46 protein-coding genes and 2 pseudogenes are annotated in these 51,705 nt (G+C 45.0%); 36 read left to right on the top strand and 12 right to left on the bottom strand.

Annotated elements, in window-relative coordinates; all coding sequences use genetic code 11:
* From tuf to R8O10_RS20490, 4 genes and pseudogenes are all read left to right on the top strand, one after another.
* A pseudogene (tuf, locus tag R8O10_RS20505) lies at positions 1–132 on the top strand (elongation factor Tu); the annotation flags it as partial.
* A 331-nt stretch (positions 133–463) separates the two neighbouring features.
* Positions 464–652, top strand: a complete 189-nt coding sequence (locus tag R8O10_RS20500) for a (2Fe-2S)-binding protein (RefSeq protein WP_005381360.1) — start codon at positions 464–466, stop codon at positions 650–652.
* A 93-nt stretch (positions 653–745) separates the two neighbouring features.
* Entirely contained in the window at positions 746–1,222 is a 477-nt protein-coding gene (bfr, locus tag R8O10_RS20495; protein ID WP_005381359.1) for a bacterioferritin, read from the top strand.
* 206 nt (positions 1,223–1,428) lie between these two features.
* Positions 1,429–2,706: a malic enzyme-like NAD(P)-binding protein gene (locus R8O10_RS20490; RefSeq protein WP_005381358.1), complete on the top strand. Its 1,278-nt coding sequence runs from the start codon at positions 1,429–1,431 to the stop codon at positions 2,704–2,706.
* A gap of 112 nt (positions 2,707–2,818) precedes the next feature.
* On the opposite strand, the gene metJ is transcribed toward R8O10_RS20490, so the two are convergent.
* Complete coding sequence (gene metJ / locus R8O10_RS20485; protein ID WP_005381353.1) at positions 2,819–3,139, bottom strand: met regulon transcriptional regulator MetJ; 321 nt, start codon at positions 3,137–3,139, stop codon at positions 2,819–2,821.
* 225 nt (positions 3,140–3,364) lie between these two features.
* On the opposite strand from metJ, the gene R8O10_RS20480 reads away from it, so the two are divergent.
* The 3 genes from R8O10_RS20480 to metF all read left to right on the top strand — a co-directional run bounded on the left by R8O10_RS20480 (position 3,365) and on the right by metF (position 8,114).
* On the top strand, positions 3,365–4,525 hold the full coding sequence (locus R8O10_RS20480) for an O-succinylhomoserine (thiol)-lyase (protein ID WP_318191691.1): 1,161 nt from the start codon (positions 3,365–3,367) through the stop codon (positions 4,523–4,525).
* Between the two features lie 15 nt (positions 4,526–4,540).
* Complete coding sequence (locus R8O10_RS20475) at positions 4,541–6,949, top strand: bifunctional aspartate kinase/homoserine dehydrogenase II (protein WP_318191690.1); 2,409 nt, start codon at positions 4,541–4,543, stop codon at positions 6,947–6,949.
* A 262-nt stretch (positions 6,950–7,211) separates the two neighbouring features.
* Positions 7,212–8,114 carry a methylenetetrahydrofolate reductase gene (gene metF, locus R8O10_RS20470; protein WP_005381345.1) on the top strand — a complete coding sequence of 301 codons (903 nt, stop codon included), beginning with the start codon at positions 7,212–7,214 and terminating at the stop codon, positions 8,112–8,114.
* Positions 8,115–8,184: 70 nt separating this feature from the next.
* Here the strand turns inward: metF and R8O10_RS20465 are convergent, their stop codons facing one another.
* From R8O10_RS20465 to argE, 3 genes are all read right to left on the bottom strand, one after another.
* The gene (locus R8O10_RS20465) at positions 8,185–8,724 is read right to left on the bottom strand and encodes a PadR family transcriptional regulator (RefSeq protein WP_005382791.1); all 540 of its coding nucleotides are present in this window, start codon (positions 8,722–8,724) and stop codon (positions 8,185–8,187) included.
* Between the two features lie 425 nt (positions 8,725–9,149).
* Entirely contained in the window at positions 9,150–11,783 is a 2,634-nt protein-coding gene (gene ppc / locus R8O10_RS20460; RefSeq protein ID WP_005381336.1) for a phosphoenolpyruvate carboxylase, read from the bottom strand.
* A 272-nt stretch (positions 11,784–12,055) separates the two neighbouring features.
* Positions 12,056–13,192, bottom strand: coding sequence for an acetylornithine deacetylase (argE, locus tag R8O10_RS20455; RefSeq protein WP_213900083.1), 1,137 nt, complete (start codon positions 13,190–13,192; stop codon positions 12,056–12,058).
* Between the two features lie 144 nt (positions 13,193–13,336).
* On the opposite strand from argE, the gene argC reads away from it, so the two are divergent.
* The 4 genes from argC (at position 13,337) to argH (ending at position 18,570) form a co-directional block, all read left to right on the top strand.
* Positions 13,337–14,341 (top strand): N-acetyl-gamma-glutamyl-phosphate reductase, encoded by a 1,005-nt coding sequence (argC, locus tag R8O10_RS20450; RefSeq protein WP_017633525.1) that lies wholly within the window; start codon positions 13,337–13,339, stop codon positions 14,339–14,341.
* A 21-nt stretch (positions 14,342–14,362) separates the two neighbouring features.
* Complete coding sequence (gene argB, locus R8O10_RS20445) at positions 14,363–15,154, top strand: acetylglutamate kinase (RefSeq protein ID WP_137282407.1); 792 nt, start codon at positions 14,363–14,365, stop codon at positions 15,152–15,154.
* 84 nt (positions 15,155–15,238) lie between these two features.
* Positions 15,239–16,453 carry an argininosuccinate synthase gene (locus R8O10_RS20440; protein WP_017821738.1) on the top strand — a complete coding sequence of 405 codons (1,215 nt, stop codon included), beginning with the start codon at positions 15,239–15,241 and terminating at the stop codon, positions 16,451–16,453.
* A 242-nt stretch (positions 16,454–16,695) separates the two neighbouring features.
* The gene (gene argH / locus R8O10_RS20435; protein WP_318191689.1) at positions 16,696–18,570 is read left to right on the top strand and encodes an argininosuccinate lyase; all 1,875 of its coding nucleotides are present in this window, start codon (positions 16,696–16,698) and stop codon (positions 18,568–18,570) included.
* A 194-nt stretch (positions 18,571–18,764) separates the two neighbouring features.
* On the opposite strand, the gene R8O10_RS20430 is transcribed toward argH, so the two are convergent.
* The 3 genes from R8O10_RS20430 to R8O10_RS20420 all read right to left on the bottom strand — a co-directional run bounded on the left by R8O10_RS20430 (position 18,765) and on the right by R8O10_RS20420 (position 21,811).
* Entirely contained in the window at positions 18,765–19,046 is a 282-nt protein-coding gene (locus R8O10_RS20430; RefSeq protein ID WP_025768083.1) for a DUF3624 domain-containing protein, read from the bottom strand.
* Between the two features lie 372 nt (positions 19,047–19,418).
* Positions 19,419–20,891 carry a dihydrolipoyl dehydrogenase gene (locus tag R8O10_RS20425; RefSeq protein WP_213971116.1) on the bottom strand — a complete coding sequence of 491 codons (1,473 nt, stop codon included), beginning with the start codon at positions 20,889–20,891 and terminating at the stop codon, positions 19,419–19,421.
* A gap of 191 nt (positions 20,892–21,082) precedes the next feature.
* Positions 21,083–21,811, bottom strand: coding sequence for a redoxin family protein (locus R8O10_RS20420; RefSeq protein WP_005382781.1), 729 nt, complete (start codon positions 21,809–21,811; stop codon positions 21,083–21,085).
* Positions 21,812–21,980: 169 nt separating this feature from the next.
* Between R8O10_RS20420 and oxyR the strand changes: the two genes are divergently transcribed.
* The gene (oxyR, locus tag R8O10_RS20415) at positions 21,981–22,892 is read left to right on the top strand and encodes a DNA-binding transcriptional regulator OxyR (RefSeq protein WP_005381326.1); all 912 of its coding nucleotides are present in this window, start codon (positions 21,981–21,983) and stop codon (positions 22,890–22,892) included.
* Positions 22,893–22,944: 52 nt separating this feature from the next.
* Here oxyR and R8O10_RS20410 read toward each other — a convergent pair whose 3' ends face one another.
* A complete protein-coding gene (locus R8O10_RS20410) occupies positions 22,945–25,506 on the bottom strand; it encodes a penicillin-binding protein 1A (RefSeq protein ID WP_206958471.1) in 2,562 nt (853 codons plus the stop codon).
* 144 nt (positions 25,507–25,650) lie between these two features.
* Here R8O10_RS20410 and pilM point away from each other — a divergent pair, with 144 nt between their 5' ends.
* The 14 genes from pilM to rplI all read left to right on the top strand — a co-directional run bounded on the left by pilM (position 25,651) and on the right by rplI (position 36,839).
* A complete protein-coding gene (gene pilM, locus R8O10_RS20405) occupies positions 25,651–26,667 on the top strand; it encodes a type IV pilus biogenesis protein PilM (protein WP_005381324.1) in 1,017 nt (338 codons plus the stop codon).
* Positions 26,651–27,226 carry a PilN domain-containing protein gene (locus R8O10_RS20400; RefSeq protein ID WP_005381323.1) on the top strand — a complete coding sequence of 192 codons (576 nt, stop codon included), beginning with the start codon at positions 26,651–26,653 and terminating at the stop codon, positions 27,224–27,226. Before pilM ends, R8O10_RS20400 begins: the two co-directional genes overlap by 17 nt.
* Complete coding sequence (locus tag R8O10_RS20395) at positions 27,219–27,812, top strand: type 4a pilus biogenesis protein PilO (protein ID WP_053350733.1); 594 nt, start codon at positions 27,219–27,221, stop codon at positions 27,810–27,812. The genes R8O10_RS20400 and R8O10_RS20395 overlap by 8 nt, the downstream gene beginning before the upstream one ends.
* Positions 27,802–28,317, top strand: coding sequence for a pilus assembly protein PilP (locus R8O10_RS20390; protein ID WP_005382766.1), 516 nt, complete (start codon positions 27,802–27,804; stop codon positions 28,315–28,317). Before R8O10_RS20395 ends, R8O10_RS20390 begins: the two co-directional genes overlap by 11 nt.
* Positions 28,318–28,342: 25 nt before the next feature.
* A complete protein-coding gene (locus R8O10_RS20385; protein ID WP_206958469.1) occupies positions 28,343–30,088 on the top strand; it encodes a type IV pilus secretin PilQ in 1,746 nt (581 codons plus the stop codon).
* 187 nt (positions 30,089–30,275) lie between these two features.
* The gene (aroK, locus tag R8O10_RS20380) at positions 30,276–30,794 is read left to right on the top strand and encodes a shikimate kinase AroK (RefSeq protein WP_005381319.1); all 519 of its coding nucleotides are present in this window, start codon (positions 30,276–30,278) and stop codon (positions 30,792–30,794) included.
* 32 nt (positions 30,795–30,826) lie between these two features.
* A complete protein-coding gene (aroB, locus tag R8O10_RS20375; RefSeq protein WP_005381318.1) occupies positions 30,827–31,927 on the top strand; it encodes a 3-dehydroquinate synthase in 1,101 nt (366 codons plus the stop codon).
* Positions 31,928–31,979: 52 nt separating this feature from the next.
* Positions 31,980–33,491, top strand: coding sequence for an SPOR domain-containing protein (locus R8O10_RS20370; RefSeq protein ID WP_206958467.1), 1,512 nt, complete (start codon positions 31,980–31,982; stop codon positions 33,489–33,491).
* Positions 33,492–33,560: 69 nt separating this feature from the next.
* Entirely contained in the window at positions 33,561–34,400 is an 840-nt protein-coding gene (locus R8O10_RS20365; protein ID WP_005382762.1) for a Dam family site-specific DNA-(adenine-N6)-methyltransferase, read from the top strand.
* A gap of 92 nt (positions 34,401–34,492) precedes the next feature.
* On the top strand, positions 34,493–35,164 hold the full coding sequence (gene rpe / locus R8O10_RS20360; RefSeq protein WP_005381300.1) for a ribulose-phosphate 3-epimerase: 672 nt from the start codon (positions 34,493–34,495) through the stop codon (positions 35,162–35,164).
* A 244-nt stretch (positions 35,165–35,408) separates the two neighbouring features.
* Positions 35,409–35,798 (top strand): 30S ribosomal protein S6, encoded by a 390-nt coding sequence (gene rpsF / locus R8O10_RS20355; RefSeq protein WP_005381299.1) that lies wholly within the window; start codon positions 35,409–35,411, stop codon positions 35,796–35,798.
* 8 nt (positions 35,799–35,806) lie between these two features.
* Positions 35,807–36,109 (top strand): primosomal replication protein N, encoded by a 303-nt coding sequence (gene priB, locus R8O10_RS20350; protein WP_005381298.1) that lies wholly within the window; start codon positions 35,807–35,809, stop codon positions 36,107–36,109.
* Positions 36,110–36,125: 16 nt separating this feature from the next.
* Entirely contained in the window at positions 36,126–36,353 is a 228-nt protein-coding gene (rpsR, locus tag R8O10_RS20345) for a 30S ribosomal protein S18 (protein WP_000090472.1), read from the top strand.
* A 33-nt stretch (positions 36,354–36,386) separates the two neighbouring features.
* Positions 36,387–36,839, top strand: a complete 453-nt coding sequence (gene rplI / locus R8O10_RS20340) for a 50S ribosomal protein L9 (protein ID WP_005382760.1) — start codon at positions 36,387–36,389, stop codon at positions 36,837–36,839.
* A 77-nt stretch (positions 36,840–36,916) separates the two neighbouring features.
* Here the strand turns inward: rplI and R8O10_RS20335 are convergent, their stop codons facing one another.
* A complete protein-coding gene (locus tag R8O10_RS20335; RefSeq protein WP_005381276.1) occupies positions 36,917–37,681 on the bottom strand; it encodes a DUF481 domain-containing protein in 765 nt (254 codons plus the stop codon).
* A gap of 221 nt (positions 37,682–37,902) precedes the next feature.
* On the opposite strand from R8O10_RS20335, the gene R8O10_RS20330 reads away from it, so the two are divergent.
* Positions 37,903–39,303 carry a replicative DNA helicase gene (locus R8O10_RS20330; protein WP_005382759.1) on the top strand — a complete coding sequence of 467 codons (1,401 nt, stop codon included), beginning with the start codon at positions 37,903–37,905 and terminating at the stop codon, positions 39,301–39,303.
* Between the two features lie 13 nt (positions 39,304–39,316).
* Positions 39,317–40,393 (top strand): alanine racemase, encoded by a 1,077-nt coding sequence (gene alr, locus R8O10_RS20325; RefSeq protein WP_031777284.1) that lies wholly within the window; start codon positions 39,317–39,319, stop codon positions 40,391–40,393.
* Between the two features lie 38 nt (positions 40,394–40,431).
* Here alr and R8O10_RS20320 read toward each other — a convergent pair.
* Positions 40,432–40,847, bottom strand: a pseudogene (locus R8O10_RS20320) (secondary thiamine-phosphate synthase enzyme YjbQ).
* A gap of 306 nt (positions 40,848–41,153) precedes the next feature.
* Between R8O10_RS20320 and pgi the strand changes: the two are divergent.
* Complete coding sequence (gene pgi / locus R8O10_RS20315; protein ID WP_005381270.1) at positions 41,154–42,806, top strand: glucose-6-phosphate isomerase; 1,653 nt, start codon at positions 41,154–41,156, stop codon at positions 42,804–42,806.
* Positions 42,807–42,905: 99 nt separating this feature from the next.
* On the opposite strand, the gene R8O10_RS20310 is transcribed toward pgi, so the two are convergent.
* The gene (locus R8O10_RS20310; RefSeq protein ID WP_005381269.1) at positions 42,906–43,367 is read right to left on the bottom strand and encodes a chemotaxis protein CheX; all 462 of its coding nucleotides are present in this window, start codon (positions 43,365–43,367) and stop codon (positions 42,906–42,908) included.
* A 9-nt stretch (positions 43,368–43,376) separates the two neighbouring features.
* The gene (gene zur, locus R8O10_RS20305; RefSeq protein ID WP_005381268.1) at positions 43,377–43,841 is read right to left on the bottom strand and encodes a zinc uptake transcriptional repressor Zur; all 465 of its coding nucleotides are present in this window, start codon (positions 43,839–43,841) and stop codon (positions 43,377–43,379) included.
* Between the two features lie 321 nt (positions 43,842–44,162).
* Here zur and dusA point away from each other — a divergent pair, with 321 nt between their 5' ends.
* The 7 genes from dusA to R8O10_RS20270 all read left to right on the top strand — a co-directional run bounded on the left by dusA (position 44,163) and on the right by R8O10_RS20270 (position 51,163).
* Complete coding sequence (gene dusA / locus R8O10_RS20300; protein ID WP_017821727.1) at positions 44,163–45,143, top strand: tRNA dihydrouridine(20/20a) synthase DusA; 981 nt, start codon at positions 44,163–44,165, stop codon at positions 45,141–45,143.
* Between the two features lie 161 nt (positions 45,144–45,304).
* Positions 45,305–45,520, top strand: coding sequence for an envelope stress response protein PspG (gene pspG, locus R8O10_RS20295; RefSeq protein ID WP_005381266.1), 216 nt, complete (start codon positions 45,305–45,307; stop codon positions 45,518–45,520).
* Between the two features lie 98 nt (positions 45,521–45,618).
* On the top strand, positions 45,619–46,278 hold the full coding sequence (locus R8O10_RS20290) for a TIGR04219 family outer membrane beta-barrel protein (protein ID WP_130545458.1): 660 nt from the start codon (positions 45,619–45,621) through the stop codon (positions 46,276–46,278).
* 157 nt (positions 46,279–46,435) lie between these two features.
* Complete coding sequence (locus R8O10_RS20285) at positions 46,436–46,666, top strand: hypothetical protein (protein ID WP_005381264.1); 231 nt, start codon at positions 46,436–46,438, stop codon at positions 46,664–46,666.
* A gap of 117 nt (positions 46,667–46,783) precedes the next feature.
* Entirely contained in the window at positions 46,784–48,655 is a 1,872-nt protein-coding gene (locus R8O10_RS20280; protein ID WP_318191688.1) for an assimilatory sulfite reductase (NADPH) flavoprotein subunit, read from the top strand.
* Complete coding sequence (cysI, locus tag R8O10_RS20275) at positions 48,655–50,391, top strand: assimilatory sulfite reductase (NADPH) hemoprotein subunit (protein ID WP_318191687.1); 1,737 nt, start codon at positions 48,655–48,657, stop codon at positions 50,389–50,391. The genes R8O10_RS20280 and cysI overlap by 1 nt, the downstream gene beginning before the upstream one ends.
* A complete protein-coding gene (locus R8O10_RS20270) occupies positions 50,384–51,163 on the top strand; it encodes a phosphoadenylyl-sulfate reductase (RefSeq protein WP_005382748.1) in 780 nt (259 codons plus the stop codon). The genes cysI and R8O10_RS20270 overlap by 8 nt, the downstream gene beginning before the upstream one ends.
* Positions 51,164–51,705 lie beyond the last annotated feature (542 nt).

The raw sequence follows: 51,705 nt of genomic DNA, 5'->3' as shown, positions 1-51,705 counted from the left end.
ATGCCAGGCGACAACGTACAGATGACTGTAGAGCTAATCGCACCAATCGCAATGGACGAAGGTCTACGTTTCGCGATCCGTGAAGGTGGCCGTACAGTAGGTGCTGGTGTTGTTGCTAAGATCTTCGACTAATTCATAACGAATTAAACGAAATCTTGCACTGTTCTTCTTTTTGAAGAAAGCGCATCGAAAAGGGAAGCTTAGGCTTCCCTTTTTCATTTCTAGATTACATTTAGTTATAAGTGTTGAAATAAAAGACGTCACTTTTTCGATTTAAAAACAGAGTTTTACCGACTTTATTTCTTAACGCTTTTACTCACCCCTCTTAACCCTTTGATCTTTTCCTGCAGCGGTAAAATCGTTATAACCAAATATTCTGAGCGGACACCATAATGCGACTGGTAACAAGAACTATTCTTGTTTATATTGTTTGTCACAGATTAGTTTTATAGGTTTTTTGAGTATGTACGTTTGTCTTTGCCATGGTGTCTCCGACAAAAAAATCAGGAAGTTGGCGATAGATGAAGGCGTAACAGATATTAAAGGAATCAAAAAGTGCACGGCATTGGGCAGCCAATGTGGTAAGTGCATCAGACAGGCCAAGGAAATTTTAGCGGAAACTAGTTACACGGAATTTAAACAAGCCAGCTAATTGCTGTAAGTATGCAGTAATTATTTGCCTTACATTTTGACACCTTCTCATTTGCTTCTACATTTAAATGAAGCCAAAGAGGAGGGTTTTGTCATGAAAGGCGATCCAATCATCATTCAACATCTCAATAAAGTGCTCGGTAACGAGCTCGTCGCTATTAATCAGTATTTTCTTCATGCCCGAATGTATAAAGACTGGGGCTTAAAGCACCTAGCAGACAAGGAATATCACGAATCTATCGATGAGATGAAGCATGCCGATCATCTAATTGAGCGTATTTTGTTCCTTGAAGGCTTACCGAACCTACAAGATTTAGGTAAGTTGATGATTGGTGAAGATACCAAGGAAATGCTCGAGTGTGACTTAAAGCTTGAAATGGCGGCTATTCCAGATTTAAAAGATGCGATTGCCTACGCTGAAGACATTCGAGATTATGTGTCTCGAGATCTCTTCCAAGATATTCTTGAAGATGAAGAAGAACATGTTGATTGGCTAGAGACGCAACTTGGCTTGATTGAAATGTCTGGTATTGAGAATTATCTCCAAGCGCAATACGTGGACGAAGAGTAACGATACTTTCTGAGTTTGCATACTCCAATAATAGTAAGAAGAAAGAGCACCTGACTCGAAAATCGGGTGCTTAACCCCGTTATCTGGTCTAATCTCTTTTATTATCGGCTTTTTAAGGATATTGCTCGCAATCTTGCCTATGAAGTTTGATTTCTATCCGATAGAATTTATGCCCCCTTACCTAAAAATAAAAAAGAGAAACGTCCATGTCTGAAGACAACCACCAAGCAGCCACTCCAGAAGAAGAACATCGCCAAAAAGCATTGGATTACCATGCTTATCCAACTCCAGGAAAGATTGCTGTCGAACTGACAAAGCCTGCGGAAACGGCGGGTGATCTTGCCCTTGCATACAGCCCTGGTGTTGCAGAGCCAGTGCGTGAAATCGCACAAAACCCGGATAACGTGTACAAGTACACTGCAAAAGGGAACATGGTTGCTGTTATTTCTAACGGTACCGCTATTCTAGGTCTAGGTAACCTAGGTCCACTTGCATCTAAGCCTGTGATGGAAGGTAAAGCGTTACTGTTTAAGCGTTTTGCTGGTCTTGACTCTATTGATATTGAAGTTAAGCACCGCACGATCGATGAATTTGTGGATACTGTTGCGAGCATTGCAGACACTTTTGGCGGTATCAACCTTGAAGATATTAAAGCACCAGACTGTTTTGAGATTGAAAAACGTTTGATTGAGCGTTGTGATGTACCAGTATTCCACGATGATCAACATGGTACTGCTATTGTAACGGCAGCGGGTATGCTGAATGCAATCGAACTTCAAGGTAAGAAACTTGAAGATTCAACAATTGTTTGTCTTGGCGCTGGCGCTGCCGCTGTAGCGTGTATGGAGCTTCTGATCAAATGCGGTGCAATGCGCGAAAAAATCTACATGCTAGATCGCAAAGGTGTGATTCACACTCGTCGTGATGACCTTAATGAATATAAGCAGTTATTTGCGAACAATACAGATAAGCGCACACTAGAAGACGTAATTGAAGGTGCAGATCTGTTCCTAGGTGTATCTGGTCCAAACCTGTTGCCAGCGGAAGCGTTGAAGTTGATGGCTGATAAGCCAATCGTGTTCGCATGTTCTAACCCGGATCCTGAAATCAAGCCGGAACTTGCTCACGCAGTTCGTGATGACTTGATCATGGGTACTGGCCGTAGTGATTATCCTAACCAAGTTAACAACGTATTGTGTTTCCCATTCATTTTCCGTGGTGCTCTTGATGTGCGTGCAAGTGAAATCAATGATGAAATGAAACTTGCAGCCGTTGAGGCGATTCGCGAGCTAGCAAAAGAGCCTGTACCTGAAGCCGTATTGAAGGCTGCAGGTGTTGATAAGCTAGAGTTTGGTGCGGACTATATTATTCCAAAACCAATGGATTCACGTTTGCTACCGCGTGTTGCAAAAGCGGTTGCTCAGGCGGCGGTTAATTCAGGTGTAGCTCGTATCGAGATGCCTGAAAACTACATGGCAGAGTAATATATCTTTCAGGTGTGATACACAAAAATGGGACGCTATTGCGTCCCATTTTTTATGTCATTCATTTGGCTCGAGGCAAGAGTCATTACCTGAAACCTCTTATCAGGCTTTTTTATTCTTCGTCGAATGACTCAAATTCGATGCCCATTTCCGTCATCAGCGCTTTTACTTCTGTTGGAATATCATCAGGACGGTCTTTACGAAGGTCTTCATCTGTCGGAAGTGGCTGACCTGTGTACGCGTGCAAAAATGCCTCGCATAGCAATTCGCTATTGGTTGCATGGCGTAAGTTATTGATCTGACGGCGAGTACGCTCATCAGTTAGCACCTTTAAAACTTTTAGCGGGATAGAGACGGTAATTTTTTTTACTTGTTCGCTTTTTTTGCCGTGCTCTGCATATGGGCTAATGTATTCGCCATTCCAGTCAGCCATTGCACACCTTCATTTATGTAATCGGTTAAAAATAATTTAGGTGCTGATTTTAGCTGCATTTACCGCCATAAGCAAAGACATATAGACGTCTAGAAGTGTTGACGTCTCATTTTTTGACGAGTAAAGTGAACATAACAGCAAAGGAAGCGTGTTGATCACTTTATGTTACTCATTAGATATAGCGCATTCCTATTTAGAAGTCATTACCCGTGAAAGGATACACCCATGAGCACTCGCAAACCTGCGACCATTGCAGTACGCACTGGTATTGAATCAGACAGCCAATATCATGCTGTCGTTCCACCTATTTATCTTTCCACTAACTATGGTTTTCCTGCTTTTGGTGAAGTGCCCAAGTATGATTACACACGATCTGGTAATCCAAACCGCGGACTGTTGGAAAGTGCGCTATCTGAACTTGAGTCTGGAAAAGGAGCGGTTGTTACTAACTGCGGTACGTCGGCATTAAATTTATGGGTTTCCGCTTTTCTCGGCCCAGATGATCTCATTATTGCTCCTCACGATTGTTATGGTGGTACCTATCGTCTTTTTAATACCCGAGCTAACAAAGGCGATTTTAAGGTTCAGTTTGTCGATCAATCAGACGAACAGGCTTTAGATGCTGCATTGGCACAAAAACCAAAACTCATTTTGCTAGAAACTCCGTCAAACCCTCTGGTTCGCGTAGTGGATATTGCAGCTACTTGTGAAAAAGCGAAACAAATCGGCGCGTTAGTTGCGGTGGACAATACCTTTTTGACACCCGTGTACCAAAAACCTTTAGAGCTAGGTGCGGATTTTGTTATCCACTCCACAACAAAGTACATCAACGGTCATTCGGACGTAATTGGTGGAGTAATCATCACCAACACAGAGGCGCATGCAGAAGAGCTTGCATGGTGGGGCAATTGTATTGGTGCAACGGGCACACCTTTCGATAGTTACATGACACTGCGAGGTATTCGTACGCTTGCTGCTCGTATGAGAGTACATGAAGAGAGCTCACAGCAGGTACTGGCTTACCTACAGAAACAAGCGTCAGTTAAAACTATCTATCATCCAAGCCTGCCGGAACATCCAGGTCACGACATTGCTAAAAAGCAGCAAACGGGCTTTGGCTCTATGTTGAGTTTTGAGTTTGCTGGTTCGTTTGAGCAGTTAAAGGTGTTTGTGAAAGAGCTCCAACTGTTTTCATTAGCAGAGTCATTAGGTGGTGTAGAAAGTTTGATTTGCCACCCAGCATCCATGACGCACCGTGCAATGGGTGAGGAGGCGCTGGCGGAGGCTGGGGTCTCTCATCAACTATTGCGTTTGTCTGTCGGTTTGGAAGATGCACAAGACCTCATCACAGATTTAGAACAAGCGTTCGCTAAAGCTACCCAGTAATAGGAGACGATAACAATGACTGTACAACGTCAGCTGCATAAGTTTGGTGGCAGTAGCTTAGCAAACCCAGAATGCTACTTACGCGTTGTGGGTATTCTCAAGGAGTATTCGACAGAAAATGATCTGGTGGTCGTCTCTGCTGCAGGAAAAACCACTAACCGCTTGATTGAGTTTTTGGAAGGGTTAAATAAAGATGGCCGAATTGCGCATGAAGCGCTTCAAAGCTTAAGACAGTTTCAAACTGAGCTAATAGAAAGCTTGTTGGAGAGTGAAGCAAAAGAAGAGCTGTTAGCTTTATTACATGATGAGTTCAGTACTCTCTCGGAGCTGACTGCACCACTCACTAATGCGCAAAAAGCCGCGGTACTGGGGCACGGAGAAGTATGGTCTGCTCGCCTATTGGCCGCGTTATTATCTCAACGTTCTATCCCTGCGGTTGCACAAGATGCACGAGCGTTTTTACGTGCAGAAGCGGGAACTCAACCAGAGGTTGATCGCGCTCGTTCATACCCTTTAATTAAAGAGATCCTCGCGCAGCATAACCATAAACGTGTGGTAATTACTGGCTTTATGGCTCAGAACGAGGCAGGAGAAACCATTCTACTTGGTCGTAACGGCTCTGACTATTCTGCAACGGTCATAGGCGCGCTTGCTGAAGTCAGTACTGTCACTATTTGGAGTGATGTTGCTGGTGTCTATAGTGCCGATCCACGTTTGGTGTCTGACGCTTGTTTATTACCGTTACTTCGATTGGATGAAGCCAGTGAACTTGCTCGCTTAGCTGCCCCAGTGCTACACAGTCGTACGCTTCAGCCTGTGGCGCAAAGTACCATGGACCTTAATCTCAAGTGTAGCTATCTGCCAGAGTCGGGTTCTACTCGTATTGAGCGTGTATTGGCATCTGGTCGTGGCGCTAAAATTATTACTTCACTGGATGATGTTTTATTGGTGCAGTTGTCTTTCATGCATGGGCACGACTTCGAAAAAACACAGAGTGATGTATTACAAGCGTTGCAGCGCGCGCAATTAGAGCCACTGGCATTTGAAGCTCAATCCGATCAGCACACGCTACGCTTGGCTTACACCGCAGAAATCGTCGGTGGTGCATTGAAACACTTGCAAGAGCTTGCGGTAGAGGCAGAAATTAAGCTAAAAGAAGGTTACTCGCTCTTAGCTGCGGTAGGTGCAGGCGTTACGAAAAACGCCAATCATTGCTTTGGCTTTTATCAGAAGCTAAAGCACTCTCCGGTAGAATTTATCTCTGAAACAGACTCAGGACTGAGCCTAGTCGCTGTTTTGCGCCGTACTGATACCGAGGCGTTGGTTCAAACGATTCATAGCCAGTTGTTCCAAGCGCAAAAACGCGTGGCAGTGGCTTTATGTGGCAAGGGTAATATTGGTTCTAGTTGGTTAAATTTATTTGCGACGCAAAAAAGTGAGCTCGAAAAACGTCATGGTATGAGCTTTGATCTTGTCGCGGTTGTGGATAGCCAAACCTATTGGTTCGATGAGCAAGGTATTGAGGCGGCGAGTGTTGCTGAACGATTTGATGATGAAAGCATAGCAAACAATGGGGATTGGCTGGCACGTTTGGGAGCACTTAAAAGCTATGATGAAGCCGTCGTGCTTGATGTTACCGCGAGTAAAGAGTTAGCTCAGCGCTACGTAGAAATCGCACAGCAAGGCATTCATTTGATTTCCGCTAACAAAGTGGCCGGTTCCGCAGATAGTCAGTACTACCATCAGGTTCAAGATGCATTCGCTAAAATTGGTCGTCATTGGCTATACAACGCAACGGTTGGTGCTGGGTTACCGATAAACCATACCGTGCGAGATCTTCGTGAAAGTGGGGATGAAATCGTCGCTCTATCGGGGATTTTCTCGGGGACGTTATCATGGCTGTTCCAACAGTTTGATGGTTCTGTGCCATTTAATGATTTAGTCGATCTTGCTTGGCAGCAAGGGTTAACCGAACCTGACCCTCGTTCTGATTTAGATGGCTCCGATGTAATGCGTAAGTTAGTCATCTTGGCTCGAGAATCGGGCCTAGATATAGAACCAGACAGCGTTAAAGTTGAGTCTTTGGTGCCAGAAGAATTAAGAGAACTGAGCTTAGATGATTTCTTCGATAATGGAGCATTGTTGAGTGAAATACTTCAAGAGCGTCTGACAAAAGCACAGAGAAACGATCAAGTGCTTCGCTATGTGGCGCGTTTAGAAAAAAATGGTAAAGCAACGGTGGGAGTCGAAGCGTTATCTCGTGAGCACGCGCTCGCCAACTTATTGCCATGCGATAACATTTTTGCCATAGAGAGCAAGTGGTACAAAGATAACCCTCTGGTCATTCGAGGACCAGGCGCAGGCAGAGAAGTGACAGCCGGCGCTATTCAATCCGACCTCAACCGATTGGCTGGTTTATTTTAAAGTTGCGATTGACCTAAAAACCCTGGAATTAATCCAGGGTTTTTTATTCCCCTATCAGTGCCATACTGAAGTCATAACCCGTGCAAAATGGCGAGATGATGCTCAAGTAGAAACTTGAACTATCTTCATTATTAACTTGAGAAAAATTCATAATTACAAGGTTGACATTAAATCGTATTCAATACATTCTGTAGACATATAGACGTCTAAACGTCGATTTTAAGGATTTGTTTTCGTGGCGGAGTGCCGCAGGGAGAGTAAGATGGGATATACGCACGCAGGCCATATCGACGCCTTGAACCAGAATATTGCTGAGTTATCAGATAACATCAATGTATCGTTTGAGTTTTTTCCGCCAAGCAGCGCTAAGATGGAAGAAACACTTTGGAATTCAGTGCACCGTCTTAAAACGCTTCAACCTAAATTTGTTTCTGTGACTTACGGTGCGAACTCCGGCGAGCGTGACAGAACACACTCCATCATTAAAGAAATTAAAGCAACAACCGGATTGGTTGCCGCTCCCCATCTCACTTGTATTGATGCGACTCGTGAAGAGTTGATTAATATTGCCGATGATTATTGGAACAATGGTATTGAAAATATCGTCGCTCTGCGTGGTGATATTCCTCCAGGTGGCGGTGCGCCTGATATGTATGCCTCGGATTTGGTTGAGCTGCTGAAATCACGCCACGATTTCGATATCTCCGTTGCTGCATTCCCTGAGGTTCACCCTGAAGCTAAAAGCGCTCAGTCTGACTTATTGAACCTAAAACGTAAGGTAGATGCAGGTGCAAACCGTGCTATTACTCAGTTCTTTTTTGACGTTGAGTCTTACCTGCGATTCCGTGACCGTTGTGTCGCAGCAGGAATTGACGTAGAAATTGTGCCAGGAATTTTGCCTGTATCGAACTTTAAGCAAGCTTCTCGCTTTGCGGCACAGAACAACGTGAAAGTACCAGGATGGATGAGCAAACAATTCGATGGTTTGGATGATGATCCGGTGACTCGCCAGCTTGTAGGAGCTAGCCAAGCTATTGATATGGTGCGTGTACTGAGTCGTGAAGGGGTTAAGGACTTTCACTTCTACACACTAAACCGTGCAGAGATGACTTACGCGTTATGCCATACGTTGGGTGTTCGTCCTCGCGCAGTAGTCGGTGCGTAAATCTGGTTTCAAAAAGATAAAAGGCTTGCCAAGTGGCAAGCCTTTTTCGTTTTATCAAAGCAAAAGGAGTTTAACCAATCACTTCAAGTTCAGTTAGAACTTCTTCTGCCCAAGTGATCCAAGTTTCACGTAACAGTAGGTTACGGCGAAGCGTTAGACGTTCTAGGCGAGCTTGTTTATCTAAAGTTGACGGCGTTGCGTAGTAAGCCGCTTCAATTTCTTTGTAGTGAGAAACCAGTTTGCGAGACTCTTCAACTAGCTCGGCGAGTTGGTCACGGAATGGAGCCGCTGGTTGAACGGCACATGCCATCAATTTCGCTGAAAACTCATCACGAACTGTTGGGTGTGCAGTTGGTTGATCAAACCACTCTCCTAAAGCGCTGCGACCAGCGTCTGTAATGGAGTAAACCTTGCGGTCTGGTTTGCCTTCTTGGGGTTCTAATACGCAAGTAACCAGTTCTTTCTCAGCCATTTTGTTGAGTTCACGGTACACCTGTTGGTGGCTTGCTTTCCAGAAGTAACCGATGCTAGCAGAGAATTCTTTAGTGATATCGTAACCGGTTGCGTCGCGAGTGCTAAGAACAGTTAAGATTACGTGTGGTAATGACATGTCTTCAATCCAAATGGTCAATAAACTTGTAAACAAGCTACTTATACTTTCAGCTGCGCTCTTACTGGCACTTGAGTTTTTTAATGTATAAGTAGCACCAACAATGTTGGTCCTGTCACCTTAAAGCCGTTTATCACCTAGAGAGATGGGGAGTCCCATCAAGGCTGGAGCAGGTATGATTGGATTTATGAGCTCTCAGCAGGCAAGTAGTATATAAATAATAAGCATGAAGTGGAATAGTAGGACAAAATTACCCTAAAAAACTAACATAATAATCAATAGTGTTAACTTGTGGTTTTTTATTCTTTTATTTTGGTATTTTTTGGGTCTATAGTGGTATATTTAACTGTCTTTGTTTTGGTGCGATTATCCTGTGATAAAAAAAAGCTGAGCATTTGCCCAGCTTTTTATTAAAAATGAAACGATTAGCCTGTGTTGCGCATACCAGCAGCAATACCAGCAATCGTCACCATCAACGCTTCTTCCAAGTTTGCAGAAGCTTCTTCGGTTTGACGCGTGCGGTATAGTAGCTCTGCCTGTAGCATATTCAATGGCTCAACGTAGATATTGCGTAAGCGAATCGACTCGAGTCCCCAAGGGTCATGCTGCATCAAGTTTTCATTGTTCTCTACATTCAGTACCGCTTTGATGTCTTCTTGAAGCTGAGCACGAAGTTTTTCACCGAGTGGACGGAGCGACTCATCCACCAATCGCTCATCGTAGTAGCGAGAGATATCAATATTACACTTCGAGTACACCATCTCTAGCATGCCGAGACGAGTAGAGAAAAACGGCCATTCGCGGCACATCTCTTCGAGCAATGCTTGGTGGCCTTTATCGATCGAGTATTGAATCGCTTCACCTGCGCCTAGCCATGCAGGAAGTACCAAACGGTTTTGACTCCATGAGAAGATCCACGGGATTGCACGTAAGCTTTCTACTCCGCCCTTAGGGTTGCGTTTTGCAGGACGAGAACCAAGTGGCAACTTACCGAGTTCGAGTTCTGGTGTTGCTTGGCGGAAGTAAGGCACGAAATCTGGCTCGCCACGAACCACATTTCGGTAAGACTCACAGCTTACTTCTGATAGCACTTCCATCAAGTCGCGCCATTCTTGTTTTGGCTCCGGTGGCGGTAACAAGTTGGCTTCCAGAATCGCACTTGCGTATAGGTTAAAGCTGTTTACTGCGACATCTGGGAGTCCCAGTTTAAAGCGGATCATCTCGCCTTGCTCTGTTACACGTAAACCGCCTTTCAAGCTTTTTGGTGGTTGCGACAAAAGCGCAGCATGCGCAGGTGCGCCACCGCGACCGACTGTGCCCCCACGACCATGGAATAGAGTTAGCTCAACGCCTTCTTCTTCAGCCACTTTAACTAACGATTCCATCGCATGATACTGAGCCCAACCTGCAGACATAACACCTGCATCTTTCGCTGAGTCAGAGTAACCAATCATGACCATCTGGTGGTTTTGGATAAAACCACGGTAAAGGTCAATCCCCATAAGCTGCTTGATGACCGATTCCGCGTTGTTCAAATCGTCTAGCGTTTCGAACAGAGGACACACATCCATGCGGTAAGGGCAACCAGCTTCTTGTAGCAGTAGATGAACGGCTAGTACGTCAGAGGCGGTACGTGCCATTGAAATAACGTAAGCGCCAAACGCTTCACGCGGTTGTGCTGCAACAATCTTGCAGGTATCCAAAACCTCTTTGACGGGTTCAGACGGTTCCCAATCACGAGGGAGAAGCGGACGTTTAGATGCCAGCTCGTTAGTTAGAAAAGCAATCTTATCTTGCTCACTCCATTGTTCGTAATCACCAATACCTAAGTAGCGAGTTAGTTCAGACAAGACGTCTGAGTGACGCGTGCTCTCTTGGCGGATATCAAGACGTACAAGATGGATACCAAATGCTTTTACGCGGCGTAGTGTATCCAGTAGTGAGCCGTTGGCTATTACACCCATGCCACATTCGTTTAGTGACTGGTAGCAGGCATACAGCGGTTCCCAAAGTTGCTCGACTTTTTGCAGTGGTGCTTTAACGGCCAGTTTTTGACCGTGGATCTTAGCATCGAGAATATCTTTGGTTTCATTGAGCAGAGTGCGTAATTGCTTCAGGATCGCACGGTATGGTTCGTGCTGATCTTCGCCAGCAAGCTCACGGACTTGATCGTTTGAAACTGTCATAGACAGCTCGCTGATCAACTCGTTGATGTCATTGAGATAAAGATCGGCGGCTTTCCAACGAGACAAAAGTAAGACTTCACGCGTAACGTTGTGAGTAACAAACGGGTTACCGTCACGGTCACCGCCCATCCAAGAGGAGAAGTGCACTGGGCGAGCATCAATGGGTAAACCTTCTCCAAGGTAAGATTTTAGACGGTCATTCATCTCACGTAGGAAGTCCGGTACTGCTTCCCATAGAGAGTTTTCAACGACCGCAAAGCCCCACTTTGCTTCATCCAACGGAGTAGGGCGTTGTTGTCGAATCACGTCTGAATGCCAGCCTTGGGCAATCAGTTGCTCTAGGCGGCGTTCGGTTTTTCTGCGCTCTTTAGAAGAAAGATCGCTTAGCTCCAACTTTGATAAGCACTCGTTTATCTTGACCAGTTTGTTGATCATCGTGCGGCGCGTAATTTCTGTTGGGTGAGCCGTCAATACCAATTCAATATTCAGATCACGAACCGCTTGGGCAGTGTCCAGTTTGCTCACATCGTTTTGTACCAGTTTAGAAAACAGCGAGTTAATCGCGTCTGGTTCGCAAATGTGCTCTTCACAATGGCGTGAAATCGTGTGGTATTGCTCAGCGATATTGGTGAGGTTTAGAAATTGGTTAAACGCGCGAGTAACGGGCGTTAGCTGCTCATCAGGTAGATGTTTGATTTCTTCGATCAAGCTGTCCCTGTCTGCTTGATTCCCTGCTTGAGCTGATTTGGATAATTTACGAATGGTTTCCACTTTCTCGAAGATTTCTTCGCCATGGGCATCGCGAATGGTGTTACCCAATAAGTGGCCTAACATGCGCACATTACTTTTGAGTGCGGCGTATTTCTCGTTCATTGTCGTCCTGCCTCGTAAAAAAACTACATCCATTGTCCTTGTTAAGACTCCAATCTAGCGAAAAGCACCAGTTATAGTCAAATAAAGCAGACTAAGTTTGCAATTATTCCGCTGTCTCCTGATTTAGAGCAAATTTACGGCAGCCATAGAGTAAGAAGTGAAAATTAATTACAAAATAACAAGTTAAATAATTGTTAAGACTAGCGCTAAATTGTGAAGATAAAAAGATGCAGCTCAATCGAGCTGCACAGACTTTCGAGCTTAAACGCGTATTAACAGCAGTACTTGACCATCGCCTTTGAAAGCACATCAATTGTGGGGTCGATAAAGTCGAAGGATAGAAACTCATCCGGTTGATGGGCTTGGTCGATTGACCCAGGGCCGAGCACCAAGGTTGGACACAACTGCTGTAGAAATGGTGCTTCAGTACAGTAGTTCACGGTTTCTGAACTGGTTTGGCAGATCTCTTCAACACCACCAATAAATGGGTGGTCATGTTGGCATTCGTAACCCGGAATAGGCTCATGCAATGGAATAATCTCCAGTCTCCCAGGCCATTTCGCTTCGACTTCTTTTAATGCTCCGCGCAACATGTTCTCTAAACCATCAAGGCTAATGCCGGGAAGAGGACGCACGTCGTAATGCAGCTCACAGCAACCACAAATACGGTTAGCGCTGTCACCACCGTGAATGTGTCCAAGATTTAGGGTAGGGCTTGGAATGGCAAAACCCGGATGGTGATATTCTTTAATCAATTTGTCACGCAGTTGCATCATGGCGAACATGACTTCATGCATGATCTCAATAGCGTTAACGCCAAGCGCTGGGTCCGATGAGTGACCGGACTTGCCTGTTACGCGAATGGCATTTGCCACATGCCCTTTATGACCTCGAATTGGTACAAGGCTGGTGGGTTCACCAATGATGCAGTAATCCGGCTTAAATGGGGCGTTTGCTGTGAAATGTCGCGCGCCCAGCATGGTGGTCTCTTCGTCACAAGTGGCTAATACGTAAAGTGGTTTGCTCTGCTTGCTCCAATCGACTTTCTTCACTGCTTCATAAATAAAGGCGAAAAAGCCTTTCATGTCTGCTGTGCCTAAACCGTAGAAGCGGTTGTCTTTTTCCGTCAGTTTATGCGGTTCAAAATTCCATCGCCCTTGATCGAATGGCACGGTATCACTATGGCCAGCAAGTAAAAGGCCACCTTCTCCCTCTCCCATACGTGCGATCATATTGTGCTTGCCTGGCTCGACTTCGATCACTTCAACGCTAAAACCCAGATCTTTAAACCAAGATGCGAGTTTTTCGATGACTTTTGCATTGCCCTGATCCCAGCTCGGATCCGTGGAGCTGATAGAAGAGGTGCTGATGAGTCCTTCATAGACCTCTAGAAAAGTTGGTAATTGCATGGATTCTTCAAATCTCCTGTTGACAGACAGACCACAAAAATGTAAAACACATATTAAATCATATTTAATGAATAAAAAATCAAAATAAAGCAGAAATTAAATATGAATAGTCATTTGAGCCTTTAAGTATATGGATGTCACACAATGCTAAAAACCACGATTATTGGAGCCAGCGGTTACACCGGCGCAGAGTTAGCGTTAATGGTTAATAAACACCCACAACTCACGCTATCAGGTTTATACGTTTCCGCCAACAGTGTTGATGCGGGAAAGAGCATCGCGCAGCTGCACGGTAAGCTAGCGGGCATCATTGATATGCCAGTTTTACCACTAACGGATCCACTGCAAATCGCTCAAGAATCGGACGTGGTGTTTTTGGCAACGGCTCACGAAGTCAGCCATGATTTAGCCCCAACTTTCTTGGAGGCAGGCTGTCAGGTATTCGATTTATCGGGCGCATTCCGTGTGAAAAGTGAAGGCTTTTACGACACTTTTTATGGCTTCGCACATCAACATAACAACTGGCTAGATAAAGCAGCGTACGGCTTAGCAGAGTGGAACCAAGAATCAATAAAAACCACTCCTTTGATTGCAGTAGCAGGTTGCTACCCAACCGCTTCACAGCTTGCAATCAAACCTTTATTAGAACATGCGTTGCTCGATACCAACCAATGGCCAGTGATCAACGCAACCAGTGGTGTATCAGGTGCAGGGCGTAAAGCCTCCATGGTTAACAGCTTCTGTGAAGTGAGCTTGCAACCTTATGGTGTATTTAACCATCGTCACCAGCCAGAGATTGCTCAGCACTTGGGTTGCGATGTGATTTTTACTCCGCACCTCGGCAACTTTAAACGCGGCATTCTTGCCACTATCACCATGAAGCTTGCGCAAGGTGTGACAGAAGCACAAGTGGCACAGGCGTTTGAACAAGCTTATCAAGGCAAGCCTGCGGTGCGTCTTAAAGGCGACGGTATTCCACGTATTCAGGATGTCGAAAATACCCCTTTCTGCGATATCGGCTGGAAGGTACAAGGCGAACACATCATTGTGATTTCAGCTATCGACAACCTACTTAAAGGTGCATCGAGTCAAGCGATGCAATGTCTCAATATTCATTACGGTTACCCAGAACTGACAGCGTTGCTGTAGTCGTTGAAAGAGGGAAATGCGATGACGCAAACCAATCAAGCTCCTTTAGTCATTAAGCTAGGTGGTGCAGCTCTATCATGCACTCAAACCTTAAGCCAACTTTTTGGTGCCATTGCGGCTTACCAAAAATCGGCACAGCGACAAATCGCCATCGTTCATGGCGGTGGCTACCTAGTTGATGAGTTGATGGCAAAGCTTCAGCTTGAAACCGTAAAGAAAAACGGTTTACGCGTAACGCCATACGAGCAAATTCCTGTGATTGCAGGCGCGCTTGCGGGCACTGCGAATAAGTTACTTCAAGGTCAAGCGATTGCGGACGGTCTTAACGCTGTGGGCCTTAGCCTTGCGGATGGTGGTTTGTGTCTTGTTGAAGAACTTGACCCAGAACTCGGCGCGGTAGGCAAAGCATCACCGGGTGACTCAGCACTATTACAAGCGGTGCTAAACACAGGTGCACTGCCGATCATCAGTTCAATTGGTTTAACCAAAGATGGCCAGATGATGAATGTGAATGCTGATCAAGCAGCAGTCGCGGTTGCGGGCGCATTAGATGCGGAGTTAGTCCTGTTATCAGACGTGAGTGGTGTACTAGATGGAAAAGGCCATTTGATCAAAACCCTGTCAGAGCAGCAAGCTAACTCGTTGATCGATGGACATGTGATCACCGATGGCATGATCGTCAAAGTTAAAGCCGCTTTGGAGGCCGCCAATGATCTTGGCCGTCCAATTGAAGTCGCGACCTGGCGTTACCCAGAAAAATTAGCACAGTTATTCGCTGGTGAAAGTATTGGTACTCAATTCTTGCCTCAATAAGCATCAGCAAAAGAATTCAATATTAGGAAGTCGTAGTTGGCACTGACCGCCGAGCGCAGCGCCAGTTAAGTTTGGAGAAAAAACATGAGCAAAGTGAACGTAAATAAAGTGGTAGTCGCATACTCAGGCGGTCTAGATACTTCAGTAATCATCCCGTGGCTAAAAGAGAACTACGACTGTGAAGTAGTGGCTTTCGTTGCCGATGTTGGTCAAGGTGCCGAAGAGCTAGAAGGCATTGAAGCGAAAGCAAAAGCCTCTGGTGCTTCTGAGTGCTACATCGCTGACTTGAAAGAAGAAATGGTCGCAGACTACATTTACCCAACGCTAAAAACTGGCGCGTACTACGAAGGTAAGTACCTGCTAGGTACATCAATGGCGCGTCCAATCATTGCCAAAGCGCAGGTTGAAGTGGCACGTAAAGTGGGCGCGGACGCTCTGTGTCATGGCTGTACAGGTAAAGGTAACGACCAAGTACGTTTCGAAGGCGCATTCGCAGCACTAGCACCGGACTTACAAGTGATTGCACCTTGGCGTGAGTGGGACCTAGTGAGTCGTGAAGAGTGTTTGGATTACCTAGCTGAGCGTAATATTCCTTGCTCTGCGTCTCTTACTAAGATCTATTCACGTGATGCAAACGCATGGCACATTTCGACGGAAGGCGGCGTTTTAGAAGATACGTGGAACGCACCAAACGAAGACTGCTGGGTGTGGACTGTCGACCCAGAGCAAGCGCCAAATGAAGCGGAATACGTCACGCTGAAAGTAGAAAAAGGTGAAGTGGTCGAAGTTGATGGTGAAGCGATGACACCATACAACGCACTGGTTTACCTAAACGAGAAGGGCGCTAAGCACGGTGTTGGCCGTATCGATATCGTGGAAAACCGTCTTGTTGGAATGAAGTCTCGTGGTTGTTATGAAACACCGGGAGGCACCATCATGATGGAAGCGCTGCGTGCTGTAGAGCAGCTTGTGCTAGACAAATCATCATTCGAATTCCGTGAGGAGCTAGGTCTAAAAGCGTCTCACCTTGTATACGATGGCCGTTGGTTTACGCCACTATGTAAATCGATCCTTGCCGCTTCAGAAGAGCTAGCGCAAGACGTTAACGGTGAAGTGGTTGTTAAGCTCTACAAAGGTCAAGCGACAGTGACGCAAAAACGTTCTGACAACAGCTTGTATTCAGAAGAGTTCGCGACTTTTGGTGAAGATGAAGTTTACGACCAAAGCCATGCAGGTGGGTTTATCCGTCTTTACTCGCTATCAAGCCGTATTCGTGCATTGAACAGCCAGAAGAAATAATCCCTTAACATCCATCTTGGATTGAATAAAGACCCGCCATTTATAGGCGGGTCTTTTGGTTTCTAAAAGCGGGTACCTAAATTTGTCTTGAATATATATGTAAAAATATTGAATTTATACTTTATTTTTTATCGAAATTGCCGTAACGTTGACCCATAAGAAAAAGTGAGCAAATGACCATCAAATTGGTTACTACTCATTCGAGAACGTTAGAGTAAGCAATAGTCATCAGGAGAGACGCAATGGCATTATGGGGCGGAAGATTTACCCAAGCGGCAGACACCAGATTTAAAGAGTTCAATGATTCGTTGCGTTTTGACTACCGATTGGCTGAGCAAGACATCGTAGGTTCAATCGCATGGTCTAAAGCTCTGCTTTCTGTTGATGTGCTATCGGCAGAAGAACAGCAAAAACTGGAACTTGCTTTAAATGAGCTGAAGTTAGAAGTGATGGAAGACCCTCACCAAATTCTTCGCTCTGATGCAGAAGATATCCACTCTTGGGTTGAACAGCAGCTAATCAGTAAAGTGGGAGATTTAGGTAAAAAACTCCACACTGGGCGTTCTCGTAATGACCAAGTCGCCACAGACTTGAAACTTTGGTGTCGTCAGCAAGGTCAGCAATTGTTGATTGCTTTAGATCGCCTACAAGCACAAATGGTCCATGTTGCTAAACAGCACCAAGGCACCGTATTGCCAGGCTATACTCATCTTCAGCGTGCTCAACCTGTAACCTTTGCTCACTGGTGCTTGGCTTATGTTGAAATGTTCGAGCGTGACTACTCTCGTCTGAATGATGCCTTACAGCGTCTCGACACTTGTCCACTTGGCTCGGGTGCTTTAGCGGGAACGGCTTATCCGATTGATCGCGAACAATTAGCACATAATCTCGGTTTCCACCGTGCTACGCGTAATTCACTCGATTCGGTTTCAGATCGTGATCATGTGATGGAACTGATGTCGGTGGCGTCGATTTCTATGCTTCACCTTTCTCGTCTTGCAGAAGATATGATCTTCTACAATTCAGGCGAGTCAAACTTCATTGAGTTAGCGGATACGGTGACATCTGGTTCGTCATTAATGCCACAGAAGAAAAACCCAGATGCACTTGAGTTGATCCGTGGTAAGACAGGGCGTGTCTATGGCGCATTATCGAGCATGATGATGACAGTTAAAGCTTTGCCATTGGCGTACAACAAAGACATGCAGGAAGATAAAGAAGGGTTGTTTGACGCTTTAGATACATGGAACGACTGCATGGAAATGGCAGCTCTGTGTTTTGACGGTATTAAAGTGAATGGCGAGCGCACACTAGAAGCGGCGAAACAAGGTTACGCAAACTCGACGGAGTTAGCTGATTACCTAGTGGCGAAAGGCATCCCATTCCGTGAAGCTCACCACATCGTCGGTGTCGCGGTCGTTGGTGCTATTGCTAAAGGTTGTGCGCTAGAAGAGCTGTCTATCGAAGAGTTAAAAGCCTTCTCAGAAGTCATTGAAGCGGATGTGTATGACATTCTGACTATCGATTCGTGTTTGGAAAAGCGTTGTGCTTTGGGGGGTGTTTCGCCTCACCAGGTCGCTTACGCGGTAGAACAAGCGGATAAGCGCCTGAGCCAGCGTGACAGCTCGGCGGTGAAAGTGCGTCCTGCACGTTTGACGGACATTGAAACGTTGGAAGGTATGGTTGCTTACTGGGCGAACCTTGGTGAGAATCTTCCGCGCTCTCGTAATGAGCTCGTGAGAGATATTGGCTCTTTTGCGGTGGCTGAGCATCATGGTGAAGTGACGGGTTGCGCTTCTCTATATGTGTATGACTCAGGGTTGGCAGAAATACGCTCTCTTGGTATCGAAGCGGGCTGGCAAGGCCAAGGGCAGGGCAGTGCGATTGTGAACTATTTGGTTGAGAAAGCGCGCCAGATGGCGATCAAGAAAGTCTTTGTTCTAACGCGAACGCCTGAGTTCTTTATGAAGCAAAGCTTTTTACCTACATCGAAGTCATTACTGCCGGAGAAAGTTCTGAAAGATTGCGATCAGTGCCAACGTCAACATGCATGTGATGAGGTAGCGCTTGAGATCAATTTAATGGAGCAAGTGATCCAAAAAACGCATGTGGCATGAACTGAAGTTGTGGAGTGATTTTATTAGCATTCAATGACATAGTCATTTTCCTGTTTACTTACATCAGTATTCGCTAAAAAAATCGAAAAAATTTGGAACCTTTGAGAGGAAGCCCGGTCTATTAAAGTACCACTGCTTTTTCTTAGAAGAATCTAAGAGAGCCCCAGAACTGACATTGGTTTTGGGGCTTTTTTCTATCTGTCACTTTTCTCTTTTTTATTGGCCTTTTTTTGTCCCTTTCGACGTTGCCAAGGCAAGATGACAAAACGCATCCATAAGTGTAGAAACAACAAAACGTTGAAAGCGAAGCCGGCAAAGATCAAAGCGATCGACTCGATGCTTTGTGGATCATCTTTGAGCGTAAACCACCACACAATCCAACACAGTACAGAAAGTACCGTCAATTGATCCAAGCATCGTTGGCAACGTCCAAGTTTTTTCCAAAACCAATGTTCCTCGCAGCGGCGACAAGTCATAGTGTTTTCCAAACCATTAGTGTTGCTTCAGATTATATATCTAACTAAATGGTGGAAAGCGTTTCTTACACGGGCTTAGAGCGCCATGACACAACCAAAAATGGAAAGTTAGCTTTGTAAAAGCTTTGTGGCACGTAATTGATGTATGGTGTGCTGTCAGTCTTTAACAGGAAATATAATGATGTCGACAGAGTTGAAACTTGCGCTGAGTATCGCTGGTGGGTTCTTTATGATCGGTGTTGTCGCGATTTGTATGGTCAGTCGCTATGCAATGATGGCAGCGTAAGAGAGATTTCATTGCGCCAAAGTAGTAAAGCAAAGCCTCGTTGATGACGAGGCTTTGCTTTATATTTAGATAGAAGCCTGAAAGCGTTAGCAGCCTGGGCCGCAGTCAAGACAATGTTTCACCATTTCTGGCCCTAAGTGTAGTTTTGCATTCAAATCACGTAGAGCGGTGCGGACGCCTTCTTCAATCACTGGGTGATAGAAGGGCATATCTAACATCTCAGAAATCGTCATCCTATTTTGGTGCGCCCACGCTAAAAGGTGCGCAAGATGCTCTGCATTCGGGCCCATCATTTCTGCACCTAAAAAACGTCCAGTGCCTTGCTCTCCGTAGACATGCAGAATACCTTTATTACGAAGCATGACGCGCGAACGTCCTTGATTTTCAAACGAGACTTCACCGGTTGCGAAACATCCACATGTGCCTAGACGTGTTTCTAGTTGTTTATATGTTTCGCCAACCATAGCAATTTGAGGGTCGGAGAACACGGCTGAAATTGGTGAGCGACGCAGACCCGCACGAATATCTGGGAAACGGCCTGCGTTGTCTCCAGCAATACGGCCTTGGTCAGCGGCTTCGTGCAGCAGTGGAATCTGGTTACTTGCATCACCTGCGATGAAGATGCTCTCTACCGAAGTTTGCAATGTATAGTGATCCGCCGTTGGTACGCCACGTTCATCGAGAGCCACATTGGTGTTCTCGATCGTCAGCTTATCGACGTTTGGACGACGACCCGTTGCGGCCAATACGTAATCGACAACGAAAGTTTCTAATTCACCATCATGGTTGATGAATTGGATTTCGACCTTGTCTTCGCCGTCATTGTCTGACGATGCAATGCGTTTCATGCTTTCGACTTTTACATCTGCATCAAGGTAGAACTCTTCCTTAAAGGCTTTATCTGCATACGCCATCACCTCTGGGTCTGTCAGTGGGCCCACTTGTCCTCCAAGGCCAAAGAGCTTCACGTTCACTCCTAGGCGGTGTAAAGCCTGACCCAATTCAAGGCCGATGACTCCTGGGCCAAATACTGCCACGGACTCTGGTAAGTCATCCCAGTCAAATACATCATCGTTAATCACTAGGCGATCACCCAGTTCATTCCAAGCTGCCGGATATGTCGGACGAGATCCTGTCGCAATAACAATGCGCTGTGCGGTGACCTGAGTATGATCATCTATGATGAGAGTGTGGTCATCGGCAAACTTCGCGTAGCCCGATAGTTTGTCTTCAGCGGGAATATCATCGACACTTTCAAGCACAAAGCCAACAAAACGATCGCGTTCGCGCTTTATACGATCCATAACTTCTCGTCCGTTAATTCGTACTTCACCTTGCGGGTGTATCCCAAATCCAGGTGCTTTTTCGATTTGATGAACACTTTCTGCTGCCGCAATTAACAGCTTAGACGGCATGCATCCGACACGAGCACAGGTTGTTCCGTAGGGACCGCCCTCAATCATTACCACGCTGTTGGTATGAGCTTTTGCTGCTCGATAAGCACCAAGACCAGCCGTCCCGCCACCAATAATCGCTACGTCGACATTAACTTGTTTCATCGTGAACTCTCGCTTTTGTTTTAAGCCAAGCTAGCTACATTGAGCTTGGAGAGTGAATTGGATAGTTGAATCTGGATAAGTAGTCACCTTATTGGCTGATAACTACTTATCTAGACTAGTAGAAGAAGTGGTTTAGGGTTGGCCTCCGAGCCAAAAGGCACCGGAGACCGAGGGTGTAGGCTATGGACAGCTTAGCCTAGATACGCTTCTAGCTCTTCGCTACCGCCGATGTGCTTGCCACCGATAAAGACTTGTGGAACAGTCGTGCGACCAGATATAGCTCGTAGACTAACTGTTGTTGCGTCTTTACCCAGAATCACTTCTTCATATTGAAGACCGTGGTCAATCAGATTTTGTTTCGCTTTCATACAGAAAGGGCAGCCTGGTTTAGTGAACACCGTGATGGATTCTTGCGTTTTGTAGTCAGGCGCTATGTAGTTCAGCATCGTATCTGCATCTGACACCTTGAATGGGTCGCCTGGTTCGTTTGGCTCAATGAACATTTTTTCCACTACGCCATCTTTTACTAGCATGCTGTAACGCCATGAACGTTTGCCAAAGCCGATGTCGTTTTTATCCACTAACATACCCATGCCATCGGTGAATTCACCATTACCATCCGGGATGAAGGTAATGTTTTCTGCTTCTTGGTCTTGTTTCCATGCATTCATCACGAACGTATCATTGACCGAGACACAAATAATCTCATCCACTCCGTGCTCTTTAAATACAGGGAACAATTCGTTGTAACGAGGTAGATGGCTTGATGAACAGGTTGGAGTAAATGCACCCGGTAAGCTAAATACGATAACGGTCTTACCTTTAAATAGCTCATCGGTCGTTACATTCACCCAAGAGTCACCTTGACGAACTGGAAAAGTAACTTGAGGGACTTGTTGACCTTCTTTAGATACAAACATAATGATTTCCTTTAACTATTTTAAATTATGCGTATAGAGCTTAGCGTTTTTCGTCGCTCTGTTTCGTTTTGTTGAGCCCATTATTGTAAAAATTCTTTGATAGCTCTAATCGTTTGGTGTTATGGTTTTGATAGGTATTAGCTATTGTTAAAGAAGCGAAGCGTGAATTATGAATATTCGAGATTTTGAGTACTTAGTTGCACTTGCGGAACATAAGCACTTTCGCAAAGCGGCAGAGGCATGTTTTGTTAGCCAGCCAACATTGAGTGGGCAAATTCGTAAACTAGAGGATGAACTCGGGACCACGCTTTTAGAGCGAAGCAGCCGACGTGTTTTGTTTACCGATTCAGGGTTACAGCTGGTGGAGCAGGCTAAACGCATCTTAAGTGAAGTGAAAACCTTCAGAGATATGGCAAGCGGTCAAAGCGGAGCCATGACTGGACCGATGCATATTGGTTTCATCCCGACGGTTGGGCCTTATCTACTACCCAAAATTCTGCCGCAGATAAAAGAAGCATTTCCTGAGTTGGAACTATTTCTGCACGAAGCTCAAACACATCAATTAGTGCGTCAATTGGAAGAAGGCAAACTAGATTGCTTAGTTTTAGCTTCGGTTGATGAAACTGCGCCATTTAAAGAGATCGAAGTGTATCAAGAGCCATTAAGTGTCGCAGTGCCATGTGACCACGAGTGGGCCTCTCTCGACCATGTTGATATGTTGGAGCTGAATGGTAAAACCGTTTTAGCGTTGGGAGACGGCCACTGTCTGCGAGATCAAGCGTTAGGTTTTTGTTTTGCCGCTGGTGCAAAAGACGATGAGCGTTTTAAAGCCACCAGCTTGGAGACGTTACGCAACATGGTTGCTGCCGGTGCGGGGATTACGTTATTGCCTCAGCTTTCTATCCCTAATGAGAAGCAAAAAGATGGCGTATGCTACGTACCAGCTGTTAACCCAACCCCCTCGCGTAATATCGTGCTCGTATACCGTCCGGGCTCACCATTACGAGCTAGGTTTGAAGCTTTAGCAGCGAAGATTAAAGAGGTGTTGGCTTCTTATCCATCATTGAATGCTGCAGCATAAAAAGCAGAAATAAAAAGGGAGAGCTTGATGCTCTCCCTTGTGCTTTTGTGATTTAGAACAGTTCTTCTGCGCCAGAACCTGAAGAATAAATACTATCTTCTAAACGGTCGCCAGCGTATTCGGTAGGCTCCGTGCCTTTTTCAAAGTATTCGAACATTGATGTGCTATCTACCTTGTGCGTTAGCATACCGCTGTTGCGATCAATACGAACTCGAATAATATCCTCTGGAATATTTTTACCTTGCTCCGGCGTCCCTTCTAGCGCAACACGCATGAAGTCAATCCAAGCAGGCTCTGCGGTTTTCGCACCCGACTCGGCACCAGAAATTTGGCCTTGCCCTAGGTTGCTGTTAACAGTGGTGCGGCCAAGTGCACGTGAGTGATCATCAAAGCCAACCCAAGCTATCGCAACGACACCAGGTCCATAGCCATTGTACCAAGCATCCTTGGAATCATTCGTTGTACCCGTTTTACCTCCGATATCACGACGACCAAGTTTTTGCGCGCGCCAGCCTGTACCATTCCAACCTGTGCCTTCACGCCAGTTACCGCCACCCCAAATGTTGCTGTACATCATCTCACGCATTAAGAATGCATTCTGTTCAGAGATAACTTGCGGTGCATATTGAGGTTCATCATTTTCAAGGGCATTGTCTGTTGCAAGGCCGTCAATTGCGACGTCTTGTTCGCCAAATTCATCAGCGTAGCGATTTTCTGGCTGCTCGCTCATTTGTGGACAATCCTTATGACAAACACTCTTTGGATTGGCTTTAAACAGTACTTCACCGAATGCATCTTCCACGCGTTCTACATAGAATGGTTCAACGTAATAACCACCGTTCGCAAACACAGAGTAACCTTGTGCCACTTTCATTGGTGTTAAGCTGCCAGCTCCGAGTGCGATGGTCTCTGAGCGCGGTACTTGGTTAATATCAAAACCGAAACGAGTAAGGTACTGACGTGTCTCCTCGAGGCCAACTTCACGGAGTGTACGCACTGCCATGACGTTTTTTGATTGAGCTAAGCCGAGGCGAAGACGCGTTGGACCACCATAAGTCGGTGGTGAGTTTTTTGGTCGCCAAGCTGAACCAGAACCTGCATCCCACTTGTTAATCGGCGCATCGTTAATCAAAGTGGCTAGAGTCAGCCCTTTGTCAATTGCTGCCGAGTAGATGAAAGGCTTGATACTTGAACCAACCTGACGCACTGACATGGTTGCACGGTTAAACTTGCTGTGAACAAAGTTGAAACCACCAACCAGCGACAATATCGCGCCATTTTCTGGGTTCATCGCAACAAACGCGGTGTTTGCTGTCGGCACTTGGCTCAGTTTCCAGCTCAGTGTTGTGTTGTCATCTTCATCGGTTTCACTTACTTCGCGAACCCAAACTTGTTGACCTGTCGCTAGCACATCATGCGCTGACTTTGGTGTTGAGCCTTGGCGGTTATCAGTAATGTACTTACGCGCCCAGTGCATTCCAGTCCAAGGGATGGTTTGCTCTTCATGGTTCTTAACCCATACTTGTGCCGTCTTATCATCGACTTTCGTCACAACCGCAGGGTAAAGGTCACCATAAGTTGGCTGTTTCTTCAGGTGCTTTTCTATTTGCTCATTGTCCCAGGCCGCTTCCCTTTCTTTCCAAAGCACACTTTCTGCACCACGGTAGCCATGACGTTCATCGTATGACAAGAGGTTATTTACCGCAGACGTATTTGCAGCATCTTGCAGTTTAGAATCCACAGTCATGTAGATATTCAAGCCAGAGGTATAAGCTTCTTCTTCACCGTATTCTTTTACTGCCCATGCACGAGCCAACTCTGCTACGTAAGGTGCGGAAAGCTCAATCTCAGCGCTATGATAACGCGCCACAATAGGCTCATTGCGTGCTTCGTCATACTGCTCTTGTGTAATGTATTTCTCATCAAGCATTCGCATTAATACAACGTTACGGCGTTTTGTTGCGCGCTCAAGAGAGTAAATTGGGTTCATGGTTGATGGCGCTTTTGGCATACCAGCGAGTGTTGCAATCTCACTTAACGTCAATTCATCAAGGCTCTTGCCAAAATACACTTGAGCGGCAGCACCAAAGCCATATGAGCGGTAACCAAGGAAGATTTTATTGACATAAAGCTCCATGATTTCTTGCTTACTTAAAAGCTGCTCAATATGGATAGCAATAAAAATCTCTTTAATCTTACGCATGATCTTCTTCTCATTAGATAAGAAGAAGTTACGAGCTAGCTGTTGCGTAATCGTACTTGCACCCTGTTTAGCCGAGCCTGAAACCGCAACAACAACCGCTGCACGAGTGATGCCGATAGGGTCGATACCAGGATGCTCATAGAAACGACTATCTTCGGTTGCGATGAGCGCGTGAATTAAGTCTTGAGGAATTTCGTCATAAGTAACAGGAATACGACGCTTTTCACCGAACTGTGCGATCAGCTTCCCGTCTTGACTAAACACCTTCATAGGTGTTTGTAATTCAACGTCTTTTAGAGTTGCAACATCTGGCAATTCAGGCTTCACGTACTGATAGAAGCCAAATATTGTGGTGACTCCAAGAATTATGCAAATCAATGTTAAAAATAATAAACGCTTTATGAACTTCACCGGAGAATCCCTGATTGGTTGAGGCTGTGTAACGGCAAACCCTTGTACTCTTAGGTCAAAAATTTAGCACATAAGAGATATTAACTCTTATTTGGATGCTAATAACAACCTTTGCACGAAGAAATTTCGGAGCGAGAGTAAGAGATGGATAAGCTAATCGTTACCGGCATCGATATAGGCCATAACAGCCTCAAAGCCGTAGTACTTAAACCCACAGGCAACAATTACGCTCTGTTGGGTTACAAAGAAATATTACTAAAGGAAGGTATTGTCGCTGAAAATAACACCATAAATCATCAAGAAATTGTAAAGACCCTCAAGCAGATAAAAAAAGAACTGCCTTTTGGTGCTAAAAAAGTTGCGATCTCAGTTCCTGATAACTCGGTAATTAGCAAGAAACTGCAAATAGAACAAAATCTTGAAGAGAGTGAAGTTGAGTTTGCAGTGATACAAGCCTTTTCTCATCAATCGCCATTCCCTGTCGAAGAGCTGAGTTTAGACTTCGTTCGTCTTCGCGCTGAGGGCGGGCAGAGTGGCAGTGATAGCTATCAAGTGTTTGCGACAAGAAAAGATGTGGTAGAAGGCCGAGTCGATGCATTACAAAAGTCCGGACTAAAACCTGTTTTAGTGGACGTGCATTCGCAAAGCCTTGGTCATATCTGGAAGCTCACCGCCGATCGCTTTCCTGACAAAAACAAATACTGCTTACTCGATATTGGCACCTTATCGAGCTCCTTCACCATGTTTACCGAACAAGGTGAACTGTTTCACAAAGAGTTTGCTTACGGCACACGCGGAGCAAACAGCGCTTCTCCAGTCGATTTTCTGTCCGATGATGCTCAGGAGAAAACAGAGCTGTTTAACCGTCAAATCGTAGAGCGAGTAAAGCGCCAGATGCAGCTCTATACCTCAATCAATGGCTCACAAAACATCAAGGGTATCTGGTTATCAGGGGAAGGGGCCTCCACTCCCATGCTCGCAGAGGAGTTGTCTCAACAATTGTCGTTAGAGTGTGAATTGCTAAATCCGCTAGGGCTATTTGAGATGAAGGTGTCTAAGCGTAAGCGTCGTGCTGTGGATTGGCAGCATTTCTCAACAGCAGCCGGACTGGCCGTTCGTGGCATTCATTGGCTAGGAGGCGCCCGTGCTTTATCGCATTAATTTACTTCCTTGGCGAGAGAATCAAAGAGAAGAGCACCGACGTCGTTTCATCAGTTTGGTCGCATTAGGCATGTTGGTCGCTGTTGGCATCCAGTGGGGTATTGGAAAGTTTTTTGAGTACCAACAAGATCAACAACAGGAGCGGCTCGATTACCTCACTCACTACATTGCCGAACTCGACCAGCGTATTGAAGCAATGAAAATTGCAGAGCAAGAGCACAGCAAAATCCTCGAACGTCTAAAGGTCGTTGAAGGTTTACAAAACGGACGAAACAAAACGACCGAGTTCATGAACTTAATGCCTGCCGTTATCCCTGAAGGTGTATATGTTGACAAGATCAAAATGAATGATCTGGAAATTGAGATCTCTGGGATCTCAGATAGCACTCCAAAACTTGCCACGATGCTGGACAACATGGAGCGCTCGGCCAAGTTGAACGACGTAGAAATGCATTCCATCGTTCACGGCAAAGCCCGTTTTGGGAAAGAGTTTCAAACATTCAAAGTGTCTTTCATGTTCAAAGTAACGGAGAAGAAATTGGAGGCTCAACGTGGTTGATTGGCAGGATCTCGAAATAGATGAAATGGCCGAGTGGCCATTGTTGCCCCAAATTGTGGTAATCGCGCTTCTGATCATGGTGATTCAAGGCTTAGGTTATTGGTTTTACCTTAAACCGAAAGAAGAACAGTTGAATCACTTGATCCAGCAGGAGCAGACACTCAAGGTGGCATTGAAGATCAAAGCGAACAAAGTGGCAGCGTTGCCTCAGCTTCAATCTCAATTGGATGAACTTACCACTCGTTACGAGTTATTACTGCAACAACTGCCTGCGCAAAAAGAGCTGGCTACAATGCTCGCTTCAGTGAATGAGCTTGGCATCGACAATAAGCTGACTTTCACCCGAATCGACTGGGGCGAAAAACAATCAGAGCACTTCCTTTATCGTCTTCCTTTAAACATAGAGTTAACGGGCGACTTTCATGACATCGGCCATTTTTCTCAGGCAATAGCGACGCTACCTCGAATCATCACGTTTAAAGATGTGACTTGGCAACGTGTCAGCCAAGAGAGCGAAACCCTGCACTTTCGGGTGCGTGCTAATACCTATCAGTTTAAGCCGGAGGAGACGAAAAATGACAAGTAAGTCTTTGTTGCTGGTACTGATGGGTTCTCTATTGATGGGCTGCCAGGCGAATGATGAATCATTGACGGATTTTATTCGAGGAGTGGAAACACAGGCGCGTCGAGAGGTCGAGAAGCTTAAGCCCGCAGACAAGTATGTTGCAGTCACGTACGCACCGGAAGTACAGCGTGCACCCTTTGAATTACCCAAAGAAGCCACCATCGCGACTCAGCCAGTTGCAAGAAAAGATTGTTGGCAACCGCCCTCAAGAAGGCGAACTGGCAAATTAGAAAAATTCCCATTAAGCCAATTGCGTTTGAAAGGGGTCATGGGCATGGATAACACGGTTTCTGGCCTCGTTCAGGCTCCCAATGGCACCGTCTATAAAGTTAAGCCGGGTCAATACCTCGGACGCAATAATGGCAAAGTGACCCATGTCAGCCACTCCTATTTGTTGATTAATGAAACGTTGCCCGACGGCTTAGGATGTTGGCAAAAACGTAAAGTTAAGTTGGCTTTGAGATAGCCCCATTTATTTTTGATATTGAGTAATGAAAATGAGACAAGGATTAACACGTACACCAAGGATACTTACTGGGCTCTTCTCCTTATGGTTGTTTGTATTTTTAGCCCCTTTAGCGGCAGCTGAAGAAGTTTCGTCCAATGCCCTAAAAAGTATCGACTTTCGAACTAATAAAGATAAAGACGCCGTGATTGTCGTAGAATTGGCGTCACCGGCTGCGATTGTAGATATCAAGCGTGTACAGGAAGGGTTAAGTATCGATTTGCTTAACACTTCAGTAAAAGACGAGCAATTGTATCTCCTAGACGTGAAAGATTTTTCGACTGTGGTTGAGAGCGTAGAAGTGTTTCGCGACACCTCGACGACGCGCTTGGTTGCGCACATCAATGAAGAATACATGCATGATTACCGTTTAACGGGGCGTTTTTTGGAAATCAAAGTAGCGAAGATCAAACACAATGAGAAAGCCCCAGATAAAAGCATTTTAGAAAGAGAAGGTAAGCTTATTTCGATTAACTTCCAAGATATTCCTGTGCGAAATGTCTTGCAGCTTATTGCTGATTACAACCAATTTAATTTGGTTGTCTCCGACTCTGTCGAAGGCAACCTCACGCTTCGTCTTGATGGTGTCCCTTGGCAGCAAGTGCTGGATATTATTTTGCAAGTTAAGGGGTTAGATAAGCGTGTTGATGGCAACGTGATTTTAGTTGCTCCGACTGATGAGCTGGACTTGCGTGAGAAGCAGCAGTTAGAAAAACAAAAACTGACGGAAGAAATGGGAGAGCTTTCATCTGAAATCATCAAAGTTAATTTTGCTAAAGCATCAGACATTGCGGAGATGATCAATGGTGAAGGAAATATCAGCATGCTGTCAGAGCGCGGCAGTATGACCATTGATGAGCGAACTAACTCGTTATTGATTAGAGAGTTACCTGAAAACATCGAGGTGATTCGAGAAATTATTGAGTCTTTGGATATTCCAGTTAAACAGGTTCAAATTGAGGCGCGTATTGTGACCATCAATGAAGGTAACATGGACGAGCTAGGTATTCGTTGGGGTTTTACGTCTATTAATGGCAGTAATACAGTGGGCGGTTCTATTGAGAACAACCTTGCCACGATCGGTCTCTATAATGGAGAAGGGGGTGATGACGGTGGTGACGGTGATGGAGTAGGGATCGATGACTTCCTAAATGTAAACTTAGCTGCAACCAGTCCGAATGCCACCAGCATTGCTTTTCAGGTCGCAAAGTTAGGTTCAGACACCTTGTTGGATCTTGAGCTTTCTGCTCTGCAACAAGAGTCTAAAGCTGAGATTATCTCGAGCCCACGTTTGATCACTACCAATAAGAAACCTGCCTATATCGAACAAGGTACAGAGATTCCTTACCTAGAGTCATCATCAAGTGGTGCAACGACGGTGACGTTCAAAAAGGCGGTATTAAGTTTGAAGGTAACCCCGCAAATCACACCGGATAACCGCTTAGTATTGGATTTAAGTGTCACGCAAGATAGACCAGGACAAGTCGTGAAGACAGGCACTGGTGAAGCTGTTGCGATTGATACTCAACGTATCGGGACGCAAGTGTTAGTGAATAACGGTGAAACGGTCGTTCTTGGTGGTATTTTTCAGCACAGCATTACTAACTCGGTGGACAAAGTGCCTTTGTTGGGCGATCTTCCGCTATTAGGTGCGCTTTTTCGTCGAAGTTATGAAAATGTTGGTAAAAGTGAGCTGTTAATTTTCGTCACGCCTAAGGTGGTGATTCAGTAGTTCTGTCTCGGGAAAAACTGATTAAATCAAAAATAAAGTTGCAATAGTGGCACCATGCTTGGATAATTTCGGGTCTTATCACGAATTATCTGTGAGGAACTGGTGCCACAAGCCTTGTAGAACAGCAGTTTAGCTGTGTTTTCTTGTGGCGATCTTATTGAATCAATGTTGTAAATTACTGCTAAACATGGCTGAGAAACGTAATATTTTCCTTGTTGGCCCAATGGGCGCCGGCAAAAGTACAATTGGTAGACATCTAGCACAGCAACTGCATATGGAGTTTGTTGACTCCGATACAGTGATCGAAGAACGCACTGGTGCAGACATCTCTTGGGTTTTTGATGTAGAAGGTGAAGAAGGCTTCCGCAAGCGTGAAGAAGCGGTACTTGAAGACCTAACACAAGAGCAAGGCATCGTGCTTGCGACTGGCGGTGGCTCTGTTAAGAGCAAAGAAAACCGCAATCGTCTTTCGGCACGTGGTGTTGTTGTTTACTTAGAAACGACGATTGAAAAGCAACTTGCGCGTACAAACCGCGACAAGAAGCGTCCTTTACTTCAAACGGATAACCCTCGCGAAGTACTGGAGCAATTAGCTGAAGAACGTAATCCTTTATATGAAGAAGTAGCGGATTACACTGTTCGCACTGACGATCAAAGTGCAAAAGTGGTAGCCAACCAGATCGTAAAAATGCTAGAAGAGAGATAAGTCTTTATCTTTTTTTTAATTGGAGCAAACCGATGGAACGGATTACGGTCAACCTAGCTGAGCGTAGCTACCCAATCTCTATTGGCGCCGGGTTATTTGAGGACCCGGCGTACCTCTCTCAAGTTCTCTCAAACAAAAATGCAAAACAAAAAGTTGTTGTGATCAGTAATGTCACAGTGGCGCCTTTGTATGCAGACAAAATTTTAAAGCAACTCGAGCAGCTCGGTTGTAGTGCATCCTTGTTAGAATTGCCTGACGGTGAACAGTACAAAAACTTGGATGTATTTAATCAAGTAATGAACTTCTTACTGGAAGGGAGTTATGCTCGTGATGTTGTGATCATCGCGTTAGGTGGTGGTGTTATTGGCGACCTTGTGGGTTTTGCGTCTGCCTGTTACCAGCGTGGGGTCGACTTTATTCAAATACCGACCACATTACTATCCCAAGTGGACTCTTCGGTTGGTGGAAAAACCGCGGTTAACCATCCGTTGGGTAAGAACATGATAGGTGCGTTTTACCAACCTAAAGCCGTGATCATTGATACCAACTGCCTGTCGACGTTGCCTGAACGTGAGTTCGCTGCGGGTATCGCCGAAGTCATTAAGTACGGCATTATTTACGATGCAGATTTTTTTGTATGGTTAGAAGACAATCTTGAGCGCTTGTATGCGTTGGATGAAGAAGCACTAACTTATGCGATCGCACGTTGCTGTGAAATAAAAGCGGAAGTGGTGGCTCAGGATGAGAAAGAGTCGGGCATCCGTGCTTTGCTTAACTTAGGTCACACCTTTGGTCATGCGATTGAAGCGGAACTTGGCTATGGCAATTGGCTGCATGGTGAAGCGGTATCTTCCGGCACTGTTATGGCGGCCAAAACGTCGCATCTACGCGGTCTGATCTCGGAAGAGCAATTTGAGCGTATTGTTGCGATTTTGCGTCGTGCAAAACTGCCTGTGCATACTCCAGACAGTATGAATTTCGATGACTTCATCAAGCACATGATGCGAGATAAGAAAGTCCTCTCTGGTCAATTACGATTGGTTTTGCCTACAGGCATTGGCACTGCCGAGGTAATTGCTGATACGACACAAGACGTACTCAAACAGGCAATAGACTTCGGTCGCGATATTTAACCTTGTAATGGCGCCTTTGGGCGTCATTCTTGTAGTGTATTAAGGTTATTAGATGAGTGTTGCTCACGTACTGGAATTAGATTCTCAAATCGAGTTGCTTGATAGATTAGGTCTACTGACTAACTTTGGTTCCAATCTCATTGCGATTAATGGTCATGATGGGTACGGGAAATCTTGGTTAGCGCAGCGATACCTTGAAGTGGGTGCCAGTAACAAGAATCAATGTTTGTTACTTTGTCATTCTAATCAAGACGGTGTGCAGCATCGCGTCCTTATTTTGAGTCAACTGGTTTCAGACGCATTGTTTAATCAGCAAGAGCCTTTACTTGATAGCCTTGAAAGGCTTTTAGGTGATGAGGCGTGTGACATTGCAATTGTTGTAGATGATGCGCATTTATTGAGTGAGACACTTATCTCTGAGCTTTGGATGCTGGTCTTAGAGGCGCACCATAAGCCAAATTGGACCATCAATGTCTTACTGTTTACACAGTCTGGACGTTTAGACGGTTTGCTAGCACGTCTCAGTTATGGACAAGAGATAAAGCCTGTTGAGCTTGATATTGATATGTTGTCCGAAGTGGAAGCTCGTCGTTTCTTTGAGTCACTTGTTGCGCGCTACGTCGATGATGAGTCTGAGAAACGGGTTCGAGATGCATTTAAAAAAGTCGACCCAGTACCGGGTGACATCATGGCGTTAGGAGAGATGAAAGTGGAAAAAAGGATCATTATCCGCTCGATTGTCGGTTCACCCCTGAATATTGCGTTGGTGGTATTAGTCTTACTGTTGCTTGCTGCTGGTGGCTATTGGTGGATGCTTAGTCAACCAAGTCCTGATGATAAAGCGCAGCAAATTGCTGGCAGTTTAGAGCAAACGGCTATTCCAACTTTTGAAGAGTCAGGAGTCAGTGCAGCGCAGTCTTCACTGCAACCTGTAACCGATGGCTCTAGCAGTCTTGATAAGTCTGGTGCGGTTGATGATTCTGATTCATTACCGCCAGCTGTGACAGAAGAAGTAGCGAGCGTAGGCAGTGATGACAATCAACAAAGAGTGGTGATTGAGTCGAATGTGGTCGATGCATTGCTTGAAGGTAAAGCTGATTCAGCAGACACAAAAGCGATTGATGATGTCGTAGGTACTGAGAAGACAGAAACCGCCGATGAAACTAGCTCCCCTTTGATTAAAGTCGTAAAACCGAATCAAGATATGACGCAAGCACCTGCTCAGTCAGAAGAGGGTGAGGCAAACCAACCTGTTGTGAAGTTTTCATTTGCTCGTGAAGAACTAAAAGCGCTATCGCCAAGAGCTTATACTTTACAACTCGCAGCTATGACCTCAATGGAAGATGTACAATCCTTTCTCAATGAGCATCAACTGAATAATCAAGTGCGAATTTATCCTACCGTTCGTAATGACACCGAGTGGTATATCATCACATATCAAGATTATCCGACAATTCAAATGGCTCGTGATGCCGTCGCAAGCTTGCCAGATTCGGTTAAGTCGGTGAGTCCTTGGGCAAAATCACTCCGTCAGGTTCACCGTGAAATTGAACGAGTGAAATAAACCTGAGCTTCCCTGAAAAATATGTTACATTCCGCAGCCTTAATTTTTGGTCGATAGATAGAGCAGTAGATGAAAAAGCAACGAGCCTTTCTTAAATGGGCAGGAGGAAAATACGGACTGGTTGAAGACATCCAACGTCATTTGCCGCCGGCTCGAAAGCTAGTTGAACCTTTTGTTGGTGCGGGCTCAGTGTTTCTGAATACCGATTATGACCATTATCTACTTGCAGATATCAATCCAGATTTGATCAATCTGTACAACCTGCTGAAAGAACGCCCTGAAGAGTATATCTCTGAAGCGAAGCGTTGGTTTGTCGCTGAGAACAACCGCAAAGAAGCCTACCTACACATTCGCGCTGAGTTTAATAAAACCGATGACGTGATGTACCGCTCTTTAGCGTTTTTGTACATGAACCGCTTTGGTTTTAATGGCCTATGCCGTTACAACAAAAAAGGTGGCTTCAATGTACCGTTTGGCTCTTACAAAAAGCCGTATTTCCCTGAGGCGGAATTGGAGTTTTTTGCAGAAAAAGCCAAAAAAGCTACGTTTGTTTGTGAAGGTTATCCTGAAACATTTCGTCGTGCGCGCAAAGGGAGCGTCGTGTATTGCGATCCACCTTATGCGCCGCTTTCAAATACGGCAAATTTCACCTCATACGCAGGTAATGGTTTCACGTTGGACGACCAAGCTGCATTAGCCGACATTGCTGAAAGAACAGCGACTGAACGTGGCATTCCTGTGTTGATTTCTAACCACGACACTACCTTGACACGTCGGTTGTATCACGGTGCGGATCTTAATGTGGTTAAAGTAAAGCGTACCATTAGCCGTAATGGTAACGGTCGTAATAAAGTTGATGAGCTACTTGCGCTTTTTCATGCGCCAGACATGGATAAATCAAGCTCTTAATTCTCACACTATTATATCTAAATAGTGGATCTCCCCACTGGCTTCGGTAGAATTGCGCGCAGATTGTTTGCTCATTACTACTGAGGTCAGGTATGAAAGATTTTCTTATTGCTCCATCCATTTTATCGGCAGATTTTGCTCGTCTCGGTGAAGATGTAGAAAAAGTACTCGCAGCGGGTGCGGATGTGGTGCATTTCGACGTTATGGATAACCACTATGTACCAAACCTGACTTTTGGTGCGCCTGTGTGTAAAGCACTACGCGATTATGGCATCACAGCGCCAATCGATGTTCACCTAATGGTGAAACCCGTTGACCGTATTATTCCTGATTTCGCAAAAGCGGGTGCGTCGATGATTACGTTCCATGTAGAAGCTTCTGATCATGTAGACCGTACACTGCAGTTAATTAAAGAGCACGGCTGTCAGGCTGGTGTGGTACTAAACCCAGCAACGCCACTTGCAAGTCTTGAATTTATTATGGATAAAGTCGACATGATTCTACTGATGTCGGTAAACCCTGGTTTTGGTGGTCAATCATTCATTCCTCATACACTAGATAAACTGCGTGCCGTTCGTAAGATGATTGACGAGTCTGGTCGTGATATCCGCTTAGAAATCGATGGCGGTGTGAAGGTTGACAACATTCGTGAAATTGCAGAAGCGGGCGCAGACATGTTTGTTGCAGGCTCGGCGATTTTCGGTGAGCCAGATTACAAACAAGTGATCGATCAAATGCGCGCTGAACTGGCTGAAGTTAAATAAGCACCGATAAGCCAGCGCAATAACACGCTGATTTTAAAGGCTGCCAGCTTGTTGGCAGCCTTTGTGTTTTCTAGTATTAGAAGAAATTAAATATCCACTGCGCTGAGCAAATAATCACTTGCCTATTTTACGCCCTTTCTGTACTATTCGTGCTCCTTAAACTCAGTCAATTATCTTTAGTTCCTTGCTTCCTCTGGACGACTGAGCCATTTGTGGAAGCTGAATAATCCGTAAGGAGCAACCAATGCGTCATTACGAAATCGTATTCATGGTGCACCCAGATCAAAGCGAGCAAGTTGCTGGCATGATCGAGCGTTACACTGGTTCAATCACTGAAGCTGGCGGTAAAATCCACCGTCTAGAAGACTGGGGCCGTCGTCAACTGGCTTACCCAATCAACAAGCTTCACAAAGCTCACTACGTTCTTATGAACGTTGAAGCTGACCAAGCTGTAATTGATGAGCTAGAAACTGCTTTCCGTTTCAACGATGCAGTTCTACGTAACATGATCATGCGTACTAAAGCAGCGATCACTGAGCAATCTATCATGCTTAAGCAAAAAGAAGAGCGTGCTCCACGTCGTGAAGAGCGTTCTGAAGCTAAGCCTGAAGCTAAGTCAGAAGCTGCTGAGTAAGTTTTCTTATGGCCAATCGAATGGAGCTGAGCGGCACCATTGCCAAACCGCCCATTCGTAGTAAAAGCCCTGGTGGCATTGAACACTGTCGGTTTTGGCTGGAGCATCGCTCTACTATTATCGAAGCTGACTTACCTCGACAAGTTTATTGTCGTATGCCGGTAGTCGTCAGCGGGCTTGGGTCACAAGCACTAACTCAGAATTTAGTTCAAGGCAGTAACATTAAGGTAAGTGGTTTTGTCACTTATCAAACCGGCCGAAATGGCGTGGGAAAATTAGTGTTACACGCCGACAACATTACTCAAATTTAAGATCAGGAGATAGCCCATGGCTCGTTTCTTCCGTCGTCGTAAATTCTGCCGTTTCACTGCAGAAGGCGTACAAGAGATTGATTACAAAGACGTAGCAACTCTTAAAAACTACATCACTGAAGCTGGTAAAATCGTACCTAGCCGTATCACTGGTACAAGCGCTAAGTACCAGCGTCAACTAGCACGTGCTATCAAGCGTTCACGCTACCTAGCTCTACTACCGTACACTGACAAGCATCAGTAATCGGTTCATTTTATTAAGAAAGAGGATTAAGCAATGCAAGTTATTCTACTTGATAAAATTGGTAACCTAGGTGGTCTTGGCGATACTGCAAACGTTAAATCTGGCTACGCTCGTAACTTCCTTATCCCACAAGGTAAAGCAGTTATGGCAACTAAAGCTAACGTTGAAATGTTTGAAGCTCGTCGTGCTGAACTAGAAGCTAAAGTTGCTGAGCAACTAGCTGCTGCAGAAGCTCGCGCAGAGAAAGTTAACGCTCTAGAAGCGGTAGTTATCGCTTCTAAAGCTGGTGACGAAGGCAAACTATTCGGTTCTATCGGTACTCGTGACATCGCTGACGCTATCACAGCTGCAGGCGTTGAAGTTGCTAAGAGCGAAGTTCGCCTTCCTGAAGGTGCTCTACGTAACACTGGTGAGTTCGAGATCAGCGTTCAACTTCACTCTGAAGTTTTCGCGACAGTTAACCTACAAGTTGTTGCTGCTGAGTAATTCAGTATCAAGACGAAATACTAAAAAGCACCTCCTCGGAGGTGCTTTTTTTATTTCTAAAACTGAGAGAAAAAGGGTTAAAAAGCGAAAAGTAAATTAACGGAAAATACGCTGTCCGCTTTGCTTAAGCCTTCAGGCACTTTATCGTGATACTGACGAGAGTGCGCCAGTTTCAGTGCGATATCTTCAGTAATATCATTGGTTACACTGAGTTCACTATCAGTACGTGTGTTACTTCTACCTGTTACCAACGTAATATCAGCTGCGAAACTTAAATTATCCAACGCATGCCAAGTTGTGTTGATATTTCCTCGAAAAATGCCTTCTCTAACGATATCGGGAAAGACAATATCGTCATCATCTATTTCGTCTAAGTTTGGCTCTTGATAGCGAAAACCAGGGCCTACTTCTACCTCTAAAATGAAGTTCTCAGTGTAGGAGAACTGGTAACCCAAACCACCTGACAACGTATAGTCTTTAAAATAAGCACTGTAGCGAGAATCCACTCCTTTAAAGCTGCCATACAAATACGTCTTAGGGCCTAACTTGTAGTCACTCTGCAGGGAATAGGTGGATGAGCGTTTGTCTTCTTCACCGTCTTTGTACAAGTTGTAGTACTTCCATTCACCATTAGAACGGTGTCGACCTGACGTATATTCAGCACTCAAACGAGCATTCAGGGAACGAGAGTCCGTGTTACCTGTGTGAGCTTGATAGCCGAACTCCACCTCGGTTTTTAGTGGGTCGGGTACATCAATATTTTGCTCTGGCTGTACTGATTCGTCAGCATACGATGCACTAGCGCACAGTAGGCTAAAGCTAAGTAACCAGTATCGGGACACATCAACCTCGAACGTAATCAAAAAGGAGGGGCATGATACTGATACAGATATTTGGTTGGGTCAATGGTAGGTTAATTTTTATTAGAGCTAGGCGGAAGAACCAGGCTATTACCCGGGTGGTTCACATGATGATTTCTTAACAAGTAATTGTCGCTTCGGGGAAGCATCTCAGTTAGGTTAAGGTTATAATCGTGGGTCAATAGTAGTTATCGAGCAAAGTCATGGCGGAAAACAGAAATCGCAAACCTTCAGACAGTCAGGTCGACGCAATCAAAGTGCCACCTCACTCACTAGAAGCCGAGCAATCAGTAATTGGTGGTCTTTTACTGGATAATGAACGTTGGGACACCGTTGCCGAACGTGTTGTGAGCAGTGATTTCTATAGTCGTCCACACCGCCTGATTTTTGAAGGTGTAAAAACCATTCTTGAAGCGGGTAAACCTCTCGATCTTATTACTTTATCGGAATATCTAGAGCGTCATGAGTTGTTAGAAGATGTAGGCGGTTTTGCTTACCTCGCTGACTTGGCGAAGAATACGCCAAGTGCAGCTAACATCAATGCGTATGCTGATATTGTCGCTGAGCGTGCGATTGTTCGTGGCCTTATTGGTGTCGCGAATGAAATTGCGGACGCGGGCTATGACCCTCAAGGTCGTAGTTCTGAAGATTTAATAGACATGGCGGAGAGTAAAGTTTTTGCTATCGCCGAGTCTCGAACTAGTGAAAACGAAGGACCACAAAACGTCGACAACATCCTCGAAAAGACGTTAGAACGTATCGAGTTGTTGTATAAAACGCCACAAGATGGTGTTACGGGGGTCGATACCGGTTTCACCGATCTCAATAAGAAAACCGCAGGTTTGCAAGGCTCTGATTTGGTGATTGTCGCAGCGCGTCCATCGATGGGTAAAACGACCTTTGCGATGAACTTGTGTGAAAATGCGGCCATGCAACAAGAGAAGCCCGTACTTATTTTCTCGTTAGAGATGCCAGCTGAACAGTTGATGATGCGTATGTTGGCCTCTTTGTCTCGTGTAGACCAAACCAAGATCCGTACGGGTCAGCTAGATGACGAAGATTGGGCGCGTATTTCTTCTACTATGGGTATCCTGATGCAGAAGAAAAATATGTACATTGATGATAGCTCTGGTCTAACTCCGACCGAAGTGCGTTCGCGCGCTCGCCGTATCGCTCGTGAACATGGCGGTCTGTCGATGATCATGGTCGACTACCTTCAGTTGATGCGCGTGCCTTCGTTAACCGATAACCGCACTCTTGAGATTGCTGAGATCTCGCGCTCTCTTAAGGCGCTGGCAAAAGAGCTAAATGTGCCTGTTGTGGCACTGTCGCAGCTAAACCGTTCCCTAGAGCAACGTGCGGATAAACGACCAGTAAACTCGGACTTGCGTGAATCCGGTTCCATCGAGCAGGATGCTGACTTGATCATGTTCATCTACCGTGATGAGGTTTATCACCCAGATAGTCCGTACAAAGGTACGGCCGAAATCATTATTGGTAAACAGCGTAACGGTCCTATCGGTTCTGTTCGCCTCACTTTCCAAGGTCAACATTCGCGTTTCGACAACTACGCGGGTCCTGCATTCGATATTGATGATGAGTAATCCCATGAGCTATATGAAAGCGGCCAAGGCGTGCATTGATTTGTCTGCGTTGCAGCACAACTTACAGCGCGTAAAAGCTCAAGCGCCACAAAGTAAAGTGATGGCTGTCGTCAAGGCCAATGGTTATGGTCACGGATTACGTCATGTTGCAAAACATGCTAACCATGCGGATGCGTTTGGTGTGGCTCGTATTGAAGAAGCATTGCAACTGCGCGCTTGTGGAGTAGTAAAGCCGATTCTATTGCTAGAAGGTTTTTACTCTCCTGGTGACTTACCTGTTCTTGTGACGAACAACATCCAAACCGTGGTGCACTGTGAAGAGCAGCTTATCGCCTTGGAGCAAGCAGACCTTGAAACTCCGGTTGTCGTGTGGCTGAAGATTGACAGTGGCATGCACCGCCTTGGGGTTCGTCCTGAACAATATGACGAGTTTGTAACGCGGCTAAAGGAGTGTCCAAATGTAGCGAAACCGTTGCGTTACATGAGCCACTTTGGCTGTGCAGATGAGCTGGATAGCGATATTACCCCACAACAGATTGAGCTGTTTAAATCGTTGACTTCTGGTTGCCAAGGGGAACGTTCACTGGCGGCATCTGCGGGGTTATTGGCATGGCCTCAAAGCCATTTAGATTGGGTTCGTCCGGGTATTATCATGTATGGTGTGTCGCCATTCGATGACAAAACGGCGCAAGATCTTGGGTATCAACCTGTTATGACACTTAAATCCCACCTTATTGCGGTACGTGAAGTGAAGAAGGGCGAAAGTGTTGGCTACGGTGGTATTTGGACCAGTGAGCGAGATACAAAAGTGGGTGTCATCGCTGTAGGGTATGGCGACGGTTACCCAAGAAGTGCTCCAAACGGTACGCCGGTGTGGGTTAATGGCCGTAAAGTACCTATTGCAGGTCGAGTTTCCATGGATATGCTGACGGTCGATTTGGGACCAGACGCAACGGATAAAGTCAGCGACGAAGCGATTCTTTGGGGGAAAGAGCTCCCAGTAGAAGAAGTGGCGGGTCACATTGGTACGATTGCGTATGAACTCGTGACTAAGCTAACGCCTCGCGTCGAGATGGAATACTCAAAATAAACAATGAAAGGCTAACCCAAGGTTAGCCTTTGTTTTATCTACTCACCGTTAATCGTAGCAATAACGCGGCGGCCGCCACCAAAGTCTCGATGCTCACCCAAGTAAATACCTTGCCATGTTCCTAAAGCTAATCGACCATTTTGGATTGGTACCGTCACACTACTGCCAAGCAGTGATGCTTTAATATAACCCGTACGTCGTCACCTTCATAGGTGTGCTGATAATAAGGAGCACGCTCTGGCACAAACTTATTGAAGTGCGCTTCCATGTCCATACGCACGGTTGGATCAGCATTCTCATTTAAGGTCAAACTGGCGGAGGTGTGCTGAATAAATAAGTGTAATAAACCTACTGAAAGTTCGTTTATTTGTGGTAATTGTTGTTCAATTTCATCAGTTATCAGGTGAAAACCGCGGCATCTCGCTTTTAATTGCAGTGTTTTTTGTGCCCACATACGTGTTCCTTTGGAAATTTATAAATTGGCGTCTATCCTATTCCAATTAGAGCCTGTCATTAGTAAATGATATGATTCTTGTCATCGTAAATGAATTGTTCAATTTCAGGGCAGGGAACGTGACCTAACTCAATGTGAGTGTAAAAGCTCTCGGTCATAATTGGCGCCTGAAAAAAAATTACAAAGACTTGTTTTGTGGCAATTTGCCCAAACATCTAATTTATATTCTATTTGCTAAATCGGGGATTCCACAGTTTTCGCTAGACTGTAAGGAATGGAACCTACTGTAACATCGGGATAAAGACCATGTTGAAAAATATCAATCCAACGCAAACACAAGCTTGGAAAGCGCTAACGGCGCATTTCGAATCTGCACAAGATATGGATCTTAAAGAGCTGTTTGCTCAAGACGCAGCGCGTTTCGACAAATACTCTGCACGTTTCGGCTCAGACATCCTAGTCGATTACTCAAAGAACCTCATCAATGAGGAAACTCTGAAGCACCTGTTTGCTCTTGCGAAAGAGACCGAGCTGAAATCTGCAATTGAAGCGATGTTCAGTGGTGAAGCGATCAACCAAACAGAAGGTCGCGCTGTTCTTCACACTGCACTACGTAACCGTGCTAATACTCCAGTTATGGTAGATGGTGAAGACGTAATGCCAGCAGTGAACGCGGTTCTAGAAAAAATGAAATCATTCACTGAGCGCGTTATCGGCGGTGAATGGAAAGGTTACACAGGCAAAGCAATTACCGATATTGTGAACATCGGTATCGGCGGTTCTGACCTTGGCCCTTACATGGTGACGGAAGCTCTAGCGCCATACAAAAATCATCTAAACCTTCACTTCGTATCTAACGTTGATGGTACACACATCGTTGAAACGTTGAAGAAAGTTAACCCAGAAACGACGTTATTCTTGATCGCGTCTAAGACGTTTACAACGCAAGAAACCATGACTAACGCGCACACTGCTCGTGATTGGTTCCTAGAATCTGCGGGTGATCAGGCTCATGTGGCTAAACACTTTGCTGCGCTTTCAACAAACGCGACAGCCGTGTCTGAATTTGGTATCGATACAGCGAACATGTTTGAATTCTGGGACTGGGTTGGTGGCCGTTACTCACTATGGTCTGCGATCGGTCTATCAATTGCACTAGCAGTAGGTTTCGACAACTTTGTTGAGTTGCTTGATGGTGCTCACGAGATGGACAAGCATTTCGTATCAACAGATCTAGAAAGCAATATTCCAGTGATTCTTGCTTTGATTGGTATTTGGTACAACAACTTCCACGGTGCGGAGTCAGAAGCTATCCTACCTTACGATCAATACATGCACCGTTTTGCAGCATATTTCCAGCAAGGCAACATGGAATCAAACGGTAAATACGTTGACCGTGACGGCAATGCTGTAACTTACCAAACTGGCCCAATCATTTGGGGTGAACCAGGTACCAACGGTCAGCACGCGTTCTACCAGCTAATTCACCAAGGTACTAAGCTTATCCCATGTGACTTCATTGCACCTGCAATTAGCCACAACCCAGCTAGCGATCATCACCAAAAACTGATGTCTAACTTCTTCGCGCAAACTGAAGCTCTAGCGTTTGGTAAAAATGAAGAAACCGTGAAAGAAGAGTTGGTGAAAGTAGGTAAGAATGCTGAAGAAGTGGCAGCGATTGCGCCATTCAAAGTGTTTGAAGGTAACCGTCCAACAAACTCTATTCTAGTGAAGCAAATCACGCCTCGTACGCTAGGTAACTTGATCGCAATGTACGAACACAAAATTTTCGTACAAGGTGTTATCTGGAATATCTTCAGCTTTGACCAGTGGGGCGTGGAGCTAGGTAAACAACTGGCTAACCAAATCCTACCTGAGCTTGCAGACGAGTCTCAAATCAGCTCGCATGACAGCTCAACAAACGGTCTAATCAACGCATTTAAAGCGTTCAAAGCTTAATGTTTGAATAGATAAAGAAAAGGTCAGCAAATGCTGACCTTTTTATTGCCTGAGGCAAAAACAAAATAGGTTGGCCAGTGCCAACCTATTTTTTCTCTTTTATTCGAAGCAAATTTCGATAAAGGCATTTCCCCATTGGGAAGAGAAAGGCATGATAATAATTGAGCCTTCACACTTGTGGCGAATCGTATGACCTCGGCCCGAAACCACAACCGGTGTTGCCATATCAAAGTCAAAACCACTTTCCGCCAGAATGCGTTTCGCACCACCAGTAACCATGTTGGTGATCTCACCCACCATATCGGTCACTTCTTCATTGAGCCCATTTGGACGTTCACCAAGCATGTTCTGCATGATTTCTAGGGCGAGTGCTTCATCAAAGGTGATCGACATTGAACCACGAGTTTGTGGGCCTACCATACCAATCAGACCAGAAACGTCACCTCGTGCGATCTCATCTTTTTTGATTCGCGGTTTTTGTGGCTTCAGCTCAAGAGAAGCCATAGTTTTTAGCACGTTCATTAAAGAAGCTAAAAACGGGTTTACAAATTCAGCGCGCATAACGTTCTTCTATACTTTTTCTTTCGTCTCGGAGGAACAGGCCTGGCATTCACCATGAGTTTCAATAACTTGGTTGGTCAGTTTGAATCCATGCTTCTCGGCGTTTTCGGCTAACAAGGATATCAGCGTCTCATCTTCGAGTTCAACGACATCACCACATTTATCGCAAATTAGTAATTGGAAAAAGTGCTGCTGAGTATTGAAAGAACAACAAGTAATAAAGCTATTTGTCGATTCCACTCGGTGGATGAAGCCTTGTTCTAGGAGAAAATCTAATGCTCGATAAACAGTGGGCGGCTTAGCCTGAGGCTCACTCTCTTTTAGTTGCTCCAATAGCTCATACGCACTTGAGGCGCGGCGATTAGAACAAATGAGTTCAAAGACGCGTCGGCGTTGCGGAGTCAGTCGTACTCCACGCTCTGCGCAGATACTTTCAATTTGTTCAATGATTGTTGGGTTCAAACCTTTCACCATAACTATCGGACGTGCTCTATGATAAATCATTTCTATACGAAGTTCGTTTAGAAATGCTTCATTTTACCCACTATCAGAACGAAAATCATGAATTAAAGCAAGTCGGTGGTGGTGTGAAGGCGGAATAATCATCACAGAATGAATCAACGAATGACACATTCGTATTACTTCTGCGTATTCCTAAGCACTTGGCTAGTCAGCCAACCAAATCATTCTCGCTGAAACTAGCACCCAGAGGTGCTTGGGTATACAATACCCGACTTATTTTTTGAGCGTACTGCTGCGCTCGACCTTGGCAACATAAAAACGGGTGTTTATATCATGACTCATTCTTGCAGGCTCTCCGTAGCACCAATGTTAGATTGGACTGATCGTCATTGTCGCTACTTCCATCGCTTAATGACCAAAGAAACCCTGCTGTACACTGAAATGGTGACGACAGGTGCGATCATTCATGGAAAAGGAGATTTCCTGGCTTATAACGAAGAAGAGCATCCGTTAGCCCTTCAACTTGGTGGTTCAAACCCAGCAGATTTGGCTACGTGTGCCAAGCTAGCGCAAGAGCGTGGCTACGATGAGATTAACCTAAATGTGGGGTGTCCATCTGACCGCGTACAAAACGGTCGATTTGGTGCTTGCCTAATGGCTGAACCGCAGTTAGTTGCGGATTGTGTCGCAGCAATGAAAGACGTGGTCGATATCCCTGTAACAGTCAAGACTCGCATTGGTATTGATGATCAAGATTCTTACGAGTTCTTAACGGATTTCGTTTCTATTGTTTCAGAAAAGGGTGGCTGTGAGCAGTTCACTATCCATGCTCGTAAAGCTTGGTTAAGTGGTTTAAGCCCAAAAGAAAACCGTGAGATCCCACCATTGGATTACCCACGCGCTTACCAATTGAAGCAAGACTTCTCACACCTAACGATTGCGATTAACGGTGGCGTGAAGTCATTAGAAGAAGCAAAAGCACATCTTCAGCATCTTGACGGTGTGATGATTGGTCGTGAAGCATACCAAAGCCCATATCTACTGGCATCGGTAGACCAAGAGTTGTTTGGCTCTAACGCTCCAGTGAAGAAACGCAGCGAAATTGTTGAAGAGATGTACCCATACATTGAAGCGCAATTAGCGAAAGGTGCGTACCTTGGTCACATTACCCGTCACATGTTAGGTTTGTTCCAAAGCATGCCCGGTGCTCGTCAATGGCGTCGTCATATCAGTGAAAATGCGCACAAACCAGGTTCTGGTCTAGAAGTATTGCAAGACGCGCTAGCTAAGATTCCAAAAGAATTGAATGTGTAAAATTCGCCAGTGAATGGCTAAAATTACCAACTAAAGAATGATAAAGCCAGAGTGCAGAAATGCCTCTGGCTTTTTTTTATTAAAAATCATAATCTTAACTTCGTTTCTGTAAGTTGGTATGGAAACTGCTCTGTTTATTGAAAACAAATGGAGAAGTGATTATGTTGGAGCTAATCTTTATTTTAGTCTTTGCGGCGACCTTGTTGGTTACGGGTATCACAATGATGACCGTATTCGCAGCAACTGGTATTGCGTTAGTTGTGATGTTTTTACTGGGAATGGTTGGAGCGGTACTCAAGCTATTACCATGGTTAATCGTGATTGCATTGGGTATTTGGTTCTTCAAGAATTACGTTGCTCAGCCCCGCTATAAATAATGAGTAACATCATTTAGTTGATGGAGAGGCGTGAGAATATGGTATATTTCCTCTCACGTCCTCTACGTGAATATCAGCTATCTCGGAGTAAATACTACATGACAAATAAAGCGAACATCGCTTTAACGGCATTATCGTTAGCAGTATCTTTTCCTGTTTTTGCAGAGTACTCTGTATCGACAAAAGTCGGCGCAGAGGTATGGGCTGCCGACACTAAAGTTAATGAAGCGAGACGAGATAGCAGTACCACAGGCACTTTTTACGCGGCGATTGAACATGATGTTAAATACGTCCCTAATGCGCGCCTTCGTTACTCAAGTGTTGATGCGAATTACATGGGGTTCGATAAGCTCGATTTAACCTTGTATTACCACGTTCTAGAGCATGATTTATTGCACTTTGATGCGGGTCTTACGTTCAGTAATTTAAGTGACACTAAATATATTGATGCTGGCTCAAGCAGGCGTGTAGAAGAATTTGATGAGCTGATTTGGGCTTGGTATGGCTACGCAGAAATTCAAGTTCCGGATACAAACTTTGATGTGATTGGTGAGATAAACTTTGGTGACAACAAAGGTATTAAAAGCACCGATTTCATGGCAGGTGTTCAATACAATGTACCGCTCGAAAAAGCTCGACTGGCTTTTCGTGGAGGTTACCGTGTGATTGATTTAGAGTCCGATAAATTCATGTCGGATCTAGGGAAAGAGTTTATTTTTGCTAACGGCTTCTTTGTGAGTGCGGAATACGCGTTCTAAACTCAGCCATATTAGATATTCGATTTACTTAAAACGTCGCTTTATAAGCGGCGTTTTTTTATATCACTTCATTATATCCAATCGAAATTTCTCCCTATTTGGCTGACTTAGACCATGCTTACCTAGGAGCAATGTGAAAGTTAAAGCAGGGATAGCGATGACAATAAATGAACTAAGACATCTATTCCGTGAAAATCAGCTTATCGAAGCGATTATTGAGCCTGCAATCCAAGAGGGTGGTTGGGTTGTAGAGTTCAGACATGCGCGCGGTGGTTTTGTTTTTCTAACGGACAGTCACGGCGAAGAATGTCTTTATGAAGATTTGGATACTGCGTCAAAATCGGCAATGGCAGTAGGCTTTCAACAAGTCCGCATTGAAGATCGATGAGCAAAAAGTAAGCCGTTCTTACTTCCAAAAAGTTATAAAACATTCACTTCTATTCTTTCTTGTTATTAAGGAGAGTGGGTACTCTATCGTCACGCAATGAATAGGGATGTCGTGATAATGTCTTTTCAAAAGAATGAGTATTCTCACAAGAATGTGTCTGAAGATAATAATGGGCAAGGAGGAAATCCTCCAATCGCAAGCCCTCTGAATGACCAACAAATTAGCTCACTCCAACAAACTGTCTCTGAGTTGTCTTCACAGCAACTTGCTTGGGTCAGTGGGTATTTTTGGGGATTAGCTCAAAATCAACCAAACACAGCGGTAACGCCAATTGGACAAGCAACGGCAGCCGTATCAGCGAAGCCAGCAGGTAAGTTGAGTATTATTTTTGCTTCCCAAACGGGCAATGCTAAAGGTGTTGCTGAAGCTCTGGAGCAGGAAGCAAAAGCAGAAGGAATTGCAGTCGAACTTTTTGATGCAAGCGATTACAAAGGTAAAAACTTAGCCAAAGAAACGCATGTCATTATTGTGGCATCGACTAACGGCGAAGGCGAAGCGCCAGACAATGCCATTGAGCTACATGAGTTTTTGCAATCGAAGAAGGCTCCAAAGCTGCCAAACCTGCAATATGGTGTTATTGCACTGGGAGATTCTAGCTACGAATTCTTCTGTCAGACCGGTAAAGACTTCGACACTTACCTATCAAAGCTAGGCGCGACTCCATTTATCGAGCGTCTTGATTGCGATGTGGATTATGAAGCCCCTGCAACTGAATGGCGTAAGAATGCGTTAGACAAGGTAAAAGATACACTGTCTTCTGGCTCTGAAGCGGATGTGGTTCAACTTCCTGTGGGTCAAGCTGCGACTGCACACTCTCCTTACAATAAACAAAGTCCGTACACTGCGACGTTACTGACCAGTCAAAAAATCACGGGCCGTGACTCTGGAAAAGACGTTCGTCATATAGAAATCGACTTAGAAGGCTCGGGCTTAACGTATCAGCCTGGTGATGCACTAGGTGTGTGGTTTGAAAATAGCTCGGAACTTGCAAATGCCATTCTTGGTAAGGTCGGTTTGTCTGGGGTTGAGACTGTTGACGTTGATGGTGAAAGCTTGTCAATCCACAGTGCTCTTGTGAGTAAATATGAAATCACAACATCTAACCCACAGCTCATCACAAAGTTTGCCGAGTTATCCGGTAGCAAGAAACTACAAAAGTTAGTTGAAGATAAAGATAAGCTTCGCGAGTACTCTGCAAATACTCAAATCGTTGATGTACTGGCAGAAAAGAAAACCAAGTTAACCGCAGATGAATTGATTGGTTTGCTTCGTCGCCTTACTCCACGCCTTTACTCTATTGCATCAAGCCAAGAAGAGGTCGATGAAGAAGTACACCTAACGGTTGCTTTGGTTGAGTACGAACAAAACGACGAAAAACGATATGGTGGAGCGTCTAGTTTCTTAGCACAGCGTCTCGAAGAGGGAGATGAAGTTAAAGTATTTGTTGAGCATAACAACAACTTTAAACTGCCGGAAGATGATAGCACTCCAATTATCATGGTTGGTCCTGGCACAGGGATCGCACCATTCCGTAGCTTTATTCAGGAACGTGAAAACCGCGATTCTGAAGGCAAAAACTGGTTGTTCTTTGGTGATCGCACGTTCACTCAAGACTTCTTGTACCAAGTGGAATGGCAAAAGTATCTCAAGTCAGGAGTACTAAGCCGATTGGATGTTGCCTTTAGTCGTGACCAAGTAGAAAAGGTTTATGTACAACATCGCATCTTAGAAAACGCAGCTCAAGTGTGGCAGTGGATCCAAGAAGGCGCTTATATCTATGTCTGCGGTGATGCAACGCGTATGGCAAAAGATGTGCACGACGCATTGGTTATCGTTGCTGAACAAGAAGGTAAGATGCCGCGTGACGATGCAGAACAATTTATTAATGACCTACGTAAAGCGAAACGTTATCAGAGGGATGTGTACTAATGACTTTTTCTACGGACAATAATAAGCAGGTTGTATTAGGTGAAGAGTTAGGGCCGCTATCTGATAACGAGCGCCTGAAGCGAGAAAGCAACTTATTACGTGGCACTATTGAGCAAGATTTACAGGACCGTATTACTGGTGGCTTTACTGCCGACAACTTCCAGTTAATTCGTTTCCACGGTATGTATCAACAAGACGATCGTGATATCCGTAATGAACGCACAAAGCAAAAGCTGGAACCATTACATAATGTGATGCTTCGTGCTCGTATGCCTGGAGGCATCATCACGCCAACGCAATGGTTAGCGATCGACAAGTTCGCAACGGAGCACTCTTTATATGGAAGTATTCGTCTGACGACTCGCCAAACGTTCCAGTTTCATGGGGTATTAAAACCGAATATTAAGTTGATGCATCAAACGCTCAACAGTATTGGTATTGATTCGATTGCAACCGCGGGTGATGTAAACCGTAACGTGTTGTGTACCACTAACCCAGTGGAGTCAGAGTTACACCAAGAAGCTTACGAATGGGCGAAGAAGATCAGTGAGCATCTATTACCAAAGACGCGCGCTTATGCAGAGATTTGGCTAGACGGTGAAAAAGTAGAAAGCACAGAAGAAGACGAACCGATTCTAGGCAAGAACTACTTACCACGTAAGTTTAAAACCACAGTGGTTATCCCACCGCAAAATGACGTAGATGTACACGCTAACGATCTCAACTTCGTAGCGATTGCAGATAACGGCAAGCTGGTTGGTTTTAACGTCCTGGTCGGCGGCGGCTTAGCGATGACGCATGGCGATACATCAACTTATCCGCGCCGCGCTGACGACTTTGGCTTTATTCCGCTGGACAAGACACTTGATGTTGCCGCAGCTGTAGTAACAACTCAGCGCGACTGGGGTAACCGTTCAAACCGTAAGAACGCAAAAACCAAATACACATTGGATCGTGTAGGTAGCGATGTCTTTAAAGCGGAAGTCGAGAAACGTGCTGGTGTTAAGTTTGAGCAAAGCCGTCCATATGAATTCACAGAACGTGGTGACCGTATTGGCTGGGTAGAAGGAATTGATGGTAAATATCATTTAGCGCTTTTCATCGAAAACGGTCGCTTATTAGACTTTCCAGGTAAACCACTTAAGACGGGTGTTGCTGAAATTGCCAAAATCCACAAAGGCGATTTCCGCATGACAGCGAACCAAAACCTAATTGTTGCGGGTGTACCTAAAAACGAAAAAGCGAAAATTGAAAAGATCGCTCGTGAACATGGCTTAATGGACGACGGCGTAAGTGAACAGCGTAAGAACTCAATGGCGTGTGTTGCTTTTCCAACTTGTCCGCTAGCGATGGCAGAAGCTGAACGTTTCCTTCCTCAGTTTGTTACTGATGTGGAGGGGATTCTGGAGAAGCACAACCTACCAGAAAATGACAACATCATTTTGCGTGTAACTGGGTGTCCAAATGGTTGTGGTCGCGCAATGTTGGCTGAAATTGGTCTAGTTGGCAAAGCGCCGAGTCGTTACAACTTGCACCTAGGTGGTAACCGTGCCGGTACTCGAGTACCAAAAATGTATAAAGAGAACATCACGGATAAGCAAATCTTAGAAGAGATTGATCTGCTGGTGGCTAGATGGTCGAAAGAGCGTGAAGAAGGCGAAGCCTTTGGCGATTTCACTATTCGTGCTGGCATTATCCAAGAAGTGCTCGTATCAAAGAGGGACTTTCATGCTTGATTCTGTAGCATCCAAGCTTGAGCTCACAGAGTTACTGACATTAACAAAGACGGAGCAAATCCTCCGTCTTGCTCAAATTAATGTCGAGCTCGAAAAGCTTTCAGCACAAGAGAGAGTTGCGTGGGCTTTAGATAATCTAGAAGGCGAGTTCGCGGTTTCTTCTAGTTTTGGTATTCAAGCCGCGGTTATGCTTCATTTAGTTACTCGCGCCAAAGCGGACATCCCCGTCATTCTAACCGATACTGGTTACCTGTTTGCTGAGACGTACCGATTTATCGATGAGCTGACAGATGCTCTCAACCTAAATTTAAAAGTTTATCGAGCCAAAGAAAGTGCGAATTGGCAAGAAGCTCGATATGGAAAATTATGGGAGCAGGGTGTAGAGGGAATTGAAAAATACAACAAGCTCAATAAAGTTGAGCCGATGCGTCGAGCGTTAAAAGAGCTTAATGTTGGAACGTGGTTCTCTGGATTGCGTCGAGAGCAAAGTAAATCTCGTGCAGGTTTACCGATTCTATCAATTCAGAACGGTGTGTTTAAATTTCTACCAGTAATTGATTGGACTAATAAAGACGTTCATTACTACTTAGAACAACACGGCCTTAAATACCACCCATTGTGGGATGAAGGTTACCTTTCAGTTGGTGATACACATACCACTCGTAAATGGGAGCCGGGAATGTCAGAGGAAGAAACTCGATTCTTTGGCTTAAAGCGAGAATGTGGCCTACACGAAGATGATGGCTCTGAACAAGATGGGTCTGGCATATAGCCATAATGCTCTTTAAATAGAGTTTAGGTTAAGTTTAATAAAGATAGCTGCAATAAAGCAGCTTTCTTTATTTATGGTACTTGAAAAAACACGCCTCAAAGAACAACTCTGTGGATAAGTTGTGTGAGAGTTTGGGGTAAAGTTGAATAAATAAAGGTTTGATCGAAAACTCATCGTTTAACCATTATTTTTGCAATTTTTGAAAAATAACACTTGCCAATGTGAGCGCGATCTCTATAATGCCTCCTCGTCGACAGGGCAAGGCCTCACAAGGGGTTAAGCGAAGTTGATAAGGCTGAAAAGAAAAACGAAATAATTTGAAGAAAGTGTTTGACACAATAAATTATCTCGCTAGAATGGCCGCCTCTTCCGAAGTGATGTCAATCACAAAGAAGAGTTGCTCTTTAACAATATAGACCTATCAATCTGTGTGGGCACTCGTTGATGATAATCCAATTCGATACCTCGGTATCAAATTAGGTTTCAATGAAACGAAGTGACCATTGAATCTTCGGATTCAGCACAGTCAATTCAAACATTAC

Origin of the sequence: Vibrio sp. 1727, assembly GCF_033344415.1 — a bacterium.
Taxonomy (GTDB): domain Bacteria; phylum Pseudomonadota; class Gammaproteobacteria; order Enterobacterales; family Vibrionaceae; genus Vibrio; species Vibrio alginolyticus.
This window is presented reverse-complemented; position numbering and strand designations above follow the sequence as displayed.

What these genes read in the sequence shown, in the direction of transcription:
- R8O10_RS20500 (WP_005381360.1), top strand. Translation starts at nt 464, where the DNA reads ATGTACGTTTGTCTTTGCCATGGTGTCTCCGACAAAAAAATCAGGAAG.
- bfr (WP_005381359.1), top strand. Translation starts at nt 746, where the DNA reads ATGAAAGGCGATCCAATCATCATTCAACATCTCAATAAAGTGCTCGGT.
- R8O10_RS20490 (WP_005381358.1), top strand. Translation starts at nt 1,429, where the DNA reads ATGTCTGAAGACAACCACCAAGCAGCCACTCCAGAAGAAGAACATCGC.
- metJ (WP_005381353.1), bottom strand. Translation starts at nt 3,139, where the DNA reads ATGGCTGACTGGAATGGCGAATACATTAGCCCATATGCAGAGCACGGC.
- R8O10_RS20480 (WP_318191691.1), top strand. Translation starts at nt 3,365, where the DNA reads ATGAGCACTCGCAAACCTGCGACCATTGCAGTACGCACTGGTATTGAA.
- R8O10_RS20475 (WP_318191690.1), top strand. Translation starts at nt 4,541, where the DNA reads ATGACTGTACAACGTCAGCTGCATAAGTTTGGTGGCAGTAGCTTAGCA.
- metF (WP_005381345.1), top strand. Translation starts at nt 7,212, where the DNA reads ATGGGATATACGCACGCAGGCCATATCGACGCCTTGAACCAGAATATT.
- R8O10_RS20465 (WP_005382791.1), bottom strand. Translation starts at nt 8,724, where the DNA reads ATGTCATTACCACACGTAATCTTAACTGTTCTTAGCACTCGCGACGCA.
- ppc (WP_005381336.1), bottom strand. Translation starts at nt 11,783, where the DNA reads ATGAACGAGAAATACGCCGCACTCAAAAGTAATGTGCGCATGTTAGGC.
- argE (WP_213900083.1), bottom strand. Translation starts at nt 13,192, where the DNA reads ATGCAATTACCAACTTTTCTAGAGGTCTATGAAGGACTCATCAGCACC.
- argC (WP_017633525.1), top strand. Translation starts at nt 13,337, where the DNA reads ATGCTAAAAACCACGATTATTGGAGCCAGCGGTTACACCGGCGCAGAG.
- argB (WP_137282407.1), top strand. Translation starts at nt 14,363, where the DNA reads ATGACGCAAACCAATCAAGCTCCTTTAGTCATTAAGCTAGGTGGTGCA.
- R8O10_RS20440 (WP_017821738.1), top strand. Translation starts at nt 15,239, where the DNA reads ATGAGCAAAGTGAACGTAAATAAAGTGGTAGTCGCATACTCAGGCGGT.
- argH (WP_318191689.1), top strand. Translation starts at nt 16,696, where the DNA reads ATGGCATTATGGGGCGGAAGATTTACCCAAGCGGCAGACACCAGATTT.
- R8O10_RS20430 (WP_025768083.1), bottom strand. Translation starts at nt 19,046, where the DNA reads ATGACTTGTCGCCGCTGCGAGGAACATTGGTTTTGGAAAAAACTTGGA.
- R8O10_RS20425 (WP_213971116.1), bottom strand. Translation starts at nt 20,891, where the DNA reads ATGAAACAAGTTAATGTCGACGTAGCGATTATTGGTGGCGGGACGGCT.
- R8O10_RS20420 (WP_005382781.1), bottom strand. Translation starts at nt 21,811, where the DNA reads ATGTTTGTATCTAAAGAAGGTCAACAAGTCCCTCAAGTTACTTTTCCA.
- oxyR (WP_005381326.1), top strand. Translation starts at nt 21,981, where the DNA reads ATGAATATTCGAGATTTTGAGTACTTAGTTGCACTTGCGGAACATAAG.
- pilM (WP_005381324.1), top strand. Translation starts at nt 25,651, where the DNA reads ATGGATAAGCTAATCGTTACCGGCATCGATATAGGCCATAACAGCCTC.
- R8O10_RS20390 (WP_005382766.1), top strand. Translation starts at nt 27,802, where the DNA reads ATGACAAGTAAGTCTTTGTTGCTGGTACTGATGGGTTCTCTATTGATG.
- R8O10_RS20385 (WP_206958469.1), top strand. Translation starts at nt 28,343, where the DNA reads ATGAAAATGAGACAAGGATTAACACGTACACCAAGGATACTTACTGGG.
- aroK (WP_005381319.1), top strand. Translation starts at nt 30,276, where the DNA reads ATGGCTGAGAAACGTAATATTTTCCTTGTTGGCCCAATGGGCGCCGGC.
- aroB (WP_005381318.1), top strand. Translation starts at nt 30,827, where the DNA reads ATGGAACGGATTACGGTCAACCTAGCTGAGCGTAGCTACCCAATCTCT.
- R8O10_RS20370 (WP_206958467.1), top strand. Translation starts at nt 31,980, where the DNA reads ATGAGTGTTGCTCACGTACTGGAATTAGATTCTCAAATCGAGTTGCTT.
- R8O10_RS20365 (WP_005382762.1), top strand. Translation starts at nt 33,561, where the DNA reads ATGAAAAAGCAACGAGCCTTTCTTAAATGGGCAGGAGGAAAATACGGA.
- rpe (WP_005381300.1), top strand. Translation starts at nt 34,493, where the DNA reads ATGAAAGATTTTCTTATTGCTCCATCCATTTTATCGGCAGATTTTGCT.
- rpsF (WP_005381299.1), top strand. Translation starts at nt 35,409, where the DNA reads ATGCGTCATTACGAAATCGTATTCATGGTGCACCCAGATCAAAGCGAG.
- priB (WP_005381298.1), top strand. Translation starts at nt 35,807, where the DNA reads ATGGCCAATCGAATGGAGCTGAGCGGCACCATTGCCAAACCGCCCATT.
- rpsR (WP_000090472.1), top strand. Translation starts at nt 36,126, where the DNA reads ATGGCTCGTTTCTTCCGTCGTCGTAAATTCTGCCGTTTCACTGCAGAA.
- rplI (WP_005382760.1), top strand. Translation starts at nt 36,387, where the DNA reads ATGCAAGTTATTCTACTTGATAAAATTGGTAACCTAGGTGGTCTTGGC.
- R8O10_RS20330 (WP_005382759.1), top strand. Translation starts at nt 37,903, where the DNA reads ATGGCGGAAAACAGAAATCGCAAACCTTCAGACAGTCAGGTCGACGCA.
- alr (WP_031777284.1), top strand. Translation starts at nt 39,317, where the DNA reads ATGAAAGCGGCCAAGGCGTGCATTGATTTGTCTGCGTTGCAGCACAAC.
- pgi (WP_005381270.1), top strand. Translation starts at nt 41,154, where the DNA reads ATGTTGAAAAATATCAATCCAACGCAAACACAAGCTTGGAAAGCGCTA.
- R8O10_RS20310 (WP_005381269.1), bottom strand. Translation starts at nt 43,367, where the DNA reads ATGCGCGCTGAATTTGTAAACCCGTTTTTAGCTTCTTTAATGAACGTG.
- zur (WP_005381268.1), bottom strand. Translation starts at nt 43,841, where the DNA reads ATGGTGAAAGGTTTGAACCCAACAATCATTGAACAAATTGAAAGTATC.
- dusA (WP_017821727.1), top strand. Translation starts at nt 44,163, where the DNA reads ATGACTCATTCTTGCAGGCTCTCCGTAGCACCAATGTTAGATTGGACT.
- pspG (WP_005381266.1), top strand. Translation starts at nt 45,305, where the DNA reads ATGTTGGAGCTAATCTTTATTTTAGTCTTTGCGGCGACCTTGTTGGTT.
- R8O10_RS20290 (WP_130545458.1), top strand. Translation starts at nt 45,619, where the DNA reads ATGACAAATAAAGCGAACATCGCTTTAACGGCATTATCGTTAGCAGTA.
- R8O10_RS20285 (WP_005381264.1), top strand. Translation starts at nt 46,436, where the DNA reads ATGACAATAAATGAACTAAGACATCTATTCCGTGAAAATCAGCTTATC.
- R8O10_RS20280 (WP_318191688.1), top strand. Translation starts at nt 46,784, where the DNA reads ATGTCTTTTCAAAAGAATGAGTATTCTCACAAGAATGTGTCTGAAGAT.
- cysI (WP_318191687.1), top strand. Translation starts at nt 48,655, where the DNA reads ATGACTTTTTCTACGGACAATAATAAGCAGGTTGTATTAGGTGAAGAG.
- R8O10_RS20270 (WP_005382748.1), top strand. Translation starts at nt 50,384, where the DNA reads ATGCTTGATTCTGTAGCATCCAAGCTTGAGCTCACAGAGTTACTGACA.